General features: G+C 43.7%; 56 protein-coding genes and 1 pseudogene (1 of these 57 running past the window's edge). 6 read left to right on the top strand and 51 right to left on the bottom strand.

What is annotated here, in order from left to right; genetic code table 11:
- The 10 genes from BLV86_RS09015 to BLV86_RS08970 all read right to left on the bottom strand — a co-directional run.
- Window positions 1-88 carry the 5' end (the start) of a tetratricopeptide repeat-containing glycosyltransferase family 2 protein gene (locus BLV86_RS09015; RefSeq protein ID WP_090816393.1) on the bottom strand. It extends 1,214 nt beyond the left edge of the window, so only the first 88 of its 1,302 coding nucleotides appear in the window; it begins with the start codon at window positions 86-88; the stop codon falls past the left edge of the window.
- 222 nt (window positions 89-310) lie between these two features.
- Complete coding sequence (locus tag BLV86_RS09010; protein WP_090816391.1) at window positions 311-1,162, bottom strand: flagellin N-terminal helical domain-containing protein; 852 nt, start codon at window positions 1,160-1,162, stop codon at window positions 311-313.
- 183 nt (window positions 1,163-1,345) lie between these two features.
- Window positions 1,346-2,941 carry a hypothetical protein gene (locus BLV86_RS09005; protein ID WP_090816389.1) on the bottom strand — a complete coding sequence of 532 codons (1,596 nt, stop codon included), beginning with the start codon at window positions 2,939-2,941 and terminating at the stop codon, window positions 1,346-1,348.
- Window positions 2,942-2,960: 19 nt separating this feature from the next.
- Window positions 2,961-4,079 carry a glycosyltransferase gene (locus BLV86_RS09000; protein ID WP_090816387.1) on the bottom strand — a complete coding sequence of 373 codons (1,119 nt, stop codon included), beginning with the start codon at window positions 4,077-4,079 and terminating at the stop codon, window positions 2,961-2,963.
- Window positions 4,076-4,714, bottom strand: a complete 639-nt coding sequence (locus BLV86_RS08995; protein WP_090816385.1) for a PilZ domain-containing protein — start codon at window positions 4,712-4,714, stop codon at window positions 4,076-4,078. Before BLV86_RS08995 ends, BLV86_RS09000 begins: the two co-directional genes overlap by 4 nt.
- 41 nt (window positions 4,715-4,755) lie before the next feature.
- Complete coding sequence (locus BLV86_RS08990) at window positions 4,756-5,610, bottom strand: lytic transglycosylase domain-containing protein (protein ID WP_242873274.1); 855 nt, start codon at window positions 5,608-5,610, stop codon at window positions 4,756-4,758.
- Between the two features lie 39 nt (window positions 5,611-5,649).
- The gene (locus BLV86_RS08985; RefSeq protein ID WP_049962278.1) at window positions 5,650-6,843 is read right to left on the bottom strand and encodes a hypothetical protein; all 1,194 of its coding nucleotides are present in this window, start codon (window positions 6,841-6,843) and stop codon (window positions 5,650-5,652) included.
- A 12-nt stretch (window positions 6,844-6,855) separates the two neighbouring features.
- Window positions 6,856-8,289, bottom strand: coding sequence for a PspC-like choline-binding domain-containing protein (locus BLV86_RS08980; protein WP_090816382.1), 1,434 nt, complete (start codon window positions 8,287-8,289; stop codon window positions 6,856-6,858).
- Entirely contained in the window at window positions 8,267-8,608 is a 342-nt protein-coding gene (locus BLV86_RS08975) for an EscU/YscU/HrcU family type III secretion system export apparatus switch protein (RefSeq protein ID WP_031549314.1), read from the bottom strand. Before BLV86_RS08975 ends, BLV86_RS08980 begins: the two co-directional genes overlap by 23 nt.
- A complete protein-coding gene (locus BLV86_RS08970) occupies window positions 8,595-10,007 on the bottom strand; it encodes a hypothetical protein (RefSeq protein ID WP_090816380.1) in 1,413 nt (470 codons plus the stop codon). Before BLV86_RS08970 ends, BLV86_RS08975 begins: the two co-directional genes overlap by 14 nt.
- A 352-nt stretch (window positions 10,008-10,359) precedes the next feature.
- Between BLV86_RS08970 and flgM the strand changes: the two genes are divergently transcribed.
- The 6 genes and pseudogenes from flgM to BLV86_RS18630 all read left to right on the top strand — a co-directional run.
- A complete protein-coding gene (gene flgM, locus BLV86_RS08965) occupies window positions 10,360-10,674 on the top strand; it encodes a flagellar biosynthesis anti-sigma factor FlgM (protein WP_049962277.1) in 315 nt (104 codons plus the stop codon).
- A gap of 21 nt (window positions 10,675-10,695) precedes the next feature.
- The gene (locus BLV86_RS08960; RefSeq protein WP_031549308.1) at window positions 10,696-11,127 is read left to right on the top strand and encodes a hypothetical protein; all 432 of its coding nucleotides are present in this window, start codon (window positions 10,696-10,698) and stop codon (window positions 11,125-11,127) included.
- 225 nt (window positions 11,128-11,352) lie between these two features.
- On the top strand, window positions 11,353-13,284 hold the full coding sequence (locus tag BLV86_RS08955) for a flagellar hook-associated protein FlgK (protein WP_090816378.1): 1,932 nt from the start codon (window positions 11,353-11,355) through the stop codon (window positions 13,282-13,284).
- 23 nt (window positions 13,285-13,307) lie between these two features.
- Window positions 13,308-14,477, top strand: a complete 1,170-nt coding sequence (locus tag BLV86_RS08950) for a hypothetical protein (RefSeq protein ID WP_031549304.1) — start codon at window positions 13,308-13,310, stop codon at window positions 14,475-14,477.
- Window positions 14,478-14,547: 70 nt separating this feature from the next.
- On the top strand, window positions 14,548-15,024 hold the full coding sequence (gene fliW / locus BLV86_RS08945; RefSeq protein WP_242840062.1) for a flagellar assembly protein FliW: 477 nt from the start codon (window positions 14,548-14,550) through the stop codon (window positions 15,022-15,024).
- 42 nt (window positions 15,025-15,066) lie between these two features.
- Window positions 15,067-15,282: pseudogene (locus BLV86_RS18630) on the top strand (carbon storage regulator); the annotation flags it as partial.
- 218 nt (window positions 15,283-15,500) lie between these two features.
- Here the strand turns inward: BLV86_RS18630 and BLV86_RS08935 are convergent.
- From BLV86_RS08935 to BLV86_RS08735, 41 genes are all read right to left on the bottom strand, one after another.
- Window positions 15,501-17,357, bottom strand: coding sequence for a nucleotidyltransferase family protein (locus tag BLV86_RS08935; protein WP_090816374.1), 1,857 nt, complete (start codon window positions 17,355-17,357; stop codon window positions 15,501-15,503).
- 158 nt (window positions 17,358-17,515) lie between these two features.
- Entirely contained in the window at window positions 17,516-17,917 is a 402-nt protein-coding gene (locus BLV86_RS08930) for a hypothetical protein (protein ID WP_031549294.1), read from the bottom strand.
- 19 nt (window positions 17,918-17,936) lie between these two features.
- Window positions 17,937-18,338 (bottom strand): flagellar export chaperone FliS, encoded by a 402-nt coding sequence (locus tag BLV86_RS08925; RefSeq protein WP_031549292.1) that lies wholly within the window; start codon window positions 18,336-18,338, stop codon window positions 17,937-17,939.
- A 70-nt stretch (window positions 18,339-18,408) separates the two neighbouring features.
- A complete protein-coding gene (gene fliD / locus BLV86_RS08920; protein ID WP_090816372.1) occupies window positions 18,409-20,031 on the bottom strand; it encodes a flagellar filament capping protein FliD in 1,623 nt (540 codons plus the stop codon).
- 207 nt (window positions 20,032-20,238) lie between these two features.
- On the bottom strand, window positions 20,239-20,943 hold the full coding sequence (locus BLV86_RS08915; RefSeq protein WP_175456487.1) for a late competence development ComFB family protein: 705 nt from the start codon (window positions 20,941-20,943) through the stop codon (window positions 20,239-20,241).
- Window positions 20,944-20,986: 43 nt separating this feature from the next.
- Complete coding sequence (locus tag BLV86_RS08910) at window positions 20,987-21,961, bottom strand: hypothetical protein (RefSeq protein WP_090816369.1); 975 nt, start codon at window positions 21,959-21,961, stop codon at window positions 20,987-20,989.
- A gap of 136 nt (window positions 21,962-22,097) precedes the next feature.
- Entirely contained in the window at window positions 22,098-22,988 is an 891-nt protein-coding gene (locus BLV86_RS08905; RefSeq protein ID WP_090816445.1) for a chemotaxis protein, read from the bottom strand.
- An 86-nt stretch (window positions 22,989-23,074) separates the two neighbouring features.
- Window positions 23,075-23,557: a chemotaxis protein CheD gene (locus BLV86_RS08900; protein ID WP_031549282.1), complete on the bottom strand. Its 483-nt coding sequence runs from the start codon at window positions 23,555-23,557 to the stop codon at window positions 23,075-23,077.
- A 3-nt stretch (window positions 23,558-23,560) separates the two neighbouring features.
- Window positions 23,561-24,184, bottom strand: a complete 624-nt coding sequence (locus BLV86_RS08895; RefSeq protein WP_031549280.1) for a chemotaxis protein CheC — start codon at window positions 24,182-24,184, stop codon at window positions 23,561-23,563.
- A 22-nt stretch (window positions 24,185-24,206) separates the two neighbouring features.
- A complete protein-coding gene (locus BLV86_RS08890) occupies window positions 24,207-25,007 on the bottom strand; it encodes a flagellar hook-basal body protein (RefSeq protein WP_090816366.1) in 801 nt (266 codons plus the stop codon).
- A 117-nt stretch (window positions 25,008-25,124) separates the two neighbouring features.
- Entirely contained in the window at window positions 25,125-25,961 is an 837-nt protein-coding gene (locus BLV86_RS08885; protein WP_031549275.1) for a flagellar hook-basal body protein, read from the bottom strand.
- A gap of 84 nt (window positions 25,962-26,045) precedes the next feature.
- Window positions 26,046-26,831, bottom strand: coding sequence for a sigma-70 family RNA polymerase sigma factor (locus BLV86_RS08880; RefSeq protein WP_090816364.1), 786 nt, complete (start codon window positions 26,829-26,831; stop codon window positions 26,046-26,048).
- Window positions 26,832-26,873: 42 nt separating this feature from the next.
- Window positions 26,874-29,036 (bottom strand): flagellar biosynthesis protein FlhA, encoded by a 2,163-nt coding sequence (flhA, locus tag BLV86_RS08875; protein ID WP_031549271.1) that lies wholly within the window; start codon window positions 29,034-29,036, stop codon window positions 26,874-26,876.
- A 253-nt stretch (window positions 29,037-29,289) separates the two neighbouring features.
- Window positions 29,290-30,360, bottom strand: a complete 1,071-nt coding sequence (gene flhB / locus BLV86_RS08870; RefSeq protein WP_031549269.1) for a flagellar biosynthesis protein FlhB — start codon at window positions 30,358-30,360, stop codon at window positions 29,290-29,292.
- Between the two features lie 90 nt (window positions 30,361-30,450).
- Window positions 30,451-31,206 (bottom strand): flagellar biosynthetic protein FliR, encoded by a 756-nt coding sequence (locus BLV86_RS08865; RefSeq protein ID WP_090816362.1) that lies wholly within the window; start codon window positions 31,204-31,206, stop codon window positions 30,451-30,453.
- Between the two features lies 1 nt (window position 31,207).
- Window positions 31,208-31,474 carry a flagellar biosynthetic protein FliQ gene (locus tag BLV86_RS08860; RefSeq protein WP_031549265.1) on the bottom strand — a complete coding sequence of 89 codons (267 nt, stop codon included), beginning with the start codon at window positions 31,472-31,474 and terminating at the stop codon, window positions 31,208-31,210.
- A 139-nt stretch (window positions 31,475-31,613) separates the two neighbouring features.
- Entirely contained in the window at window positions 31,614-32,270 is a 657-nt protein-coding gene (gene fliP, locus BLV86_RS08855) for a flagellar type III secretion system pore protein FliP (protein ID WP_029202089.1), read from the bottom strand.
- Window positions 32,270-32,623 (bottom strand): FliO/MopB family protein, encoded by a 354-nt coding sequence (locus BLV86_RS08850; RefSeq protein WP_139297902.1) that lies wholly within the window; start codon window positions 32,621-32,623, stop codon window positions 32,270-32,272. Before BLV86_RS08850 ends, fliP begins: the two co-directional genes overlap by 1 nt.
- 5 nt (window positions 32,624-32,628) lie before the next feature.
- Window positions 32,629-34,074, bottom strand: coding sequence for a flagellar motor switch protein FliN (gene fliN / locus BLV86_RS08845; protein ID WP_090816358.1), 1,446 nt, complete (start codon window positions 34,072-34,074; stop codon window positions 32,629-32,631).
- A gap of 32 nt (window positions 34,075-34,106) precedes the next feature.
- Window positions 34,107-34,559 (bottom strand): flagellar basal body rod protein FlgC, encoded by a 453-nt coding sequence (flgC, locus tag BLV86_RS08840; protein ID WP_031549260.1) that lies wholly within the window; start codon window positions 34,557-34,559, stop codon window positions 34,107-34,109.
- A gap of 52 nt (window positions 34,560-34,611) precedes the next feature.
- The gene (locus tag BLV86_RS08835) at window positions 34,612-34,980 is read right to left on the bottom strand and encodes a response regulator (RefSeq protein ID WP_029202086.1); all 369 of its coding nucleotides are present in this window, start codon (window positions 34,978-34,980) and stop codon (window positions 34,612-34,614) included.
- Window positions 34,981-35,041: 61 nt separating this feature from the next.
- Window positions 35,042-36,142 (bottom strand): flagellar motor switch protein FliM, encoded by a 1,101-nt coding sequence (locus tag BLV86_RS08830; RefSeq protein ID WP_090816356.1) that lies wholly within the window; start codon window positions 36,140-36,142, stop codon window positions 35,042-35,044.
- 75 nt (window positions 36,143-36,217) lie between these two features.
- Window positions 36,218-37,255 carry an OmpA/MotB family protein gene (locus tag BLV86_RS08825; protein WP_090816354.1) on the bottom strand — a complete coding sequence of 346 codons (1,038 nt, stop codon included), beginning with the start codon at window positions 37,253-37,255 and terminating at the stop codon, window positions 36,218-36,220.
- Window positions 37,256-37,258: 3 nt separating this feature from the next.
- Window positions 37,259-38,059: a motility protein A gene (locus BLV86_RS08820; RefSeq protein ID WP_031549254.1), complete on the bottom strand. Its 801-nt coding sequence runs from the start codon at window positions 38,057-38,059 to the stop codon at window positions 37,259-37,261.
- 30 nt (window positions 38,060-38,089) lie between these two features.
- Window positions 38,090-38,305 (bottom strand): flagellar FlbD family protein, encoded by a 216-nt coding sequence (locus tag BLV86_RS08815; RefSeq protein ID WP_090816352.1) that lies wholly within the window; start codon window positions 38,303-38,305, stop codon window positions 38,090-38,092.
- A gap of 93 nt (window positions 38,306-38,398) precedes the next feature.
- Window positions 38,399-39,472, bottom strand: a complete 1,074-nt coding sequence (locus BLV86_RS08810; RefSeq protein ID WP_090816349.1) for a flagellar hook-basal body complex protein — start codon at window positions 39,470-39,472, stop codon at window positions 38,399-38,401.
- 156 nt (window positions 39,473-39,628) lie between these two features.
- The gene (locus BLV86_RS08805) at window positions 39,629-40,024 is read right to left on the bottom strand and encodes a TIGR02530 family flagellar biosynthesis protein (RefSeq protein ID WP_090816347.1); all 396 of its coding nucleotides are present in this window, start codon (window positions 40,022-40,024) and stop codon (window positions 39,629-39,631) included.
- A 72-nt stretch (window positions 40,025-40,096) separates the two neighbouring features.
- Entirely contained in the window at window positions 40,097-40,588 is a 492-nt protein-coding gene (locus BLV86_RS08800) for a flagellar hook assembly protein FlgD (RefSeq protein WP_031549246.1), read from the bottom strand.
- Window positions 40,589-40,651: 63 nt separating this feature from the next.
- The gene (locus BLV86_RS08795; protein WP_090816345.1) at window positions 40,652-42,187 is read right to left on the bottom strand and encodes a flagellar hook-length control protein FliK; all 1,536 of its coding nucleotides are present in this window, start codon (window positions 42,185-42,187) and stop codon (window positions 40,652-40,654) included.
- Window positions 42,188-42,275: 88 nt separating this feature from the next.
- The gene (locus tag BLV86_RS08790; RefSeq protein ID WP_090816343.1) at window positions 42,276-42,728 is read right to left on the bottom strand and encodes a flagellar export protein FliJ; all 453 of its coding nucleotides are present in this window, start codon (window positions 42,726-42,728) and stop codon (window positions 42,276-42,278) included.
- A 34-nt stretch (window positions 42,729-42,762) separates the two neighbouring features.
- Window positions 42,763-44,067, bottom strand: a complete 1,305-nt coding sequence (locus tag BLV86_RS08785; RefSeq protein WP_031549240.1) for a FliI/YscN family ATPase — start codon at window positions 44,065-44,067, stop codon at window positions 42,763-42,765.
- A complete protein-coding gene (locus BLV86_RS08780) occupies window positions 44,067-44,975 on the bottom strand; it encodes a FliH/SctL family protein (RefSeq protein WP_139297901.1) in 909 nt (302 codons plus the stop codon). Before BLV86_RS08780 ends, BLV86_RS08785 begins: the two co-directional genes overlap by 1 nt.
- On the bottom strand, window positions 44,956-45,993 hold the full coding sequence (gene fliG, locus BLV86_RS08775) for a flagellar motor switch protein FliG (protein ID WP_242873276.1): 1,038 nt from the start codon (window positions 45,991-45,993) through the stop codon (window positions 44,956-44,958). The genes BLV86_RS08780 and fliG overlap by 20 nt, the downstream gene beginning before the upstream one ends.
- Before the next feature lie 13 nt (window positions 45,994-46,006).
- A complete protein-coding gene (gene fliF, locus BLV86_RS08770) occupies window positions 46,007-47,734 on the bottom strand; it encodes a flagellar basal-body MS-ring/collar protein FliF (RefSeq protein ID WP_090816341.1) in 1,728 nt (575 codons plus the stop codon).
- 32 nt (window positions 47,735-47,766) lie between these two features.
- Complete coding sequence (gene fliE / locus BLV86_RS08765) at window positions 47,767-48,084, bottom strand: flagellar hook-basal body complex protein FliE (protein ID WP_031549233.1); 318 nt, start codon at window positions 48,082-48,084, stop codon at window positions 47,767-47,769.
- Between the two features lie 529 nt (window positions 48,085-48,613).
- Window positions 48,614-50,299: a methyl-accepting chemotaxis protein gene (locus BLV86_RS08760; protein WP_090816339.1), complete on the bottom strand. Its 1,686-nt coding sequence runs from the start codon at window positions 50,297-50,299 to the stop codon at window positions 48,614-48,616.
- Between the two features lie 271 nt (window positions 50,300-50,570).
- The gene (gene glgX / locus BLV86_RS08755; protein WP_090816336.1) at window positions 50,571-52,763 is read right to left on the bottom strand and encodes a glycogen debranching protein GlgX; all 2,193 of its coding nucleotides are present in this window, start codon (window positions 52,761-52,763) and stop codon (window positions 50,571-50,573) included.
- Between the two features lie 55 nt (window positions 52,764-52,818).
- Window positions 52,819-55,146: a histidine-type phosphatase gene (locus BLV86_RS08750; RefSeq protein WP_090816334.1), complete on the bottom strand. Its 2,328-nt coding sequence runs from the start codon at window positions 55,144-55,146 to the stop codon at window positions 52,819-52,821.
- A 173-nt stretch (window positions 55,147-55,319) separates the two neighbouring features.
- A complete protein-coding gene (locus BLV86_RS08745) occupies window positions 55,320-56,897 on the bottom strand; it encodes an AAA family ATPase (protein ID WP_031549224.1) in 1,578 nt (525 codons plus the stop codon).
- 118 nt (window positions 56,898-57,015) lie between these two features.
- Window positions 57,016-57,375, bottom strand: a complete 360-nt coding sequence (locus BLV86_RS08740; protein WP_242873273.1) for a PD-(D/E)XK nuclease domain-containing protein — start codon at window positions 57,373-57,375, stop codon at window positions 57,016-57,018.
- Window positions 57,376-57,413: 38 nt separating this feature from the next.
- Entirely contained in the window at window positions 57,414-57,626 is a 213-nt protein-coding gene (locus tag BLV86_RS08735; protein WP_090816332.1) for a hypothetical protein, read from the bottom strand.
- Window positions 57,627-57,671: the final 45 nt, after the last annotated feature.

The raw sequence follows: 57,671 nt of genomic DNA, 5'->3' as shown, positions 1-57,671 counted from the left end.
GCTCAAATGCCACCCCTTTGACGCATCCCAGTGCCTTTCCTATATTCTTTTCCTCATTTTTAACTATCATTGCCTGCGAAATCTTCATTAAGACACTCCGATCATATAAATACTATCTGCCTTCATACTATTATATCGCCCAGGATTTATACTTAATAAGCCAGGCAAATAGAGTAGGGCAGGTTTTTTCTTTTTCGCCCACGGGTCACTTATCTTCAGAGAAGACATAATCTTTTAAGTGATACCACGATAAAAAGAGGAAGAGCAAAAGCTCTTCCTCCAATAATCAATATTTGTAGATCTGAATATATTATCCGAGAAGTGAAAGAACACCCTGAGGTGACTGATTTGCCTGTGCAAGCATTGACTGTGCAGCCTGGTTAAGGATATTGTTCTTGGTGTAAGCTGAAATCTCCTTAGCCATGTCAGTATCGCGGATTCTGGACTCTGCAGACGTTGTGTTTTCATTATTAACCTTAAGGTTATTAATGGTATGCTCAAGTCTGTTCTGCTTTGCTCCGAGCTCAGCTCTGAACTTTGATACTTCATTTACTGCATTCTTAAGTGTTTCAATAGCCGTATTTGCTGAAGTTACAGTTGAAGCACTTATACCACTTACCTTATTGGTGCCGCCAAGTGCTGATGACTTCATATTGGCTCCCTTCAGTGATAAAACTTCTCCTGAAGAAGCACCGATCTGGAACTTTCTTTCCTTAGTATTTGTAAGGACGTTGATTCCGTTATACTCGGTTGCTGTTGCAATACGGTCTATCTCACTCTTAAGCTCGTTAAGCTCAAGCTGGATATTCTGTCTTGCTGTGGTACTGTCACCAACAGTGTTATCTGCACCTGTACCATAAGTTCCGTTAGCAGCCTGTGTTGCAAGGGTTGTCATTCTTTCAAGCATCGCATGTGTCTCTGTAAGAGCACCTTCAGCTGTCTGGATAAGTCCGATGGCGTCGTTTGCGTTGGCCTCTGCCTGATCAAGTGCATTGATCTTATTTCTCATTGACTCGGAAATTGCAAGACCTGCAGCGTCGTCGCCGGCCTTATTGATTCTGTAACCGGATGACAGCTTCTCTAAGTTCTTACTCAGAGCGTTTGTGTTCTTAGACATGTTTCTGTAAGAGTCGATTGCTGAAATGTTGTGCTGTATAACCATAAATTCCTCCTATTGTCGGCCCGTGTAAGAACATCCTTGTCCAAACCGGAACTCAGTTTCCTGAGCACCAAGCCTTTTATTATGATTTTTTTACACTTTTATTATCGCACGCTTTCTCAAAATTATAAACGTTTTTTCAAAAAATTTATATTTTTATAATTATCCCGGGATGAAAATTTAATCTCATTCATAACCAATGGGGCTTTCGGAAAGTCTGTTTTCGGGCTGCGGATCGCTCTTCTTTGGCTTTGCGCGCCTTCTTATCTCACCGAACAGCCTGAAAGGTGATTCCTTCGTTAAGGTTTCCTTTATGATGTTAGTTATGGATACCCTGTAACCCGGATCGTTAATTGACGGAATCTCCAAAAGCAGACCGATCTGTGCATCGGCATCCAGCCCTATATCATTGTATTTAAGCACCACGTCTTTTACATACTTATAAGAAACCGTGGCAGAACGTCTTTCGTTTGCCACCAGAACCTGATTCATCTCAGATATATATCTTGCCCTTATGGTAGTTTCCGAAGCCTGCTTTTCATATGTCCTCATACTAACTCTTGAGGCATCGTGACCGGCTCTTCCGTAACCCATATCTATCCATCCGTATTCATCCACCAGTATTCTGGCTGCGGAATCAAAACCGTAGTAGATGATCTGCTCCTCTCTGATCTCCGCAAGAAGTCCGGATGAAGCTTCCGGGATCAGATTCATGATGAGATTCGGATCATTGAATGGCACCCTTATAAGCTTCATTTTTGTTTCTGTGTAATAAATATTCAGAATGGCTCTGAGAAAATCATGGATCCTCACCTCATCATATCTGTATCTTGCTTCCGCCACCGCAAGCTCCAGGATAATCTTATTCTTTATTTCCTCTGACATATTCCTGGCTCTCGCCACTTCTTCAACACCTGAGGCATGTCTCAGAAACTGGGCATTTAACATCTCCTCTCTTACATTCATTGTATGATTTGTAAGAAAGGATACTTTCCTTATAACACTTGACTCCCTGTCATTTCGTATGGATATCGCATGCATGGGCTTTTCACCCGCAAGTCCTATGCCGATGATCACCGCCTCAGGTGATCTCTTGATGTTGTTAAGGATAACTTCGTCATTCCAGAAAACCATATGATTATAGTTTTCCTTCAACTCGTAAAAATGGATGTTGGAATACTTCTGATACTCGTTTTTTAAAATATTGGCAGCCTCAACATTGTATATATTATTGCATGCTGTATATACATCCACCCTTTTATTCTGGTGAAGATCACCGATGAAATCCGAAAGTACCTCATCCCGCTGACGGAAATTTATGGCCTCCTCCAGGCGGTCAAGATCGATCTCTATGGAAGGACGATTTTGAATATAAGCTACCAGTTCATATTCATTTATGGGAACTGTGAGACCCTCTACACCATTTCTTCTGGCTCTTTGTATATTTTGAACCAGAATACTAAGCATATGATTGATTTCATTCTGATCCCCCTGATCATCAGATGCTTCGCAGGTCGTAATGACGGTCCTCGTGCCCTGGCCATTTACAGATTCAACTATAAGCTGATTACTGCCTTCATTTTTCCTTATGTTCACTCTGGCTTCCGGGGTAAGCTCCACTATCTCCTCTCCGGAAATATTGTAAAGCGATACCGGCTTATTGCTGTATTGATATTCTACAGGTTCTTCACGACTTTTGTCATTGCCATTAAGGATCCTGGTAAATGTACTTAATGGATGGTCTTGATTGAACCTGTCAAAAAAATCATTGATCTTACCCATCTAAGCATCCCCTTTTTTGTCACAAAACTTTTATGCGCTCCTCTGCCTTTTTATACCCTTGTTCTGCTGCCTGCTTATAATAGTGAAGCGCCTTTTCCTTCTGTCCGGACACCTCGTACCAGGTTCCCAGGTTATAAGCTGCCTTAAAAGAACCGGTTCCTATAACACCTTCCGGTCTCTCAACCTCCCCGAGACTTAAACACTTAAGATAGCTTTTCTCTATATATGGAAGCAAATGCTGATACTTCTCTGTATTCTTAAGAACGAGTTTCATATAGAAAAGTCCTGAGTAAAAGAAAAAGTCCGGATTTCTTGTGAAATCATACTGGACCTTTCCCATGATGTCTCCGGCTTCCTCCAGACTCTCCTCTGTACCCATATCATAAAGCGTGTAGAGATACCTCATGATACCGTCAGTCCAATACGGTGCCTGGCGTATCTCTTTCTTGCCGGAAAACCTGAAAAAGGTTCTGAAGTAGGGAAGACTTTCCTCTTCTCTTTTTAAATTACGGAGGGTTATAGCCATCTGGTAATTATAGTAAGGATAATTTGGTTCCTTCTTTAAAGCCTCGATGAGATATTCAAGGTTCCTCTGTCCCTTACCCTCCTGAAGATAACCGTCATGCTCTGCATAAAGGGGAGACATCTTGTTCACTACCTTGGCATTGATCTGTTCATGAATGCTTCCCTTATATCTCATTCCGGCAGGAAGGATCCTTTGTATCTGAGTAATGCTTCTGTCTATCTCGTCACCGTTAGGATACGAATCCTCTCTTTTAATAAGGCCCAGCCATCTCATACCCTGACGGTCATACATCATGTCTATAAAATCCCTTAATGCTTTAGGATTACTTTCTTCATCATTCTTTAGATACTCATCTGCATCCAGAATCAGGTGTATCTCCCCGCCATGATCCCTTTCAGAATGACCAAGGGCGAAGTTTCTTGCTTCGGAGAAATCATTAACCCAGGGAAAATCATAAACATGGGCACCGAATTTTTTAGCTATTTCGATGGTGCCATCTGTGGAGCCGCTGTCCGCTATAACGATATTGTCCACAAAGGGCGCAGCCGCGCTTAAGCACTTTTCGAGACACCGTTCTTCATTTTTTACGATCATTACCAAGTTTACGATCATAACCCGCCTATCTCCTCAACCTCATTTTTGCGCTGCTCTCTAAGTACATTAAAGACATAGCCACGGATAGCTGTTTCCCCGCCTTCGCTAAGTTCCACAAATCTTAAGCCATAGCCATTACTCCCTGACTCATCCATCTGTCCCCAGAGCACCATACACCTGAAGGGTCTTTCAACATTTTTAAAGGTATAATGGAAGTTAAGGATCTCTCCGATGGTCAATGGCTCAGGTGTAACCATATAGATGCCGCCGGCACTTATATTGGTGATAACTCCGAAAAAGCTTTTCGCACCCTCGTTTTCCGAAGTGAACTGGACAGTTATATCAACAGAAGCCCGTATATCCTGCTGCCTCTGTATGATCTCGATAACCTCCAGAATCTCACATTCGCCCATCCAGAACTCACTCATCCTGGGATATCCGGGATTTTTATGAACCACCACATCGCACTTTGTCTTTATACAGCCCTTTATATTGTCATTGAAAATGACTTCTGTCCTGCTCATTCGAATATCCTGAAGGTTAGGGTCTTTAAAATACAGGGCAGGCTTATTGTCAATTCCGCTTACCACTCTGACCTTATAATCCTTATCCTCATATCTAACGGTGCCGCTGTGACAATCCTTAAGTATCATCTGTTACCTCTTATCATTACGGTTCTAATTATTCTATAGTATCAGTCATCATCAAAATCCATGTCGCCGATACTGTTCGTAGTATTCATGAGCATCTGAAGCCTCAGTATCTCAATGAAATTCGCAAACATCTCTTTATCTACCGTGCCCGTTTCATCAATTTCTTTGTTAAGAAGGCCGGAGAATATGGTGTTTATTCCCATCATTCCGCTGTTTTGTGAAGAACCGAATCCAAGAGTTGATATCAGGGATTTCAGTTCATCAACGCTGCTGCCTTCACCTATGAAACCAGATCCTGCCTCCGAGACAGTTCCAAGTACAGAATTGATGTCTATGGCAGCATCACTTTGCAGATCTGCCATTATCTTTTTAACATAATTCTGGGTTTCTTCATATGGAGGAACCCCGTCATATTTTCTCACAGCTCCGGAACCTGCATTATAGGCTGCTAAAGCAAGTTTCAGATCACCGCCGAATTCCTTAATGTTGGCTGCCAGAAGTTTGGCACCACCCATGATATTCTGCTCCGGATCAAAGGGATCGCTGACTCCCAGTTCCTTAGCAGTTGCCGGCATAAGCTGCATTATCCCCATTGCGCCTGCTTTGGATACTGCAGTTACCTGAAAATCCGATTCGGTTTTTGCAACCGATTTTAACAGCTTCTCAGAAACCCCGTAAGTACTGGCGGCTTTCTTGAAAATCGAGTCAAGATTACCGGCCGTTCCGGAAACCGTTTTAGCGGTTGTTTTCTCGGCTGTTTTCTCAGCTGTTCCCGCAGCCTTTACACCATTCAGAACATTCTTGAAGGTTTTTGTATCCTTCGAAAGAATGGTGGTTCCCTCAGGTCTTCCCTTTCCGGTTTTATTGATCTCTGAGATAGACTCCATAAGTGGCATATAACACATCCCCCTTTATTAAGTACACTGTAAATTTAATCATTGCTGTGCCATCATCCGGCCAAAATCATCAAGATAGTAAACCTTGCCTCCGTCATAAAGATATCCGGTCTGCATCCTTCCGCTGCTGTTGAAATAGTACCAGAAGCCGTTTATAAACACCCAGCCGGTGTGCATCCTTCCGTAGGTAGGATCCAGAAAATAAGTACTTCCGTCACCGTCCACCAGGAATCCAGTCATCATCTGGCCCTTATTGTCAAAGTAATACCAGCTGTCTCCTATATACTTCCATCCGGTGGCTGCTCTTCCATAGTCATCATAGTAAAACCAGGCCCCTCCCGGATAGTACCAGCCGGTGGTGCTTCCCTGGGCACCATTATATATATTCGCAGTTCCTTCATTCGTTGTTGTATTGTACCCTATAGGCGTAACACCCTTTGTTCCTGTGCGGGAATTTACAACATCCTCTTCCGAAGTAACCGCCTCTCCCTCCTTAAGATACTTTTTCTCATCCGATGTCATGGGTATGGCTTTTACTTCATAATAGTAAGTATCCTTTGTATACTCAGGTATCTTTTCAGAGAGATCCAGTGTTGTGCCCCTTACCTTTTTTGTCAGAACAGAGGTGTCATTTTCATAAAGGGTAACCTCGTACCCCGGTGCGTAATCAACTTCTTTCCACACAGCCTTCTTGAAATTGTAGTCCCATCCTGCGGATGTGGTACAGTCGAGAACGGTACAAGGCATATAGTATACCTTTAATCTCAGAGTATCTCCGTCATCTACTCTTCCGCAATGGTTAAACTCGGCTCCCTTTAAAGTCACCGTCGATCTGTTCCAGTTTTTCGCGAAGTAGTAACCCTCATCCGCATGAAAATCTATAGTGATAACAACCTTGTTTCCCGGTTTCCACTTTTCGATATCCTTTGAGTAATCAATCTCTCCTATATCAATATTACTTGTGCTTGTGGTAATGGTAGGAGCCAGAATCTCACCGGGATCTCCATAATTTTGTTCTATATCCACTTTGATCTTATCGATGATACTGCCATCTGCTTTGGCTGTTTTTGTATGAGTAAGCAAAAACCATGCCACAATAAGCAGAAGCATGAAAAGCTTTGCAGCTTTATTGGATCTTTTCGCATCCTTTTCAAGCCTTTCCAGCTCCTCCTGCCTTTGTTCCCTTATACGGTCTCTGTATGAAGGTCTGTTTCTGTTGTATGGATCCTTCATGTCGTGCCTCTCTTACTGCATGATTCCGTCATTGTTAACATAATACTCACCAATGTAAGCATTGGTAGCCATCTGTCCGCTTCCGGGGTAGAAGTAATAATAGTTTCCGTTCACACTGTGCCATCCCTCAACCATAGTTCCGTCAGAGTCACAATAGTAGGTCTTGCCGTTTCTGTGAATCCATCCTGTGAACATAACTCCCAGAAGTGAATTATCAATATCGTTCAGGAAATAGTATTTTCCGTTTTCATAAAGCCAGCCTGTATACATGGCACCATTACTCTTGAAATAATAGTATTGGCCGTTGATGATACGCCAGCCGTTATTGGCTGTCTGACCGTAAACCTCACCGGTTTTCAGCTCATCTCTGGGGATCAGATAATACCAGTCCGAACCGTTTTTCATCCAGCCTGTATACATGGCACCGTTTTTCAACAGGAAATAGGTTCTTCCGTTAACTTCCTGCCAGCCGGTCTGCATCTGTCCATACTGATTAAAGAGATACCAGTCATTATCTATGTATGCCCAGCCGGCTCCCTGAAGTGTGTTATCCGAAACATATCTGTAGTACCAGAATCCGTTATCTTTATACCATCCAAACTGATATAAAGGTTTTGCCTGTCCGCCGCTTCCTCCCCGGCCTGTTCCGTCAGACACATCTCTGTCTGTGATTACCAGTTCTGTAGAACTCACCCATTCACTGTTACCGGTATACTTCTTTTCCTTGCTGTCGGTAACTATGGTTCTCATCTCTACCTGATATTTACCTTCCTGAGTCATATAAGGATAAAAATTATAGAGAAGCCCCGAACTTGTGACGGTGGTAACATTCTTTTTATCTCTCAAAAGCTTAAGTTCGTAAGTCCCGGAAGTGTTATCCGGCCTTGTCCATCTTATCTCACCCAGCTTATTATCATTCCAGAATACATCCGTCGGAGAATCATAATCTCCCTTTATGGGATCAATCTTAAGAGTGATAATGAGATCATCCTTACTTTTTGTGGCGTTCACGAAGGTACCGCCGGTTATGGATACGTTGGAACTTCTGTAGCTGCTAAGAAAATAGTTTTTCGATATATCCGAAACCTGAAGGGTGATTCTCATGGTAGGGGTCTCTCCGCTCTTGGCTCTCGTATCTGCCCCACTTGTCCACTCCGCTTCTGTAATAGAATACTTATTGCCGCCGGTTGATACGGCGATCTCATTATCATCCACAGAGGTTTTCTCAACTTTGATTTCTTCAGGGATCATCCTGCCTGCTTCAAGCTTTGACTTAACCTTGACAGACACAGTATTGATGGGCTGTGTGGCGGCAAAGGAAGCTATTCCGGTAAGGCAAATGAGTATCAGAAGCACCGGCAAAAGTTTCCGTAAGAAGCTCCTGTTTGCTTTTGCCTTTTCTCCTGTTTCCTTATTCATTTTTTTACGACTGAATGATATCTTCATCTCCCATTACTTCCTTAGGCGGTTCCGGCTCAGCTACCTTGTTGTTTTCTCTTTCAGCGAATCTCAGGAAATAAACATATATTTCTACAACTGCACTGAAAAGCTCCGGAGGAATCTCGGCTCCAAGCTTTAATTGCGTAAGGAGTGAAGCAAGAGAATCATCCTCATACACAGGCACTCCCGCCTTCATGGCCGTTTCAGTGATCTTTTCTGCTGTATATCCCATTCCGGAAGCAACTATCACCGGTGCTCCGTTTTTATCGGGATCATATTTTAAGGCTGCTGCCTTTTTCTTTCTGATAGGTTCAGACGGCGACATTTATACCTTTCTCCTTTTCCTTTATCTCAGGAAATACTTCATCCACCCTGTGACTTCTTGTGAGTACCCCAAGTTCCATGGTGCTTACCCTGAGACCGTTTTTTGTGATAATGTCCTGGATACTCCTGGAAATGTTTTCCTGAGGTTCCGTAAGTGTCGGCGGGACAAATATCTGCATATTGACATTACCGTTATTCACCATGGATATCAGTTCAAAATTGCCGACATTCTGAATACTGAATTTAATAAACAGCTTCTGTTTTTTTGCAGCATCAGGTCTGTCTCTCTCAGCATCCGGATCTATCCACATTTCCGACATAACATTTTTATCCTGATATCTGAAAGGAACCAGCAAATGAAGAAGGGGCATATAGACACTCTCATTCATCAAAAGATGATTCAGTACCTTATAATATTTTTCCACACTTTCTGATCCCGCGCTTCCTTCTGTCCCCTTCTGTATAAGCTTTGTAAGCATCTCCGGCAAATTTTTGGCCTTCTCCGATTGTGGTCTCAGATTCTCCATAGCCTTTTGCAGGGCCTCCTCCGGATCTCCTTTAAAGAACATTCGGAAGTCACCGTTTTTGATCATCTTGGTAAACAGCTGCTGAAGCACATTCTTGTCTCCTGCCTCATACTTTACGGCATAAAGTGAGAACAGGACACTGGCGGTCCTGACAGCACCATAGTTATGGGTTTTTGAGACATACTTTGACAGAAAAGGTATGATCTCTTTGTTAATGACCTCTGTATTTTTTTCAATATCTCCGGGAGCTGCGTTTTTGTCCAACTGTTCCATCAGTTTGGAAAAACTCTCTCTTGAAGAAGGAAGGAGCAAACTCTCAATGTCTTTACCGAGAGACTCCATTTGATTGAGCAGATGCTCACTCGACGCATAATTGTTATAGGTTTTTACAAAATCGAGAATCGTTTCTCTGAAGGAGGGTGAAATCTTTTCATTCAGGATATCCCGTAATCCATCGAAGAGCTCTCCTGAAAATTTCACCTGCGCCTGCTGCTGGGATTCTATAAGAGTCATCAGTTCTTCCGGCTCCGTAGTCTCCATCTCTGTGAAAAGCTGGGTCAGAACTTCCTGAATCTCTGTGTCTCCCATGGTCTGCAATGCAACCCCGTCCGTAAACAGAAGCTGTTCCATTTCCATGGTGAGCTGCATGCCTTCATACATCCTTTGAATAAAATTCGTATAATTCGATTCAAAGTTTATGGTACCTTCCCCTACTTCAGGACCTATCTGTTCACCGTTTTCCCCCGGGGGAGAAGGGATCACCCTGTCCGGCGACTGTATCTGAGGGGTTTGCGGCGTATGGGGATACACTCCGGGGGAGCCTATACCCTGACCACCCATGGTAGGATTCTGTACCTGTAATATATTGGCCATATTATTTATCTCCTTTAAGCGATCTTGATCGCATAAATCGCATAGTTAATTTCCTAATAGTATTATATCGACTTCTTGATTATGAACTATTAGAAAAAAATGTAAAAATACACTTATATTTTTTGGAAAATTTGCCGTTTAACATGTGCAATTTAAAATTTTTATAGCGTTATCCAATTCTTGATGTTATATTGTCTGAGCAAAGGACGATAATATGTTTAAATAAAAACAAGAAGCACAATTTTTTAATGAAAAAATTTTAAATATAAGTTATTATTTTGAAACTACTGTCGATATTATAAGCAGAAGGAACTCATTGATTTAATTGTGCGTTTATGCAAGGAGGCAATTTATGGACGTCAATTTACGTACTACTCTGTTTGGTAAGGTTGGATATACCAATACAGACAAGAATGTAAACAAAAAAACAAAATCCTCTTCCGCATCATCCGCATCTTATGTGAGCAGTTTTGATAAGGCATCTTTCTCAACAAATTCTGTCAGCGATGACAGCTTCGCATCGATGCTTGCTTCAAAAACCGCCGCTTCTATGAAATCAGGCGTGAGCGCCAGCAGAGTTGCGGAGCTCAAAGCACAGGTTCAGTCCGGCACATATAATGTGGATTCAACAAGAATTGCGGAACGTATGCTTGGATACAGAGGATGATATACCCTTTAAGGAGTGAGTATGACAGACTCTGCAACATTTAACGATTTCACAAAGGTACTTACAGGACAGGTATCCGTTGTGAAAAAGCTCATCAGGCTGGAGCGGGAAATGACCGTTTCCGCCTCACATGATGACCCCAAAAAACTTGATGTCCTTGTCAAAGAGGCCCAGCCCGATCTTTACAGTTTTCGAAGTCTCGAAAAAAAACGTGTCCAGCTTGCCGAAAAGCTTGGTTGGAAGGGTCTTCGGTCCAGCCAGATACTGTCCCGGGTGTCCGAAGAGGAAAAGTCGGTATTAAGTCCCTTATTTGATGATCTGAAGGAAGCTCTTGAAATCTTGAAAGAGAGTCAGGTGTCTGCTGAAAGGATCATGCGTATCAGACTAAATGATGTTAATGTTGCGATATCCACCAATAAAATTCCAAAAGCATTTCAGGATACTTTAGCTTGATTTTACCCTTTAAAATCATAAATGAGACATAAGGCAGCTGTACATGGAAGTGTGCAGCTGCCTTTCTTCTATGTCCGGATTCTTTCTTTACTGCCCACAACATTCAAATTCTTTCTTTATACTAATTTTACCCCTGATATCTAATGTTTTTTGAAAAACCGACGATATATATAAGAGAAATAAGATGATTATGCGAAAGCATGCCTATAGACAGGAGGTAAATTTATGGTTCGCCCAACATTCGGAGGTTTCCAGACTGCTCTCACATCCCTGCAGTCAAACTCAAAAAAGCTTGATGTAACGTCGCAGAACCTCGCCAATATGAACGTAGAAGGCTATACCAGGCAGCAATTAAAGACCTCCAGCCTTAACTACAATAATCCCACATCCTATTACATGAACGAAAACGATGTGAACGTTGGCTTCGGTGTTTCCATGGACGAAGTAGTTCAGCTTCGTGACCAGTTCCTGGATATTCAGTACCGGGATCAGAATACAAAATATGCCTACAACGACACAACCGAATACTCACTGAATACTCTGGGTAGTTTTATGGACGAGTCCAATATGGACGGAATCAGAGCATCTCTTGACGAAGTTCAGGAAGCTCTCACTATCATGCAGGATACTTCCAAGGTTCAGGATCCCATATATGAAGGCCAGCTGCAATCTACCCTGAACGCTACCTGCGTGCTCCTTAATTCTGCAGCAGACAAGATAAAAACAGCCGAAGATAACGAATTTGAGAAGCTCTATGGTGAAGGAACCTCTGAGGGTGGTGCCGTTGAGAAAATCAATGACCTTCTTCGGGAAATAGGTGATCTCAATAAACAGATCAAACATAACCAGCTTATGGGAAGTAAAGCTCTGGAGCTTCTGGACGAGAGAAACCTGAAGATTGATGAACTCTCATCTTATATACCCATAACTGTTGAAAGCTTTTCAGAGACCTATAATGTATATGAGACCGTGACCGCTACTGATTCCAATGGTAATCCTATTCAGGCTACTGACGGAGATGGTAATCCATTAGTCGATGGCGATGGCAATCCTGTTTATGAAACGGAAACAAAAGTAACAGAACGTCAGAAAATCTACATATACAACCAGACCGGTGAGATTGCCGGCAGATCTGACTGGCCGTCGGATTTACGTATATCTCTTGATTACACCACAACCAATGCAGACGGTACTGTAAATAATGAAAGTATAATCCTGGTAAACGGCACTTATGATGATGCCAATGGATTTAACTACGGTAAAGTAAAGCTGACAGGAGCAGATAATGACCCTCCTACCTATACCAAATGGAACAGCACAAACCCTGCTACATCGGGAACCGGTCCTTTGGATGTACAGCTTGATTTTATTTCAGCAGCAACAAATAAAAAAGGAACTCAGGTATCAGCCCAAACCATAAGAACCGCCAACAGTGCTACAACACCCGGAAACGGTGAAGTCACCTTCTCGGGAGGTTCTGTTCAGGCAGGCCTAGATATGCTTGCCAAATCAGATCCAAACGGCACTGCCACCAGCGGCTTAAAGCAGGGAACCTATTATGGCTATGACTACTATATGGATAAGCTGGACAATCTGGCACAGACTCTTGCTGATGAGATGAATACATATAATTATATGGGTAATACCTGGGATTACCCCACTCAGACTGAAGCTCAGGCAAGGGCTGACGCAGAATCTGCCATAGATGGCGGCGCAACTGATTACATTATGCTTGTTAACAGAAGCACACAGACCGGTAAGTTCGATGAGATCACCGCCGAAAATATTTCCCTCAGTAAGAAGTGGATAAACGGCGATACAAAAATAGGTCTTAAGGGTGCCGACTCCAACCAGACTGTCCTCAATATGCTGAGATCCTTTACCCAGCCTCATTCAGAACTTGCGGATAAAACCTTTGCAAACTACATGAACAGTCTTTCCACAAGGCTTGCCAATGACCAGTATAACAATAAGGATGCTCTCGACACCAACAAAGTCGTACTTGACAGCATTACAAGCTCCAAGGATCAGTTGTCCGGTGTCAGCCTGGATGAAGAAGCAGCCAACATGATGATCTATGTTTCCTCATACAACGCTGCCGCAAAAATAATGACTGCTTTTGACGAAACCCTGGAGACTCTTCTTGGAATCGTCTGATCTTATAGAAAGGAGATACTCCTATGCGCGTCACAGCTTCAACCTTTTACAAAGACTACGCGAAATCTGTTCAGGATCTGAAATCCAAATACAATAAAAGCATGCAGCAGGTTTCCAGCGGAAAAAAGTATGATAATGCTTACGAAAGTCCTCTTGACTACTATGCGGGAAAAAAGATAGACAATCTCTATAACGATGTAGTTACAAAGGATACCATGATAAAGGACGTCATCAACCGTCTGGAGCAGCAGGAATCCACCTCCAGAACCTTCTACTCGGAGATGAGTGACCTGAATATCAAATATGAACAGATGGCTTCCTCATCCTATCAGGGTCTCGAAAGTACTGTAGATACCATGCATACCTACATGCTTAACAAGCAGCAGACCATGACTCAGGATCTCAACGCTACATATGAGAACTACTATGTCATGGGCGGAAATGACCAGACCACGGTTCCTTTCACCATGGATGAAACCGGTATGAAACTGAGCTATCATCACAAGTTCCCCGGAGACAGCAAGGCCACGGTTATAGACATGACATATGACCCGACAACAAAATCTTTTACATTCGGAGGAACTGCTGCAGACGGCAGTACATTGTCAGAAGATCAGGCTCTCAGCAAGGTTCTTACTGCGATGCGTGAACAGGGAAGAATGTCCCTGGGCTACGGCGATATCAACACCGTGGAAACTCTTCCGGATACATACTACGGTGGTTTAAACATGGTAACCGGTCTCACCTCTGAGAAGCTTCGTGCCATGGATGACGCTTCTGCAAAGGAAGCCATCAAGAGTGCCATGAACACCTCTGCTTTCGGTCTGAATGCACAGGCTGTGGATGCAACAAAAACCTATTATGATTCTTTCTACGGAACAGAAGCAGAGCAGCAGGCTGCCTACGACAGGCTGGGCGAAGACCTTGCCTATGTTTTGGGAGGCTGGGATCATGCCATGATCAGCGTCAGCAATACCTTCCGTCGTATCGGTGTAGCTACTCAGACTCTTAATGAAGTAGATAACCAGCTGCAGACTGCCCAGGACACTTACATTGAAGAATATAACGATCATATGTACATTGATACTTATGAAGCCATAGTACAGATGTACCAGAATATGTACTCTTACAATGCAGCGATGCAGGTGGGTTCAAAGATAATGCAGAATTCCCTTTTTGATTTTGTTCAGTAAGAACAATAATTCCATCAAAAACATAGCAATATTTAATTTTATAAGATATACTTAATGGAGGTTGTCATTCATGTTGACATTAGAAACCAGAGACTATGGAACAATCGAGTACGAGGAGTCAGATATCATCCATTTCCCGGACGGGCTTTTTGGATTCAATGAGTTAAAGGATTATATTCCTCTTGTGCTTGATGAAAACGAGGACAATACTATCCTTCTTTTACAGTCCCTTGAAAACACAGACATTGCTTTTGCAGTCGTTAATCCGTTTTCATTGGATCCGGATTACAACCCTGTGTTAAGTCCGGAGGAGTTGTCTTATCTCAATGTCAAATCCGAGAATGACCTTTCATATTATGTAGTTTGTGTATTACACAGTAATTACCTGGATAATACCGTTAATATGAAAGCCCCGATCGTTATCAATCCGGATAAACGTGTAGCCATGCAGGTTATACTTAATCAGTCTGAATATGATTTCAGACATAAATTAAGTTCCTTCTCCACAGTTCAGGAAGGTCTTAAGAATTCGGATCCTGAAGCATGACGATCGGCATACCGATAAATATAGTTTAGGGCAGGTGGTCTAATGCTGATATTAAGACGTAAAAAGAATGAAAGTATACTGATAGGTGATAATATCAGAATAACTGTGGTGGAAAGTGCTTCTGATGGTGTAAGACTTGCTATCGATGCACCAAAACAGATTTCTATTCTCCGCGAGGAACTTTCCATAGCTGAGCAGGAAAACAAAAATGCTTCTTCACCTCATCTCACTGCCATTACAGGACTTCAGGATTCTCTTAAACATATTACTTTCAAAAAGAATAAACCGACTGAAGCTGCAGCAGACAAACCTGATGAAGCGGCTGATAAAGCGGCTGAAGACGCAAAAGATAAACCGGCTGAAACAGAGGCAAAGGCTGAAATCAAAGCTGATGCCAACTCAAATAAAGAAAACAGTAAATCATAAAGAAAACCCCTTCGCCTTACATATGGCGAAGGGGTTTAAATTTTAAAAGACTATGAATTTTTTTCTTTCTCTTCCACTTCTTCCAGTGTAGGGAAGTGCCACTTCTGAACACCTATGGAATTGTGATTCTCATCCTGCGCAACAACTATCTCAGGTTCCTGTGATCTCTCTGTTTTTGATGATTCTCCCTCTTTTTTAAAACTGTACTCGAGTTTTCCCGAATCAGTGTATTCAGGTACTATAGTAACCTTATCTGAGGTTCTGTTTTTATCATTGGAAAGGATATTGTTGAAGAGTGACACATCCATACCCAGGAGATCATTTCCCTCATATTCTTCAGGTTTCTCAATGCGGGATTTTTCTGCAGCAGCCTTATTCTGTACCTGAGATGTTGCTTCCTGAACATTCTTAAGTTTAGGGAACTCCCATAGACCTATAGAGGTTTCGGCATTTTCATCCATCCTGAAGTCAGCCTCAGTGACATTCTCTCCGACACTTGATTTGATTTCTTCGTCAAGCCTTGATTTCTGTTCTTTGTCAGCCTGTACCGAATCATAAATCTTTCCTGATCTGCCGCCATCATCTAAAGAAACTGCCACACCGCTCATGCTCTCTTCCTTGATAGCCTTGATAGTTTTGGTCTCCCTGGGAAGGTAAGATATACCGCCTGAGGATTCAGCTTTTTTGGTAGATCCGTAGGAAACTTCCTTTGAAGCATCCCTTTTCTTACGTGATCCGAACCCCATCATCTCCTTCATCATCCTTAAGCCTCTGATGATCCAGAAAAACGGGAGCAGCACCGGCAATTTTTCCAGGGTTGGATACAGGGAACTCATATACTTATACTCAGGGAATATCCACAGGAGCTCCTGTTTAAATCTATGCCAGAATTCACCTCTTTCCTGTTTGCGAAGCGCCTTTTCTTCTATTTTTTTTTCTTTATCAAGCTCTCTCTGTATTTCATTTCTAAGAATACTTGCCTGATTTACCATATCGGTTCCGATGACACCGTTACTCAGGATCCTGCTTTCCATATTGTCATAAACATCTGCATCCTCGATGGTGAGCTCCGGCATGTCATCTGCCCTATTTCCAAACCATATTGATGAAATATGTATCAGACATTCGGCTATGACATCTATTTTGAACTCTTTAAATCTTGTCCATATCAGATCCTGATTCATCTTGGACCTGAACTGATGATAGAAAAGGAAAACATCAAGGAGTTTACGAATGGTAAGAGCATCCTCACAATAGTTGTAACAGATTTCTGCCATACGGAACACAAAGCTTGATTCCAGGGAAAAGGTGTGCATGGAATTGAAGGTTTTATCTATATAAGCTTTCTCCATCAATGAGGTCATGCACTTCTGATAGTTCTTTGTAATGAAAGGAAGCTTATAGTAGATTTCCACCGTAAATCCGTTGCCGGCTCTCATATGTTCACCAAACTTTGGATAAAAGTGATCTGTGAGATAACCGAGATCTATGAGAAAGCCCTTGGCAAGACTGTAATCCTTTTCACTCATAAGGATTCTCAGAGGACTGTTGCTGGCACTCTCCGGAATCCTGTAAAGTCGTCTTGTGGCTGAAGACTCAAGGACGGTTGCGGAAATCTTATGCATATTAAGCATGGTAAGAATCTCAAGCTCGGAATTTTCATAGCTTGAAGAATACATGAGGCTTTCCTGATAACGTTCAAAAAACCTCTCTCCCCACTTCTTGGGAACATGCTCAGAAGCACCAAGCATGCCGATATATATGATATTGGCAATCTTATGATAGTCGGCAAGATGAAAAAGTCTCTCCCAATCCATCTTCATGTATTTTTTGGTAAAGTCTTTTTGTTTTATCACCGATCCCACAAGATCTACAAGATACCGTCCTTCAAAAACTGTACGATTCATGCTTCTTTCCTTCCTCAAAATCCTGTTACTTGTTCAGATTCTGATGGGATTTCTTTTCTATCATTTTAACATAAAAGAATCACGGAGAAAATCTCCGTGATTCCATAAATGTCTTTAAAAACTATGCTTTTTAGCATTTTTCTCATATAGCCTACGGCTTATTCCTTGTAAAAAGACTGATCCCTTGCAAGCTGCATGTTCAAACGCCTGTCCTGATCCTGTAACTCTTTTATCAGAGACCTTGTTTTGATCCTTATCTCTTTCACAAGCTTTTCATCGGGATTCTCAGGTTCTATATTCTCGGGCTCGGAATATATAAGTCTGTGCGCCGCATATGCTGCCTTCGGTCCTGCTTCTCCCAACAGCTGTATCCGTTCTGTTGTATCCTGAACCTTTCTGAGTTTGTCCATTCTTTCTTCAAGAAGAAGCTCTGCCGTATAACCGTCATTACCTGACAGAACATCGCTTATTTCATCAGTAAGATCCTTAACATCTTTCATGAATGTATATTTTCTCTGACAAAGAACAGCGAGATTCTCAACATCCAAAACATCTTCCATACTTACCACCGATAACGCATCAACCTACAACGCTTGCCTGTCTCACTTCATGTGTATCCTGTACTACTTTGCTGGCACCGTCAAATCCGTCACGAAGATCCTGTATGATCTCGATAATCCTGGGAATTTCTCCCGCCATACGCTTGCCGGATGCCCTTACCTTTGAAATGTCATATATGATATAATCATACAGCCTTCTCAGATCACTGCTGACAGGAACAGACATATCAAGAGTATTTATAAGATATCTTATGATCTTAAGAGCTTTTCCAACATACTCCTCGAACATAGTCATATCTCCATCCTCAAGTGCTATATGTGCCTTCCTTAAGTCCTTCATACACTCATCATATAAAAGAACCAGAAGTTCTACAGGAGACATGGAGAATAAGGTATTTTCTTTATACTTTTCATAAGACATGAGCTACACCTTCTTTAAAAATATGTATCAACTAAATTTCTTTACTACATATTGTATATCGGCAAAAATCTCAATAAGATAAGCTGGATAGATAACTTGACTGAGTATTCATGCTATTAATAAGTGTTTCAAGATTGGAGAACTGCTTGATGTATCTGTCCCTTTCCAACTGAAGTTTATCCTTCCACTTATCCAGATCTTCGTTAAATCCCTTTATCTTGCTGTAGATTTCGTTTTTGTTCTTTGTAGCCACAAGCTTGTCAGAACCTGCAACTTCTACAAGACGACCATAGGAATTACCGTTTCTGGATGAATATCTTGTTGCGTAAGGTGTCATCTGCTTGTTGATAGTTGATCCGAATCCGGTACTGTTTTCGGTTCCGCACATTATGTTTGCAACCTTATCGGCATCTGTTTCCATAGCTTTACGGAATTTATCTTCATCAAAGCTGAGCTGTCCGCCATCGGCGTGATCTGAACTCAGGGTGATACCTATACTCTCAAGATCACTGTATTTAATGCCACCGTTCAGAACATCATTCATCATCCCATGAAATTCATAGGCGAGATTACGAACCTCTCCATCATTATAAAGTATTCCCTGTTTAGCCTTTTCATTCCACTTCTCGATCTCCTTTTCGGTCATCTCATCTTCCTGCTCGTCAGTAAGAGGATCATAACCGCTGGCAGGTCTTGTGGTAACGTGGGTATTAACTTCTTCAACAAGCTTGTTATAAGCTTCTATAAAGCTCTTAACACGTTCTGTGGCCTTATCAACATTGGCTGAAGCCGTAAAGCTTACACTTGCATTGTCATCGAAGCTTGTGACCTTTCCGTTTTTGTCCACCTCAATATCGCCAAATGTGCCGCTGGCTGTAATCTTGAGACCATCAACGTTGAAGGTGTTATTGTGGCTTGTGATCTTTACAGGATCGGAACCGCCGTAACTTACATACATTTCAGCATCTTTTCCGGCTGTATAATTGGATCCCTCTCCACCGAAAATAGCATTAGCCTTATCGTTAAGTTCTATCTTACTCTCTGATCCGGTAGTCTTATCAAAGAGCATCAACTGTCCCGTACTTGCAACAAAAGTTGCCTTAACACCTGCATCACTCTTGTTAATAGCATTTACAAGGTCATTAACAGACGACTCCCCTGTAAGCTCAAAGGATTTTCCGTTAATTGTCATGCCGGAAATATCATCCTGAGAGAATCCAAGATCACTTAACTTAGATGACGCCGATGCAGTCTTTCCTGTGGAGATTTCATTCATTTTACCAGAGGTCATAACAGCTGACGAAGCAAGCTGGCTTACACCCTTTACGGAAACATAATCAAGGAGATTGGAGCTTCCCGTCGCCGAAAGAAGCGCAGCCGAGGAGCTGTTTCCTGTTGTGGTGATAACTGACTTTGCATACAGATCGTTATTAACGATACTGGTCTTACCGGAGTAGCTCAGGTAGTCATCTTCCATATCGATCATCTGATCAGTGATACTTCTGTACGCTTCCTGACGCCATTCCTGCTTGGTTATATTCTGCTTTGTCTTGGTGATCTTATTGCTTGTATTTAATGTTAACTGTTCAATCAACGCATCACGGTCAAGGCCGGATGCAAGTCCTCCAAAACCTTTTAAGGAGGTATTTCCCAATGAGCTCGTACTTGAGCTGCTGCTTGATGATACGTTCATAAAAATGCTCCTTCATAATTAAAACAAAGACCTTCCCTGGCCTATAGACAATATTCCTCACTACATTTATCGACATATTCTTTAATATTATAAGCCAAATGCAAAAAAGCTCCGGAATATACAAGAATATTCCAAAGCTTTGACATTTATTAAATATATGGTTTGCAGCACACACCTTCGCGTACGATATACCGAATAATAATAAAATTACTGTATACGGTCATGTCCGTGGTGAGGATGTTCATTAACGTCCCTGATAGCCCTCATGATGGCAGAAAGGATATCCATCTTATAGTTCTCATGATAGAAGCTTATTCTTGCTGAAGTGGACTTCTTATACATAACTACGTACATGGAAGGAAGGTGGGATAATGTTGCAGCCAGCACGTCTGCCTGACATCTCTCGCAGGTACAGCAGTTATTCTTCTTCATGTATGCAAGTATATCCTCGCTCTTTAAGCACTCCTGCATGATGTTTACGATATGGAAGCCCTCATGAACCTTTGCCTCACCGAAAATCTTGGCCTCAAGTCTTCTCTGGATCGCTTCCGAAAGAACATCTCTGTCCTCTGAGGATTCTACCCTTATGGCTCTTTTCTTTTCTTTTTCCTTTTCCTGTACGATCTCATTTCTGAGATTGATATCATCAAGTCCGTATGGCCGGTAATCGATGGCAGTTCCCTTGGCAGCTGTATTCCCATCTTTTCCGACATCCTTAATTTCTTTCACATTTATGCTTTCAGCCTCAATGGCATCAAAATTCTCTGCAGCACCAGAAATAAACTGTTTGGGAGCCTGCTTAAGTCCGTTTTTGATGGAATCTGCTATATTTGCCGCAAATTCCTGAGCTTCGTCAGTTGATTCAAAGGTTCCCTTCTCAGGTCTTTCATCCTTTAATGATTCTGTACTCACAATTTCCTCCTTGTCGCAGGAGCTGCATCCCGGAATCTGTATACTAATCTGTATCTGCCTCCTGGAACAGAAAAAGCTCTGCATCAAGAGGGTATGCATCTACCTGCGCGTTGATGGAAGCTTCATCCAGGTCATAATAGTCTGTCAATATGCCTGATCCTACTTGTTGTGTCCTCTCTATAAGCGAGGAATTCCAAAAACCGGCCTCCACTTCACCATCATCAATATAATATATTACATCTCCGTATTCATTATAACCGAAATGGTAGTGTTCTACATCAATAAAATTATATTCCTGGAGTCTTAACTGCCAAAAAGAAATATCGTTTATTCCTCTTGTCACAACAGCCCATACATTCCCATTGTAAGGTTCTCTTTTAAGCACCGCACTTTCATCTGAGATGAAATCCAGCTCCATGATGGCATAAAATTCTCTTTCCTCAGGGTTCCACAGAAGTATGTCCAGTACCTGATTATCAGAAGAGGCTTTATTTATGACGATGATATCTCTGAATCCGTCTCCATTTAGGTCATACAGTGCAAATGCCGCGTTAGAAGCATTAAACTGAGCCAGAAGGGCCTTTTGATCAGAGGTTACGGTATGTTTCTTGTTTAAGGTTTTTATCACCTCTTTAAGCTTCTTTTTTGCATCCTTTCTCCAGTCGTCGAATGTAACAAGCTCGGTTCCGTCATCACCCACAAATTTGTCTCCCTTTGCAGTGTAGACATTTCTTTGTTTGATACCGTTGGTTCCGACATAATACGTTCTGCCGGTATCCTTATCCGTTTCCCATTTATCCGTAGACATGAGACCTTTTGAACCGATATAGTACTCGTTTCCTCCATAGGTTATCCACTGGTTTTCAACAGGTTCATCATAGGTATAGTAATAGTACCATTTTCCTTTTTCAAATACCCAGCTTTCAGCTGATGCTGCTTCAGAGTACAAAAGCACCATCAAAAGACCCAATATAAGGATAATGATCCTGTTTTCCAGAGCAATCCGTTTCTGTTTCATAGTCCTCCCCCACTATTCGACATCACAATACCACCGTCCCCGGTGGTATGTACAAGCACAACGCACGCGTGACGGCCTTATCGCGAAAAAAAGAGGGACAGGCTCCTGACCTGGCCTGCCCCAACAATATAGACGATTATACGCCCTTAAAATCATTCTTTCTCTGCTCTTCATATCTGCTGATAAGCGTATCCATGATATGAACCAGATGTCCGATCTCAGGCTTTGAAAGCTGCTCATCGGCGCCAAGCTCTTTACCCTTTGCTCTCATCTGCTCATCGATAAGTGATGAGAAGATAACAACCGGAAGATGACGAAGATGTGGATCTGACTTAATGAGCTTAGTAAGTCTGTGACCATCCATCATAGGCATCTCAAGGTCTGTGATAACCATGCTGACCTGTTCATAAACATGTGGATCATCCTTAAGTCCATCAAGATAATTCCAGCATTCCTGGCCATTATTGAACATATGGATATCTGTAAAGCCTGCTCTCTGGAGAGAATCGAGAATCATCTTCTGCAGAAGAACAGAGTCCTCTGCGATAACAACAGGTGCCTGATTGATAGGACGGTCTCCCATCTCATCAATCTCTGAAACCTGGATAGTTGTTTCAGGAGAGATTTCAGCTACGATCTTCTCAAAGTCGAGAACTGTTACAAGCTGGTCGTCACACTGTGCGATACCTGTAGCTACAGACTCATCACCAGAACCCAGAGTCTTATCAGGCTTCTGGATACTCTTCCATGATATACGGCTTATACCTTCGATGCTGTCAACACGGAAAGCTACCATCATCTTATTAAAACCTGTAATGATAAACAGGTCTCTGTCGCCGTATTCTTTACGCTCGCCTGTGAGATATTGTCCCAGATTGATAACTGTGATGAGAACATCTCTCGGTTTAAAGAAACCTTCAACTGACGGATGTGAATGAGGCATAGGCTTAACCTTCTCCGTCATCATGATCTCAACAACCTTGGCAACATTGATGCCATAGTACTCGTTCATGACCTTGAACTTCATGATCTCAATTTCGTTCGTACCGGACTCAAGCAAGATTCCGTCTTTTTTGTTCTTCTTCAATTCAGGTTTCCTCCTAACGGATAAATTTATAAATGTTTTTCCGGACGCCCTGAGGTCTTTATAACCACATCCCCCGTAGCCACATCCAGACTCATTGTTCTTGCATAATTCGATCCGCAATCCTCTGCAGCGATACGAAAACCTTCCCTTTTCAGTATCTCCCGGACTGTTTCTGCATTCCTTTCACCGATATTACCGAAACTGGCATTGCCGCTGATGGAGAACATCTTTGCTCCACCGGCGATCTTTACGATCGCCCTTGATTTAAGCATACCAAAAGCCGTCATTTTGCGTATAGTCTCAGCAAGACCTGTATCTGCATATTTCAGCAAATTGGGATCATCCTTGTTCTGCCTCACAGGTAGCATGATATGAAGCAGTGCCCCTAACTTCAGAACAGGATCATAAAATACGATTCCGATACATGAACCAAGGGCATAGGTGATTATCTCTCCCTGTCCACGGGTCAGTTTCATATCGCCGATCCCGACCTTAAGTTGTCTGTCCATAAATTATTCAACCCCAAGTTTTTTCAATATATTATTCAGGGATGCGATATCAGGCAGCATAAGGAGCCAGTCGTTGTAGGTCTTACCCTCAATCACAAAGTCAGCGGTACAATACATAAGCTTGTCAGTCTCATATCCATACTCTGCGATAGGTACGGTAAGTATGGCTCCCAGCATACTTACTGCCGAGCTGGGAACTGAAAGACTGATATTAAGATCTACAAGTTCTGTAAAAGCATTAACATAGGAGCAGATGATAATGTTCCCTATCTCTGTTATTGCCGAGTGTGCCATGTCATCAAAGGCTTCAAAACTGGGATATGACACGCCCATCATCTTTTCAAAGATGGTATTGGCAAACTCCAGATTGAAAAGGAACAACATGAGACCATTGATCTCTCCGTCCATCTTTACAAGTGTTGCTCCGACAACTTCCTCAACATCGCCGCCGATGGAGTCAACAGCTTCATCATAACCAAGTATCTTTATCTGAGGAAAAGTAATGCGAACTTCCTTCTGAAGCATATTTGACAGTGACGTTGCTGCATGTCCTGTACCTATACTTCCAATCTCCCTCATGACATCCAGGTCCTGAAGGTTCATTTCCCCATAATCGCGTATCCTCATTACTCGTTCCCCACTAAATTAATTATCCTCTCAACTGATTGATGGTACCTTCTATCTCGTCGGAAGTAGTCACCATCTTTAAGGCATAGGTAAATGCTCTCTGACTCTCTATTATCTTTGTCATCTCCAATGCCATGTCCGTACCGGAGCTTTCCAGAACTCCGCTTTCCAAATGAGGATAGCTCACAAGTGCTGCAGTATTCTGATTATCACCTTCACGGACTGCCAGTTCGTTGTCCCCTTGACTTATTAATCGGCTCGGATGAGGAAAAGTATAAACGCCAATTCTTGGTTTTTCTTCATTTTCTTGAGTTTCTTCGGTTTCTTCGGTTGTTTCCCCGTTCTCGTCCTCACTTTTTGCATGAAGTTTTTCGAAATCGATGACATCTGCCTTCAGCCTTTGACCATTCTGATCGAGAACATACTTACCGGATTCAGTCATGAGATAAAACTCACCATCCTCCATAAGTCCCCTGTGGAAATGTCCGTTTCTTGTATAAGTTATAGAATTGTCGTTTGGATCCTGAAGCATGAAGAAAGTATTGTCATCCATGAGACAGAAGTCTGTTTCCATATTGGTCACATTCATACTGCTGAATTTATAGTTGGAAGGGGTCTCATTAACGATGGCTCCCGCTCCTGCCTGAAGCTCTGTAACCGCTTCTCTTGAGTCGTTCAGGTTATAGTTAATAAGCTCTCTGAAATGAGAGTTTTTTGGTTTATATCCTACTGTATTGATATTGGCAAGGTTATTGGAAACCACATCAAGACTGTTTTTGAAATGATCCGCCCCAACCGCGCCGGTCCAAAATGACATATTCATATTCTATACTCCTCTATTACTGCATGTTCTTCATTTCATTTACGACATGCAAATGCTGATCTGATTGCTTCCTTGTTGATCAGTAATACAGAGAAACACTGAACTGATCAGTATTTATCAGAGTCTTCCGACATCTGAAGAAGATTTTGCCATAACTGAATCGTACATCTTGAGCATCTGTGCAGCACTCTGCAGCGCCCTTTGGGATGAAATCATGGTAGTCATCTCATCCACCATGTCAACATTGGCCCTTTCAAGCATTCCCCACTGAAGAGCAGTGCCATCCTGTCCGTTGACAACAGCGGCTGCCTGATTGGTGGAATACAAACCGTTATCCTCTTTATGAAGCTGTCCGTAATCCTGAAAATCCACAAGCCTGATCTGTCCATAGGATTCACGCTGTTCAGGTTCCTGAGCTTCAGGAGCTTCATTAGTGGGATCTTCGGGTTTTCCGGTAGTTAATGCAGCCTGAGTTTTGTCCACCCATATAGTTCCATCTTCTGAAACCGTGAAATTCTCTGTAGGAATCCTTACAGGCTGATTATCGGAGCCAAGTACCCGTCCAAGACCGTGAAGCTGAAGATAGCCTTCCTCATCTACGGAAAAAGCACCGTCTCTTGTATAACGCACTCCCTGATCTGTCTGTATGGAAAACCATCCATTTCCGCCTATGGCAAAGTCATAAATACCGTCTGTCGGATTGAATGCGCCCTGTTCAAAATTGGTATAGGTCTGCTGTGCAGTGACAATCTTGGATGTTGTGGCAAGGTCAGTAGGATTGTCCTTGTTATACCTTCCGGTACGAACCAGCATTTCTTCCTGAAAAGTAGTGGAAGTCATAGTATCCTTTTTATAACCTGCCGTCTCTATATTGACCATATTGTTGCTGACAACATTAAGTCTGCGCTGCTGTGTAAGCATTCCGGATGTCAGATTGTAAAATCCCTGATACATTTTTACTCCTTTTAGGGTCCCACCCTTTAAATGACCCACTTAATTTTTTAAATAGCGGATCGAAAAAAATACTGCAAAGCTTTGTTATGACATCTTTGACATGTAGCCCTTGAGCTTCTCTATAGCAATGGAATGAAGCTGGGAAACTCTCGGCTGGCTGATATTCATAACCTCAGCAATCTGATTCATATTTAATTCGTCAACATAGTAAAGAGAAATAACCTTTTTCTCACTATCTTTTAATGAATCAATGGCTTTTGCCAATGTTGCTACTGTCTCGTTCTGCAAGAAACTACCCTCCGGTTGTGTGTTGATGTCCTCTGAAGCCACCTGGAACAGAGTCTCATCATTGTCATCATAGGTCATGTCCAGGGACAGAACATTCACCATAGTGCGCATTCTGTCCACCTTTTTGATCTTCTTGACATCCATCTTGTAATACTTGGATATCTCTTCATCACTGGGTGCATGTCCCAGCTTCCGCTGAAGCTCATCTCTGGCATCCTCGATGTTCTTCCGGTCTCTGTGATAGTTTCTGGGCATCCAGTCATTTTTACGTATCAGGTCGATAACCATACCCCTGATACGTCTGGATATGAAGGTTTCGAACTTATTGTCCTTCTCGATATCATATCTGTCGATGGCCTTCATGATCTCAATCACGCCTTCGTTAATGATATCCTCAGGCTGCATGGAATCACTGTAAACATCCCTCATCTGATACGCTACGCTTTTTACTATATAAACGTAGCGCATGGTGAGCTCCTGTTTGATATGGTTATCATGCCTTTTCTGATACAGCTCGAAAAGCTCTTCATTGGTCATCGCTTCGAGATCATCAACTGCTCCCCTGTAAATAGTGTCGATCATATCTCATCCCCTCTAACTTTCTACATCTACTTCTGTTTCCTTTTACTTCTCCTCCAGCTTCAGACTCCCTATCGCCTGAATCTGGACATTGTTTGCAACTTCGTTGAAGGAAAGAACTCTTACCTGAGGATAGAACTGTTCTATAAGGTGATAGAAATGTGCTCTCATAACCTCTGAGGTCAGAATAACCGGAGTCTGCGAGAGTTCTTTGAATTTCTTGATTTCCTCGGATACCTGTCTTACAAGACTCTGTAAAACATCAGGACTTAATGCAAGATAATATCCGCTTTCACCTTTAGACAGTGAACTGACCATGGATCTTTCCAGATCCGCATCAAGAGTCACTACCTTCATGCTTCCGTCTTCACAATACATTCTTGTGATAGTACGTTTTAATGATATTCTTACCTGTTCAACCAGCGAGTCGATATCCTTTACCGGCAGTCCTGTCTCTGTGATCACGTCTACCATAGTCTCAACTATGGTCTCAAGATCCTTTATAGATACTCCTTCCTTAAGAAGCATCGTAAGAACCTTTTGTAAGAGATTGTAGGATACCAGTGTCGGAAATGCTTCATTAACAAGCTCCGGCGCTGTTTTCTTCAGGTTTTCCACAAGTCGGAAAACTTCCTGCCTTGTGATAAGTTCGTAGCTGTGCTGCCTGATAACCTCACTCATGTGTGAAACGAGAACCGATAACGGGTCGATAACGGTATATCCGTACATTTCCGCTCTTTCTCTCTGTTCAGGCTTAATCCATTTACTCGGGATACCGTAGGCCGGTTCAATGGTATCGATACCATCGATCTCCCTTTCAAGATGCTCAGGCTCCAGTGCCAGATAGAAATCCGTAAGAACTTCTCCCACTGCAACTGACTCGCCCTTAATTTTTATCATATACTCATTTGTTCCAAGCTTGGCACTGTCTCTGAGTCTTACAGAAGGAATGACAAAACCCATCTCCTGTGCGTATTGTCTTCTGAATACTACAATACGGCTTATAAGTCTTCCTCCAACCGACTCATCCGCAAGAGGTATGAGACTGTATCCGAAATTCAGCTCGATAGGTTCGACCTGAAGCAAATGGTATACATTATTAACATCTTTAAAAAATTCTTCCTGTGTCTGTTCAGGTGCTTTCTGCGCCTGCTCTTCTCCCGCAGCTTCAGGCTCCTCGACGCCGACATTTCCGATCCTCTGTCTCGCTCCCTGACTAGCTGCCCTGTAGGCCTCTGCCCTTACTGCTTCAGGTGCCTCGAGTATTCTCCGCTGCATTGCATATCCCGCTGCTATGAATCCAAGACCTACTATAAGGATCTGGATCAGGGGCATACCGGGAATAATGCAGAGAACACAAATAACACCGCCTGCGACCATAAATGATCTTGGCTGTGCCAAAAACTCCTTTGATATGTCCTCGTTAAGTGATCCCTCTGCCACGGCACGGGTTACGATCATGCCGGTTGCGGTAGAAATAAGAAGTGATGGGATTTGTCCCACAAGACCATCACCAACGGTTGCAATTGTGTATGTGTTTAATACGGTACCTATGTCCTGTCCGGACTGAACGATACCAATGATACTGCCTCCCACCAGGTTTATCGCAGTGGTTATCAGCGACATGACGCCGTCACCTTTAACAATTTTCGTAGCACCGTCCATGGAGCCGTAAAAATCGGATTCTCTTTGAACATTCATTCTACGACGGGCAGCTTCCTGCTCATCGATGAGACCTGCGTTAAGGTCTGAGTCGATGGCCATCTGTTTACCGGGCATAGCGTCGAGGTTGAATCTGGCTGAAACCTCTGCTACACGCTCAGCACCCTTTGTGATGACCGTGAAGTTCATGAGAACAATGACGATATAGATTACAAGACCGACAACAACATTTCCTTGCAGAACGAAGTCACCAAAAGCAGCGATGACCTGTCCGGAGGAACCGCCGTTAGACAGGATGTTTCTGGTTGTTGAAACATTGATGCCAAGACGGAACAGTGTAGTCAACAGAAGCAATGAAGGATAAATCGAAAATTCCAGCGGACTGTGGATCGTCATCGTGATTACAAGGATCATCATTGAGATGGCCATATTAAGGACTATAGCCAGATCTGCCATAAAAGGCGGAAGAGGGATGATCAGCAACAGGATGATTACCAGAGCCATAACAACTATGGAATTATCCGCTACAAATTTAGTCCATTTCATAGTCTGTGATCTGTTTCTTTTCTTCTCGTTATTCTATTCTCTATATCTTACGAACAAAATTAAGATATACATTCATTATAATAGTTTTTTAATAACTTGTCTCGAAAAAGTTATAAAATCCCTTAATTTTTTTGAAAAAATGTTTAATTTGAATCAAAATCTGCTCAAAATTAATAATTTTAGCTCTGATTTACTTTTACATCTTGCACAAATTGAAAGATTTTTCCTTCAAACCCCGGGTACCTCAGCATTATCAGGCCGGAACTTCTCCGTTATTCTTCTGTTTATAGATGTAAACCAGGAGCTCCGCCACGGCACTGTAATAGTCAATGGGAATCTCCTGCCCTATTTCACAGCTTGCGTAAAGTGCTCTTGCCAAAGGTCTGTTCTCTATCCAGGGTACATCATTATGCTCACCTATATCCACAATACGGAGAGCCATAAGGTCAAGTCCCTTTGCAATAACATAGGGTGCGCCGTGCTTTTCCGGATCATATTTTAACGCTACTGCCACATGAGTCGGGTTACGGACGATAACATCCGCTGTAGGTACTTCCTGCATCATACGACGATTCGACATTTCCCTGTGCTTCTGTTTCATCTTATTCTTTACTTCAGGGTTACCTTCGATCATCTTCATCTCATCCTTGACTTCCTGTTTAGTCATCATGAGATCTTTATGATATTTATATCTCTGGTACAGATAATCGAGAAATGCTATGACAGAAAATGCAATAACAACCCGGAGTATGAGATCCCAGATAAAACTCAAAAGTATCAGTGTGGAATTAAATGGATTCATATCAAGCATCCTGGCTATGGGAAGAAGCTTATCCTTTATGATCACATACAAAAGGACCAGCAGGATCGAGATCTTCAGAATGCTTTTTATGGTCTCTACAACCTTACTCATGGAAAACAGCTTTTTCATCCCGGATATAGGATTTAATTTACTGAATTTAATCTTGGTTGCCTTTTTTGAATAATTAAATCTTGTCTGTACGCCGTGTGCCAGTATAGCCAGTATCACAGAAACCAGAAGTATGGGCATACTACATACGAGAGCATATAGTATGAATCTGTAAAAAAGTGGAGGTCCCAATGGATCATACTTAGTGTACCCTATACACTCAATCACAAAAGTGAACATACTTCTTATGAACTTGTAGATAGTTGGCAGCATTATACGGATCATGACAAAGACTCCCAACAGCATGACCACTGTTGCTACATCTTTGCTTTGACAGACATTACCTTCTTTTCTCGCCTCGCTTAACTTATGCGCGGTAGGCTCTTCGGTTTTGTCAGCGCCTTCGTCACCCATGTATCGTCCTCCTGTTACTGTTTCTTCCGCTCACAGGTTCAACGTCCGGGACAGGAACCTGCAGTTTCTGATATTCGTGATCCAAACCTGCTACCCGGCCAGGACTCTCACTATTTCATCAAGATGTGTAAACATACCCTCCATTATCCGGATGATCATTTCCGACATCGGGGTAAAAAGCACCAGAAGCATTACCATGCCGGCAATGATCTTTAACTGAAAGTTTACTGCGAAAATATTAAGCTGAGGATTGATCCTCATAAGAATTCCAAGGGATATCTCAGCCAAAAGCTCGATTGCAAGTATCGGAAATGCAATCTGTAGTCCAAGCACCATGCAGTCAAAAAACAGTTCAAACATGTATCTTGCTATGCCGAAATTCAGCTGCACCTGTCCAAATGGGATGTATTTCACAGAATTAAACAAAATACCGATATATCTTATATGTCCTCCGGAAGTGAAGAACACCATACTCATGAAAATAGCAAGAAGATTTGATGTAGGTGTTGACTGCTGATTTGACGCAGGGTCAAATACCTGTGCCATGTTGAGACCCATAACAAAGTCAATAACCGTACCTCCGAAACGAACAATGGCAAAGGTGAGATCCATTCCGAATCCTATACAGGCGCCTATGGCAAGCTCCTTAACCAGCAGCATTCCGTATTCAAGAAGAGTCTCCGGCTCCGTATAAAGAAGGCCCTCATTCCAGATGAACATCATGGCGGAAAGCATAAATACAAACATGCCCTTTATGGATGGTGAAAACTCATTTCTTGCAATCACATTATTGAAGGTGATGACTCCCGTAACACGCATTACTATGTAGCTGAAAAGAATGATCATGTCAGCCTCCGGAAGCTATCATATCTAGAATCTTCACAAAAAATTCCTGGATCTTTACAAGTATGGTACTTCCAAGAAGTGCCAGCACAATAAGAATGGATAAAAGCTTAGGCACAAATGTAAGGGTCTGCTCATTTATGGAAGTGGCAGCACTGAATATAGCCAGCACTACACCGACTATCATACTTATAAGTAAGAGCGGCAAAGCTATTTCCAGAGCCAGCATAAATGTCTCTCTCAATGTGTCAAGTGCAACTCCGGTGGTCATTATATATCTCCTCTATAGGCGAATGTTATTCGCCTTTATTTCTGACATTCAGATGCTAATCTGATTGGCTCCTGTATTTGTTTTTTGTCCGCTGCGATCCTGTCAGAAGGTGTCCGACGTGTCACTGTGAGCCTGTCGTCTATCTGAAACTCCTGATGATGGTAGAAAACATCAGTTCCCAACCATTCACAGATATAAAAAGCAAAAGTTTGAAAGGCATGGAAACCATGGCGGGTGGCAGCATTACCATACCCATGGCCATAAGAGTTGTGGAAACAACTATATCTATAAGAAGAAAGGGAAGATAGATGAGGAAACCTGCGGTGAAGCCTCTTTTAAGCTCCGATGTCATAAAAGCGGGGGTTATGATGGTAATGGGATAATCTCTTACATCGTCCTGAACCGCTACTTCAGCCATCTCCACAAATCTGTCGAGGGTTTCCTTTTCCGTATTTCTGAGCATGAATTCCTTGGCGGGAACCACCATACGTCTGATGCACTCTTCCTGGTTGATCCTTCCAGCTCTGTAAGGCTGATATGCCTGTTCGTTTATCTGGGCAATTGTGGGACTCATGATAAAGAGCGTAAGAAACAGGGCCATACCTGCTATGACCATGTTGGGCGGTGTCTGCTGAACACCCATTGCTGTTCTTGTAAAAGACAGGATAATGATTGTTCGAGTGAACGAAGTCATCATGACAACAATAGATGGCACCAGGGCCACCATCGTCAGCATAAATATCAAATCCAAGGTCGGAACGTTTCCGCCATTTAATCCGGTCAGTAAATCCCCCATTATTTACTGCTATCCTTTCCGTCTCTGAACTGCTTCCAATATCTGTTCAGATACTGAGAAAAATCGCCGGTCATATGAGGACCCGTACTCTCTTCCGACGAGAAATCGCCATCGAGCTCCGTGAGGATAGAAACCCCTTGAGAAGAGGAGCTCATAAGATAATGCTTTTCATTAATCTTAACGATCAGCAGCAGGCGATCCTGTCCAACTGCAAGCTGATCTATGACTTCCATATATTTTGCGGTTCCGTGGAACTGCCAGGTCTTACCTAAATATCTGCTGCAGACATAAGCCAGCAGCAGAATGATTACAAATACCAAAAATCCGGATAAGAGTGAAATAGTACTGTGCATAGCTATCACAAACCTTCCGTACTTATTTCTTTATTGATGATCTCGGTGATACGGATACCAAAGTTATCTTCAACGACAACTATATCTCCACGGGCTATACACTCACCGTTTACATAGAGGTCTGCCTGTTCACCGGCCATCTTATCCAGAACCACCAGGGAACCCTGTGTGAATTCAAGGATATCCTTGACAAGCTTCTTGGTCCTTCCTATCTCAACAGAGATATCCAGAGGAACCTTCATAAGCATCTCTCTGTTTTCTTCCTGCTCTTCACCCTCAACGGAATCAGCATATTCAGGTGAACTGAGAGACTGAACCTTAACACCGGGTCTCGGTTCTTTTCTTGCATTCTTTCTGTCTTCCTCTATATCCTTTATAAGCTGCATCATCTGGGTCTGTGACTGTTGCATCTGGTTAAGAAGCTGCAAGGTCAAAGGATCCGGGGCCGCTGCTACACTCTGAACATACTGAGGTGCCGCTGCTGCCGGGGCAGGTATCGGCTGTGGTGCAGGTGCTGCAGGTGCAGGTGCTGCAGGTGCTGCCGGGGCAGGTGCAGGGGCCGGGGCAGGTGCGGGCGCCGGAGCTGCCGCTGCAGGCGCAGGTGCAGGTTCTGTCGAAGCTCCACCATGAAGAAGTGCATCTACTGCCGCCTGGTCTAAAGGTCCTGAGGATGCTGCCGGGGCCGGAGCAGGTTCTGACGCTCCTCCGTTAAGAAGCGCATCTACCGCTGCCTGATCCAAAGGTCCTGAAGAAGCAGCTGCTGCCGGTGCAGGCTCTGGTGCCTGCTCCTGAACTTCCGCTTCTGCTGCAGCATTATCCTCCTCGTCATCACCTCCATCGCTAAGCTCCAGACCAAACTGCTCAGCAAAGGGCTGAAGCAGTCGTCTCATAAGCGATACGGACATGATATTAAGGAATTCACTTTCCAGCTGTTTATCTTCTATTTCGAGAGTAAAGCGAACTACAACTTCTTCATTATCACCGGGGAAATATTTTTCTTTAAATTCTTTTTCGTTTGGAATTTCAAAAGATACGGGCGTAGAAATGTCCACAGTTGTTCCCAGGAACTCTGAAAGCGCTGTTGCGGAAGATCCCATCATCTGGTTCATGACTTCACGGATGGCAGATGCATTCATCTCATCCATCACAAACTCTTCCTCCGGAATGTCCATGCCCATCATCATGCTGACGATGACACGCACATCGTTCCGGCTGAACATCATGACATTTTTTCCGTCAAGACCTTTTACGTAGGAAATCTCAACGCCAATAGCGGGTTCAAGCTCCCTGAACTCGAACTCCGTTCTACTCTGTACCTTAACTATAGGCGTTGTAATATTGACCTTCGTACCGAGCATCGTTGATAATGCTGTTGCCGAAGAGCCAAGGCTGATATTCATTATCTCGCCTATGGCGTCCATTTCCATTTCATTAAAGCGACCAGCACCCATTCCTACTCTCCTTTACCCCTCAAAAATAGTAGTTAAGTCTTTATTTCAAGTGCCTTCTGTGCCATCGCCTTCATAGCATTAAGAGCAGTAACGTTCGCTTCATAAGATCTGGTAGCGGACATACTGTCTACTGTTTCCTTCAGTACATCAACATTGGGCATTTCCACATATCCATCCGCATCCGCATCGGGATGGGAAGGATTGTATACTCGTTTCATCTCACGGGTGTCAGTAATGATCTCCGAGACTCTGACTCCCGATCTTTGTTGTGCGCGAAAGCCTCTGCCTCGCTGGGCATTTCTGAATGCTTCAGCGAAAGATCCCTCTCCGTAGCTTTCAAACACAACATCCTTACGCTGATATGCGCCGCCTGATTCAGTGCGGGTCGTATCAACATTGGCTATATTCTCAGCAGCTATATCCATCCTGAGGCGCTGGGCGCTCATTCCGGAGGCTGCTATATCGAACGAACTCAAAAATGACATATCATTCCCTCTCTTCCTTAAAAGCACAAAGGAACATGTCGCTCCGGTTCATTTATGCACCAAGAATATTCTTTACTGTAGAAGTGATTCTTTCTGCATTAAATGGCTTTACAACGAAATCCTTTGCACCGGACTTTATCGCATCAACAACCATTGATTCCTGACCCATTGCGGTACACATAACGATCTTTGCATCAGGATGAGCTTCTCTGATCTTCTTAAGAGCCTGAAGACCATCCATATTGGGCATGGTGATGTCCATGATAACAAGGTCAGGATTCTCCTCATCATACTTCTTTACTGCTTCGGCACCATCCTGTGCCTCAACATATTCACAATCAGCAAAGCCGCCCTTTGTAAGGGAATTCTTAACCATCATACGCATGAATGCAGCATCATCAACAAGCATAATCTTAGCCATACTTTTTTCTCCTAGCTTTTAATAAAATATACGTTATATATCATGAACTGTGAGAGAAGCATCAACCTGTCTTCTGCTCAACAGACTCACTCAAAAGATCCGCGATAATCTCCTCCGTGGGTTTATCCTTCCCGGTGGGCCTTATTCTGTCTTCAATACGTACCGCGATATTTTTCTTGTGGACACCCATGGTTCCCATGAACCAGGGCTGTCTGCCCACATAGAGCTTGACCTTACTTTTGGCGGATTTGTTCAAATCTATAACATCACCCACCTGCAAATGATAAATATCACTTATATCAAGCTTTATAACTCCAAGCTGACCTGTGATAGGGAACTTGGTATCCTTTATATGATTCATGATAACATCCGAATTGTTCTCGTAAGAGAAGCCTCTTGCGATATGCTTACGGTTATCAATAATCTTAAAGATATGCTCAAGCAATGTACCCGGTATACAGATCCTTATCTTCTCTGCAGCAATTCCGGAAACGTCTACATTGAGAACCAGGATAACAACTGTCTCATCAAGACCTATCTCCTGAGTCATGGAGGGGTTTTCCTCCACTCTCTGCATCTTGAAGTCAATGTTTATGTAATTGGAGAATCCATCGTCCATGGAATGGATAACATAGTCAAGCACCTTCTTGTAAAGTGCCATCTCCACGTCGGAATAACGATAGTTATCCTCTACACGAACAACCGAATCACCTCCACCCAGCATGTGATTTATAAGTGTGATGATAAGACCCGGTGTGCAATATATCATGAGAGGCACGTTACTCTTGCCCTTTTCGCTGATATAAGCATCAACTATGGTCATGCAGTCATTCTCATGGAACATGTTTACATACTCATAGTAACGGCTTTCTCTAAGCTCTATAACAGTTATATCCGTAAGAACACGGAATACACCGTTTACCTGAGATGTAAGGATTCTTGCATAGTTCTCATAAATACTTCTAAGGAGCTTGATCTTATCCTTTGTGAACTTACGAGGACTATAGAAATCATACTTATTAAAGTTTTCTTCTTCTTTCTTTTCCGATTCCGCTGAAGCTTTGGTTTCCTCAACTTTTTCTTCTTTGGATGAAGATCCGCCGCCACCGGACATTGATTTCAGAAGTTCATCAATCTGACTTTGGGATAATACGTCTGCCATATGTTAAACACCCCTCATTGTTTATCATACCAGGTTAACACACCTCTTTACACGGCAGGCGTATAATAAATAAAACTACGGTCCGGCCTGTAAAGCGGCATCCAGTGAAGTTAAATCCTTCACTGCGTTTGCTGCATAACTTTCTAAATCAGCCTGACCCGACACTCCCTCGGCGGATGAGGTAACAGACGATGTATCACTTCCTCCGGCAGGAGTCAGCATCACCGTATTTTCACTTATACCGGCAGACAATCCATCATCTGCCGTTGCTACGCTTTCACCGGTTGTAATGATAGTGGTGTCAGCGTTAATGCCTTCATTCAGTTCCTTATAATACTCATCCAGATCCTTGACATCACCGTCCTTATCTATGATCAGTATCTCAACCCTTCGATTGGCAGCTCTTCCTTCAGGTGTGGAATTGTCCTCAAGAGGTCTGAACTGCCCGTATCCGATGCTTACCAGCTTATCCGGATCCAGGAATTCTTTATTTTGTATGTAGATACAGACCTCTGCTGCTCTCATGGCGCTAAGCATACGGTCGTTTCTTGCATTGTTTATCTTACTCGGATCAGCCTGTGCGGTATGACCCATTACATTAAGCTGTGATATCAATTCATTATCTTTGCTTATTGTATCACATAATATGTCCAGTGTCTTCTGCCCCTGCTCAGATAATACAGAACTATCACCGGCAAAAAAGGCTTTATCCTTAAAAACCACGAAGGTGTAGTCCTCACCCCGGGTTACGGTTACCCCTTCGATACCGGCCTCATTGAGTTTCTGGGCTATCTGAAGATAAATCTCGGACAGATCCGACTTCTCCAGAAGGTTCTCCTCAATCTCGGGGTTTCCCACTATACCCTCCGGCGGCACTCCTTCTTCCACAACCTGGGCGTTAATGAGAGCAGTATCCTCTTTTTCCTGAGCAGCTCTCTCACTGGGGGTTTTGCCATCCGGATAGATACTTCTTACGAAGAGATCCCATTTCTGGCTGTCAACACTTGACATGGAGTACAAAAGAACGAAAAAGCACAGAAGCAAGGTTACGAGGTCACCATACGTGTCCATCCAGCTTCCGCCTTCGTCACCTCCTCCGCCTTTCTTTTTCATCTGTTATTTACCTCCTCCGTCTGCCTTCTTAAGCAGCTTGGTCTGCTGTCCTCTCTGCAATGATGCAAGAAGATGTTCTCTGATATACTTGGGGTTCTCACCTGACTGAATGGATATAACGCCTTCAATAACCGTAGAACAGTAAAGAACCTCTTCTCCTTCTCTTACCGCAAGCTTCTGTGCGATAGGATGGAATATAACGTTTGCAAGGGCAGAACCGTAGAATGTTGTGATCATGGCAACACCCATGTCCTGTCCGAGGGTACTTGCACCTCCGGATCCGGAAAGATCCATACCTCTAAGCATGTTTACAAGTCCAACCAGTGTACCGATCATTCCAAAAGCCGGTGCCAGGGCTGATCCCTTAACATACATACCTCTTGCCTCATCATGACGGGTCATCATATCTTCAACCTGTCTCTCAAGCACAAATCTGACTTTATCGGGATCGTTTGCATCCACGATCATAAGTACCGCCGATTTGAAAAACGGTTCCTTTATCTCTCCTGCCTTTTCTTCCAGTGCCAGAAGTCCGCTCTGTCTTGCTATCATGGCGAGGTCCACAAGCTGCTCTACAGTTTTCGGAACATCATACTTCTTCGGGCCTCTGAGACAGGTTCCGATATGCTTCGGAATATCCTTCAGCATTCTGAAAGGATAACAAGCTATCAGACAGGCTATGGTACCACCAACAACGATGACCAGAGACGGTATATCAACGAAGTTTCCAAGTTTTTCGAAAGTGATACCGTTGACGATAAGCGCTGCCGCTATAATCCAACCGATTATAAGAGTTAAATCCATCTAGCTAAGCCTCCTGTAACCCCTCTTATCTTATAATTTCTCACCCGGAACATCCACACCCCTGAAGATCACTACCTCATGCAGAAATCTTATAATCTGAGCTTCGATGTCCTCCAATGTATTCTTAACCAGATAATAATCGCCCGTTGTCAGCTTCACCTTGGTTTCAGGTATCTTTTCGATCGACAGTATCTGGAGGTAATTTACGTACAGTGGTTCACCGTTTAATCGGATGAGTTCGATCATAAAATAGTATTCCTTCTCAATTTATCGGCTATAGCGGCGTTATATATAACGCCGCTATCAAGATTTTTATGCATTTTAAGAGATATTATAAGTTTATCTCTTCATATTTACAAGTTCCTGCAGAATTTCGTCAGAAACCGTAATAACTTTGGAATTAGCCTGGAAACCTCTCTGAGAGGTGATCATATCGGTAAATTCCTTTGCGAGATCAACATTGGAGTTCTCAAGGTAGCCTGCCATAAGAGTAGGTGTGGCACCAACGCCCGGCTCGGTTGCTGTAACATTACCGGTATTGTCGCTTGATGCTGTTGTGAAGGTATTGTTTCCGGCCTTCATGAGACCCTCCTGGTTCTGGAAGGAAGCGATGGCAACCTTACCGATAACTATGGAAATTTCTTTGGTGATCTTACCGGCAGTGCCGCTTGTCTGAACCTCCTGTTCAACTATCGCCTTGACAATTCCGTCATTTCCTATCTCAATGCTCTTTATCGGAATCGAAGGAAGCCCTTCAAACATCGCAGCTGTTGTGGTAACAGGGTCACCGGTTGCCGGATCAACAACATTGGTACCTGCCACAGGAGCTCTCAGCGGAACTAGCTGTTTATTATAACCGGTTTCTGGCATTCCATAAGTCTTCGCATCCGTAAAAGAATCCGGTCTGTATCCATATACGAAATTTCCGTTAGAATCCACGATCATACCGTTACTGTCCACATTGAACTGACCGACTCTTGTATAATTAAAACCGGTTGTTTTCATTATATTTGTTGTCTCTTTAACAGCATCCGTAGTATTCTCCTGATTTATTTTTATTCCGGCTACGATATTCTGCGAGCTGGTAATGAAAAAACCGGAGCCGTTTATGGAAGCATTAAAACCACCGATATAGGAAGGTGTTGAAGATGTGAAATCTGTTGCTATACTTCCTGTAAGTGATCCGTAACCATACTGGGCGGCATTAGTACCACCGGTCAAAGCTGCAGTTTTATCAGTTGTTGTAGTTCCCTGTGCGGAAGCATTGGTTGTATGATACAGAGTATCCTTAAATGAATAGCTCTGAGCCTTGAAGCCAAAGGTGTTTACATTGGCTATATTGTTAGATAATACATCAAGCTTTCCCTGATGTGCTCTTAATCCAGCAACTGCTGCATCCATTGCTCTTAACATAATTCTAAATCCTTTCTATACCCGGAACAGGTTTTGCGGCATCCAAACCGCGTAGTCACTGTTCACCTTATTCATCCTGATAAGTTTTAGATAGATAAGTGCAGCCCCGGAGCCGTCACTTCGGGACGGACTCCCGGCATCCTGAAAAGGTCCTGCCTACATAAATACTGCACTGTCTATATTTGTAAGTGTTTTGTTTCTCATATCGTCCTCCGCCATGGTGGTCACCACAACATTGTTGGGAACATTTACTATGAAAATCCCCTGACGACCGATAACCGCTACATCCTTTGCGCCTTTCTTCTTCGCCTCCGAAACCGCATTCCTGAGATCATCCATAAGACCGTCATTCATCTCGATGTTTCTCTCCTCGAGGCGCCTCACTGCGTGCTTGCTGAAGCTTAAATCTTCCTTTGCCTCGTTCTGTAGTTTCGTCAATTGTTCCTGAAAGGAAGTACCGGTATCATTTGTGTTGACTGCTTCAGTTCTGCTTTTTGTGAGATTACTGTATTCTACTGACTGCAGTCTCCTTGAAGTAAGATCAAAATCCATAACTTTCCTTTCTTCAATATTCTGTTTTATCTATCCGGTCGGTCCCGGCTTTCTTGAAAATATTGTTTAAACCTATCCGGTTGATCCCGGCTCTAAAGCAGAGCTTCCTGAAGAACTACCGTTACTGATGCTTGCGATATCCGAGATCTTGTAATCTGTCGTATCACCCTTAAGCCTTATGATAGGTTCGTCATCCGTAAGATGCACAGATTCCACGATTCCTGTTTTGGTTGTGGTGGACTGCCCGGATCCGGCTTCACCTTCCACAAGAACCGTTACCTCTTTACCGATCATCCCAACCGAGTAGCTCTGCTGAGCAAATGCTATCTGGCTGTCAACGGATTTTGTCATGGAGGAAAGTGACTGCACCATGGCCATCTGGGACATCTGCGCCAGAAGCTCACTGTTGTCCATGGGATTGGTCATATCCTGGCTTGAAAGCTGCGCTGCCAGAAGCTTAAAGTAACTGGTTATGGACAGTGTGTTCTTATCATTGGATTCTACGGAATAGCTTCCGGTGTTGTACGGACTGGTACTTCCGGATACTCCCGATACATCTGCCATATATTTCTCCTTTCTGATTCATAACTTCATGAATCGGCTTTAATGAGTGTTGTTAAGTCACCATTACACAAGTCCAAGCCTCATCTGATGAAGAAATGCTGTGCTGTTTGTCTCATCAGCTCTTGACTGCTGCTCATTCTGACGTGACTTCTGCTGTTCTCTGTTCTCGTTTGACTCTCTTCCTTCAGCCATGTCATGCTTTGTGTTGCTCTGCTGTGTATTTGGTACAAATACGCTGGTTTCCTGTCCGGTCTTCTGCTGAATGATATTCGCCATCTGAGGAGCACTCTGGGTAAGCATTTCAAGGGTCTTACTGTTTGTAGCACTGATGGATACCGCTGCATGTCCGCTGTCATAGTTTACATTGATGGTGATCTTACCAAGATTTTCAGGATCAAGCTCGATAGTAAGCTGACCGTTCTTTGAGGGGAATCTTGATGAAACAAGATTTGTAAGGTCATCTGTAAGTGTTGACTCCGATGTACGCATCATCATGGTCTCGTTTGTGCCCACCGGTAATTCCTGCTGTGTAGTTACTTTCTGAGTCTGGGTTGCAAATCCTACCGGGACTGCTGCTGTCGGATCAGAATCATCTTCTGTCTCTGTATTTGCTTTAGTCTTTGAAGTATTGGAGCCAACCTCGGTTTTTTCTGTTTTTGCCATAGTGCTGTCACCGGGTCTTCCTGTAGGTCCGTTGGTGTCCGTAGAAGGTTGTCCGCTTGGAGAACTTCCGCTTTCTGATACGATACGTCCCTGACCTTCAAGGCTCTTAAGTATCTCCTCAGGACTCTTACCTGTGTCATCAACGTTCCCTTTTCTGTTATCTGCTATAGAATTATTTATCCTAGTGTCATCACCAACGTTCTCGGTTTTGGCATCTGTGACAGCCGAACCGTTTCTTTCAGTCTCAAGTACTGCCTTGTTTGCGGCTTCCGTATCTTCTCCGTTTCTTTCAGTCACTGTAACTGAATTTCCATCCTCTACCGGAACGGAATTCTGAAGTACCGGCACAGGTCCTGAAGTATCGTCTGAAACCTTTGTCTGAGCTGTTACCGAAGGTGCTTTAGCCTCTGTCACAAGTCTCTCGGTAACAAGTTCTACTCCGGCATTACCGTTAGGAGTGATCCTGTCGGCTTCCAGGGAACTTACCAGTGCACTAAGAGCAGCTGTGTCATCCTCTTCTGCAAGCTCGACTCCGGTATTTTCGTCAGATACGATCCTGTCTGCCTCCATGGCACTTACAAGAGCCTGAAGAGCTGCTATATCCTCCTCTGTCCTTGCCTTCATCTCATCGGAATTATCTGTTTCCCGAGTCTCCTTAGCTGTCTGTTTTGTTGTTTCCTTAGTTGTCTGTTTTGTTGTTTGTTTGGCTGTAGCCTTGACCGTATCGTCCTTTCCTTTTGAGGGACCGTTCTGTGTCTTGTTTCCCTCATTGGTTTTGGTGTTCCGGTAGTCTGCTCCGCTCTTTTCAGAGATCAGGGCTGAAAAATCAATTCCGCCTGTTCCGGATGAGCTGTTATCAGAACTATAGCCGGATCCGCCCGGACCAAAGGTCACTGTTCCCGCAGAACCCGAAAAATAGTTACTAACAAGTTCCAAATTTTGCCTCCTTTCTTATAATAGAATAATATGGTTTAAATATATGTAATCCATGCATTGCATGAGGATCACCTTTTACTCTGCGTTGTCAGGCCGATCTCCCGATGGAATTCGCCTGGTTGGATACAAACTCATCGATGAAAGCTTCCTGATCCTTCTGCTCCTGAGCCTTATAGATCATCTGCTTCTTTTCCTTAAGCTTTACAAACTTATTGACATCGATGTTTGCTGCCACAACCTCATCCTTTTTCTTATCGGCATTAGCCTGCAAAATCTTAAGTGCTTCTTTTTCCATCTCAACCTGTTTATCAAGATTGTCGATCATTGATGAATACATAAGGAACTTTTCTATGGCTGCCCCGGTCTTTTTAACCTCATCAAATTCAACCGTAAGGGCGTCTGCCTTGGCTCTTAAGTTCCGGATCTCAAGTTTCTTCTCTTCCACAAACTTCATTCTTACAGCATATTGTTCCTTGAGATCATCAAGTATCCTCTGCTTATACTCAAGCACTGACTGAAGATTGTATTGAAACTTTTTCATTGTTACTGCCTTTTTTCCTTTCTCCCTTTATCTTTTAACCAACAATTCTTTTCATCTGTTTAAGCACATCATCATAGCTGAAAGATTCTTTTGTCCCCTGACACAAAAACTTATTGATGTCTACGTACTTGCTCACCGCCTCATCCAGTGCAGCATTGGTACCTTTTTTGTAAGCTCCTATGGAAATGAGATCTGCATTTTTCTGATAGAGTCCCAAAAGGTTTCTCATATTGGAAGCATATTTGTAATGCTCCGGTGATACGATCTCAGCCATAAGACGGCTTACGCTGGCGCCAATGTTTATGGCGGGATAATGGTTCTCCGCCGCCAGTGCTCTCGACAGAACTATATGTCCGTCAAGAATACCACGTACTGTATCGGCGATAGGTTCATTGGTATCATCTCCTTCCACAAGAACCGTATAAACGCCTGTAATGGAGCCTTTGTTAAACTGCCCCGCTCTTTCAAGAAGCCTCGGAAACTCTGCGTAGATGGATGGTGTATAACCTCTCGCTATAGGCGGTTCCCCTGTGGCGAGACCTATCTCTCGCTGTGCCATAGCGTATCTGGTTAATGAATCCATCATGAGAAGTACATCCATCCCCCTGTCACGGAAGTACTCTGCAATAGTTGTGGCAACGAGAGGGCACTTAAGTCTCAGCATCGCCGGCTGGTCTGAGGTAGCCACCACCAGCACCGAACGCTTCATACCTTCCTCCCCAAGGTCTCTCTGTGCGAATTCCAGAACCTCTCGTCCTCTCTCGCCTACAAGGGCTATGACGTTGATGTCTGTCTTGACATTCTTGGCTATCATGCCCATGAGAGTCGACTTACCTACTCCGGATCCTGCGAAGATTCCGATACGCTGACCCTTTCCGATGGTATTGAGACCATCGATGGCCTTTATACCGAAGTCCAGTCTTGAGCGTATAGGTGGTCTGTCGAGAGGATTTGTATATCCGCTGTTAACCGTATAGGTAGAAGCATTTCCGGGAAATGCGGGGCCTCCGTCCATGGGCTGCCCGAGAGCGTTAATGATACGTCCCTTAAGGAAATTCCCAACCGGAACTCTGAGTCTGTGCTTTGTGTTTCTTACGAAGCTTCCTGATGTGATACCCGATGTAGCCTCATAAGTCATAAGCTGAACTCTGTCCCCCTTAAAGCCAACCACCTCAGCAGGAATACTTTTATTCAATTCCTCATTGTGGATCATGCAGATGTCACCGACACTTGCCCTGTCGCCGGAAGCTTCGATAGCCATTCCAACGATGTTCTCGATCTTTCCTACACGACCCACTGTTTCCGACTTCCGGATTATCTCCGGGAGCTTCTCAAACATTACTCATTACCCTCTTCGTTTTGTTCCATGATATCGATACTGTTGAGATTCTCTCTGATATTGTCAATCTGTGAGGAAACTCCTATATCGATCATCTCACTTGGTGTTTCTATAACCGCATAACCCATGCTTTCCTTATCCTGGACAACAAACTTGACATTGTCCGAAATTCTTGCAAGGTCTGCAGCCACGTCCTCGTCTACCGAAAGAAGCTTTTCATAATCAAACTTATCTATGTAGATCTTGATCCACTCCGTTTTCTTCATCTTTTCAACCTCGGCTATGATCATACGCTTAATGATCTCTCCGGAGGTTTCGAGGCTTATATGAATGACTTTTTCGGCAACGGCTATTGCTACATCCTTCAGCTCATCCAGGTATCTGTGAAAGCTTTCCTCTCTTTCCTCACCTATCTGAATGATTGAATGAGCTACAGCGGTCTGGTACTTTTCTATAGTCAGTTTGAAATCCGCCTCCGCCTGCTGCTGTGCTGCCCTGTGACCATCCGCCATGCCTTCCTGATGTCCGGCATTGTAACCTTCGTCATAGGCTTCTTTTTTGATCTGTTCAGCTTCCAGATTGGCCCTGTTAATGATCTTTTCCGCTCTGTCAGCCGCATCCCTCAGCATCTTACGCTGCAAGATGGCTATTTCTTCGTCCGATTTCACCTGTTCGCTCTGCTTTTCAGGCTCCGGACTAGTTACTGGCACATCCTTGTAGGTTTGATAGGCAACTTCTGTTTTTTGTTCGGGTTCCGGTTCCACCTGATTTACGATAACCTCAGGTTCCTCCTCCACTTCATCTTTATTGAAGTTTTCTATGGGAGGAACAAAGGTCTGAACACTTACATTACGGCCACCCTTGATTATGGATCGAGACGATTTCACCTTATACAATGATTTCATCATCTCCTCCTCCCTTATTGATTACAAGCTCGCCCTGTTCCTCGAGCTTACGGATAAGGTTAACGATACGCTGCTGAGCTTCCTCAACATCCTTGAGACGAACATTACTTGTAGTCTCGATATCACTTCTAACCGTTTCTGCCTGACGCTTGGACATGTTGTTGAAGAATATGGTCTTCATATCTTCGCTTGCAGTCTTCATGGCAAATACAATATCCTTTGTATCGCAATCGCGGATAAATCTCTGAACGGAACGAACATCCATAAAGAGGATATCCTCGAATACGAACATCTTGTCTCTGATGTCCTTTGAAAGATCGGGATCCGATACATCGAGTTCATCAAAGATCTTCTTTTCAGAGCTTCTGTCGATATGGTTCATGACATCAGCCACATAATCGATACCACCGAGGTTCATATTCTCATCACTGGTGATGATAGAACTGAACTTACGCTTCATTTCGCTTTCAACTATGGCAATGGCATCCGGTGAAACTCGGTCCATGTTTGCCATGGCTGTAACTGTTGGAATGCGCTTTTCCTCGGGAAGGTTCTCAAGAACCTTGGCAGACTGCTCTGCCTCCATATAAGACATGATGAGGGCGATAACCTGTGGTCGTTCGTTTCCAAGCAGTGACAGAAGTGCCTTCGGATCACCCTTCGCAAAGAAGTTGAAGGGCTTGGAAGCCAGGGTCTTTGAAACCTTTTCGAGAAGGTTCTTGGCGGTGGATTCGCCAAAGGCCTTTTCAAGGACTACCTTTGCGTAGTCGATTCCACCGTCAGTCATCATCTTGTGAGTGAGACAAAGCTTGTAAAACTCGTCCAGGGTATCCTCTACCTCTTTGTTCGTAGTCTTTCCCAGTCTTGCTACTTCATATGTCAGCTCCTCGATATCCGCTTCACTAAGGTACTTATATAATTGTGATGCACGATCTGCTCCCAGAGATACAATGACAAGTGCTGCCTTCTGTTTACGAGTCAGCTTTCTGTTTGCAATATATTTCACAGGATCGATCGAGATAGTTTCTTCCGCTTTACTTTCTACCGGAACGGTCTTTTCTTCTGCCACTGTTTATCTCCTCTCCCTCATCATCATCGTCTTCAAGCATCCAGCTCTGGATAAGCTTTGCGACTACCTGAGGGTTGTTATCAACAAATTCTCCGATATTCTGCTTCAGGCGCATGCCATGCTGCATTGCCGCACTGGTTTCTTCCTCTGCTCCGATTTCTCTCTCCTCCTGCTTCTCGCGGCTGTTTTCTTCTGCTTCTGCCGCTGCTGCCGCCTCTGCTGCAGCTGCTGCCTCTGCCTCCGCTGCTGCCTGTGCCTCTGCCTCTGCCTGAGCTTTAGCTTCTGCCTCAAGTTTAAGTCTCTTCTTTTTCTTCTTACGAAGAACGAGGAGGATAATGATAAGAAGCAGCAGTACGATTCCGGCTATAGCTGCAATAAATGCAACCAGAGGAACCTTAGCCTCTTCTTCTGTTTCGCCTTCCGCTCCTTCTCCAGTTTCTTCCGTAGGTTCAGGTGCAGGAGTTGAACGAATGACAGTTATCTTATTCGCGGCCTCAAGCCTCGGAATACCTCCCGCATCCGCAACCAGATTGATGAGGTCCTTTTGCTGAACCGCGGTGTCGCTTGTCATGATAACTACAGCCACCGAAGCATCCTTGAGAGCTCCAGGCGGGATCTCTCTCTGCTCCTTAAGAACATTGAACAGCCATTCTCTTTCGTAAGCATTGTACGAATATCCGTTGATGGTTGTGTTTTCTCCATTCTGGTTCACATATCTCGGAGTATCAGCATTGGCATCAGTGCCTACAACGCCGGCGGCTCCGTCTGCTGCCGTACCGGAATCTTCACGATTGTACTTCTCTGTGTTGAGAAGACCTTCTCTGTTCTCAGCTGTTTCCGGCTGATCCGGAACAGTATACTCAGTATTTTCCGATATGAGCTTTGTCATATCGAGAGTACCCTTTACGGATACAGCTACATTGTCATCTCCGTAAAGCTTTCCGAGAACGTGTTTGATGTTGTTTGCTATTTCGCGCTCAACTTTACGGGTGAGATCCTGAACCAGCTTACTGGTATCTTCTTCCTCTTTATCTATGCCAACTTCTTCCATGGTTTCGGCATCAAAGACCGAAACGTTTGTGAAGTTCATGCCCTTAACGGATCTTGAAATAAGATTCCGGATGGCGTTGGCGTTTGCCTTCGATAAAGTCTTCCCCTCCTTCATGGTAACAACTACAGATGCGGAGGCATCTATAGTCTCGGTGGTACTCAATGCAAACTTGTCATCCGACCCCTGAGCTATGGTTACCTTGGCATCCTGTACTCCGTCAAAGAGACGGATGGTTGCTCCCAGACGATCCTGAAGATCGTACAGGGTGTAAAGCTCTTTATCTGATTCTGTTGTCATGAGACCGGCGTTGCTTATATACATGTCATAAGCAAAGCCGCTCTTCGGGTAACCCTTACTTAAAAGGGAAACTCTCGTTGCCTCTACCTTATCCGAAAGAACCCTGATGGATCCGTCGGAAGCATTGTAGGTATACTGGATCTGCTCGTCCTGCAGAAGACCTGCCACCTGTGATGCTTCTTCGGTACTCAGCCCCGTAAACAGAACACTGTATTTTGGTTTGTTATTTAAACTTAAATAAATAATTGCCACAGCAGCGGCTATCACCGTTGCTGCAATGATGCCTATAACGGCTATCTTGCTCCGTTTAGACAACTTCCCCCATTGCTCTTTAAAGTTTTCCAAAGTTCACTCCACTCTGATCCCCATCCCCGATGTTAGCTGTTCATCCTCAAAAGTTCGTTATATGAGGTTAATGCCTTATTTCGTAATGTAACCATAAGGCTCAGACTTATGGCAGCCTTAGACTCAGCTATAGGAAGCGAATGTGCATCCTCAAGCTGTCCTGTTGCAAGGAGATACTGCTTGTTCTCAACGTCTGCCTGAGTGGTCTTAACATTGTTCACAGTCTGATCCAGAACTTCCTTGAACAGTTTTGCGCCCTCAGTCTCCTCAGGTCTTTGATTACGAATGGTTCCCTTTTCAGTGAGATCCCACGGCTTCATTGGTGTGATAAATTGATCATTAATTTCCATACTCAAGGCCCTCTTAAATCTTAAAAATTGTAAATTTTACCTAATTTTTAACTAAGCAAATAGTACGCTAAATTTTATAAATAGCGTTTAGTGTGTTTCGCCCGTCCTTGGAAACTAACTTTTCATGGAGTCAATACACGGTTCCTGAGGCTGAATGCCCTAGACTTGGATCCGTCCCTCTCTAAAAGATGATCTCTGCTGCTTCCCTGCATCAGACTATTAAATAACTTACGTAAAAAAATACTTATAATTTCTATTAAAAATTATGAGTTTTCTATTAGTATCACTATAACATGATTCAAAACAGCATGCAACAAGGAAAATATAAAAGTAGTTAAATTTCGGTGAATTAATGCTGAAATTTAAGATAATTTGCACAAAGTATTTGTGTTGTTTTAAATTGTGCCATTAAAACAAGCAATAGATGCCGGATGAGAAAACCACCGGTAAATGCTTAAAACAGGAAAGAGCTGCCGGGTGGCAGCTCTTGTGTTTTTACTTATTATATATAAGTTCTCTATAATATTTTTTAGTAAGTGATCTTTGCAACCATATCTTTGAGAAGTGTTGCGTGATCGTTAAGCTCGTTGCTGGAAGCGGAGCTTTCTTCGGCTGTGGCGCTGTTCTGCTGTACCACCTGGGAGATCTGCTCAAGACCTGTGGTGATCTCGGAAATGGATTCGGCTTCCTTCTGCATCTCGCCGGCAATGGAAGCAACCAGTTCTTTGGACTTGATAGCATTATCCTTAACAGCATCCAGCTCATGGGCTGCGGATCCAACCATCTTGGAACCCTTATGGATAGCCTCAATTGCAGACTGGATAAGAGTTGAAGTTTCTGTTGCGGCATCTGCGGACTTACCTGCAAGATTTCTTACTTCGTCAGCTACAACCGCAAAGCCCTTGCCGGCTGCTCCCGCACGGGCTGCCTCAACAGCGGCATTAAGTGCAAGGATATTGGTCTGGAAGGCAATGTCATCGATAGCCTTGATGATATTCTCGATCTGATTGGACTTGTCTTCGATCTCCTTCATTGCATCCTGAACTTTTGCCATCTGTTCATTCTGCTCGGTAAGCTTATCGGCAACGCCTGCGGAGAAGTCTTCAACCTCATGTGCAGATCTTGCACTATCCTTAACCTTGGTATTAAGTGATCCTACAGTTGCGGAAAGCTCCTGAAGAGTAGCTGCCTGCTCTGTAGCACCCTGGCTGAGAGCCATGGATCCTGCTGCGATCTGTTCTGAACCATTCTGTACTCTTGCGGCAACTTCATTCATGTTGGAGAAGATTTCTGAAAGGTTTTCGGAGATCTTTTCGAAACCGGTTCTGATAGCTGCTGTATCATTAACATAAATCTGAGGATTCTTAAGCTTTGCGGAGAAATCTCCCGTGCTCATGGCTGTAAGCATGGTGCTGAGATCATCGATAAGGAACTGGAGCTTCATATTGACATCGGCCATATTGCCTACCATCACACCGAGCTCATCCTTTGAAAGCTTGTCTCTGTCGATTTCGGTATCGAACTTTGCCTGTGCGATATTTTCCATAGTGGAATTGGCAAGCTTGACATTCTGGATAATCATGTTTGCAAGACTCATGAATACCACAATCACCAAAACGATTACCACAATTCCGAGGATTGCAAGCAGTACTGTTACAAATTTTTCAAATGTTTCAGACTTCTCGATGAGGTCAGCCGCCTGTTTATCTGAAAGGCTTCCCACATCTCCAAGGGCTCCTGAGAAGTTCTCGGAGGTGATGACATTAAATCCATCCTTATAGTAGGCTGCCGCACCTTCCCTATCTCCCGCATCCATCATATCAAGGATCTTGTAGGAGTCGGTCTTAAGTTCATTAAATCTCGTCTGCAGAGTTGAGGTCAGCTGAGCATCTCCCAGGGTCTTTGCGATGGAATCGATGCTGTCCTGCATATCTGCAAATCGCTCATCAAAATCCGCTCTCTGGTCGGCCACAGAATTGTTTTCGGGATCAAGCATGGTAAGGAGCAGACGTTTGTTGATTGTCTGTATATCCTTACGCATTCCCATCTGTGCTTTGGTGTTATTGTACTGTACACCTGAAAATTGCTTCATCATTCCACTCATCTTTGAGAAAGAGCCGAATGAAATTCCAACCAGTACGATGATGGCAACCGCTATGATCACTATGGTTGTGATGAATTTGTCTTTGACCTTCATGTTCCTGAACTTTTGCATCTTGTTTCCTCCTGCGCTGTCCTAAGCTATGTTGTACCCGAATATATGGAGCGTACTTGCTTTTCGGCCTTGTAACGTTCCGTACTGTTCTTACTTCCGGCAATCCTTGCCTGAGATTCAACAGTTTTTTAGTTTCTACAATTTCCTTATCGGCAAGAATATTTTTCTGATAAGTATTTGTGAGATATATTATTTATTTAATAAAACGAGGGCCGGAGCAGGAGGGCATCCTGCTCCGGCCTAATTTACTTTTACGAATGAATAGATACAATTATCCTCGCTTTTTGGCTATCATTACGACGGTCATGCGGCAGCCGAGGGTCCACTGGGCGGGGAGGCCCATGTCTTTTTCCTTGCCGACGGGGTAGGAACGGCCGGCGCTTTCTGTGGCAAGGTGCCAGGTGAAGCCGGCGGGGAGTATGGGGAGGGTGAATGTGTGAGGCTCCCAATGGGCATTGACCATTACGTAGATATAGCTGTCTTCCTTTACGTTAAATTTCTTACGATCTTCTGCGTACATGAAAGCGAAAGTCAGGGTTGGGGCGTTCATGTCCAGCTGCCAGGGAGTTTCCGAATGGAAGGAAAGCTCAGGGTAGCCGGTGCCGTTGTGGCCTCTGAAAAAGTCTTCGCTTCTCAAAACCGGATGGGCCTTTCTGAAGGAAATGATGTTTTTCACGAAGTTATGGAAATCATCATACTTTTCAAGTCCGGTCCAGTCGAGCCAGGTGGTCTCATTGTCCTGACAATATGCATTGTTGTTGCCGGACTGGGTGTTGCCCATCTCATCTCCGGAGAGAAGCATAGGCACACCGCGGCTAAGGAACAGAATTGTCAGCAGGTTTTCCATCTGCCTTCTTCTGCGGTTGAGGATCTCTTCGTCGTCAGTATCTCCCTCTGCCCCACTATTCCAGCTGTTGTTGTCATTGGCACCGTCAAGGTTTCCCTCGCCGTTTTGTTCGTTGTGCTTTTCGTTGTAGGAAACCAGATCCCGGAGGGTGAAGCCATCATGACAGGTTATAAAGTTAATGGATACAGCCGGAGTTTTGCCCGGATACATATCTTCGGATCCGGCTATCCTGTTGTAAAGCTCGGGAGCGCATTCTGCCTCTCCTTTTATGAATTTTCTTACGCAGTCTCTGTACTTTCCGTTCCACTCAGAGAACCTGTTCCAGGAGGGGAATGATCCCACCTGATAAAGTCCGCCGGCATCCCAGGCCTCCGCAATAAGCTTTGCCCTTCCGAGAACCGCATCATGAGCGAGGCTCTCAAGAATAGGGGGCGAGATCATTGGCGCCCCTTCCTGATTCCTGGTGAGGATGGAGGCAAGATCGAAACGGAATCCGTCTATATGATAGGAAGCAACCCAGTATCTGAGGCAGTCCTTGATGAAGCTCCGGACTACAGCATTGTTACAATTCATGGTATTGCCGCAGCCGCTGAAGTTATAGTAGTGGCCGTCGGGGGTCAGAAGATAATAGGTTCGGTTGTCTATTCCTTTATAGGAAATAACCGGCCCTTTTTCGTCTCCCTCGGCGGTGTGATTGAACACCACGTCAAGGATCACTTCGATTCCGTTTTTATGAAGCGTCTTGATGGTATACTTCAGCTCATCCACCTCCATGCCGAGGCTGCCGGAAGCAGCGTAGCCGGCCTTGGGGGAGAAAAAGTTTACAGTGGAGTAGCCCCAGTAATTGTAGAGTTGCTGACCCCTCACCGAGAAGTCGTTCTGAAGCTCATCAAATTCAAAGATGGGAAGAAGCTCAACACAGTTAACTCCAAGTTCCTTTAAATAAGGAATCTTTTCACAGATTCCGGCATAGGTGCCCTTGTATTTTACGCCGCTGGATTCATGACGGGTGAAACCTCTGACATGCATCTCGTAGATGACCAGATCCTTCTTGGGGATATTAAGGAGTCTGTCGCCCTCCCAGTCGAAGTCCTCCATTATTACACGACCTCTGAAGCCAATGTTTCTGCCGGTTTTTTTCCGTTTTTGCCGGCGCTTTACGTATTCTGCCTCAGGTTCCTCCTCAAGGATATTCTCAAGTCCGGTGTAGTCGGATTCGTCCAGGTACTTATGCATTTCTCCGCCCCAGACAGCTCTTCCTGACACAGCCTTAGCGTAAGGGTCCAGGAGAGGATTTTCCTTATCGAAGCATTGGCCCTTTTTTTCATCATAGGGACCGTCCATGAGATAGGCATACTCGAGGTCGTCAATGTCAAGGCCGAAAACCATCATGGTGAAAACGTCGCCTATCCGGAATTCATCGGGGAATGGGATCTTCACGAAAGGCTTCTCCGCTCCCTTGTGATACAGGAGCAGGGTGCAGCCTGTGGCCTCTGTTGAGTATATGCTGAAATTTACTGCATCATGAACTATGGACGCGCCGAAGGGGAAAACGCGGCCCGCCTTGTATTCTATGCCTTTAAGTTTTTTGGTGGGAAAACTGTCGATAGGTATCATATGTATTCCATTCTTCCTCACTCATAAGAATATATCTTGTGGATATCTGTTTCACTTAAGCCGCTGCATCCCATGTTTCCTTCGTGTATTTCTCCTGAAGCTCATCATACTGAGCCAGGGTACGGTCAAACATACCGAAAAGATCGGCTTCTGAGATCAGGCCGTCTTCATTGGTCGGCACACCCTCAAAGCTAAGGTTATATCTCATAGGAGGATTCTCCGGTGACAGAACTGCTGAATCTCTGATCTGTTCAGTGCTTCTGTAAACCAGATTGACCCTGTACCATGCCTCACCCTCCGGATCACGCCAACGCTCAAAAAGCACCTTCACACCTATCGGTGTTTTTGTTTCAATGCTGTCCGGAAGAGTATATGGCTTCACTCCGAGAGCAGTCAAAGTCGTAAACACTGTACAGTCGTGAGCACAGAGGAAGCTGAATTTCCTCTTTTCATTCTTAAGTTCACTTTCCAGTTCCCGGACAAGTGGGTTGCTAATGTTTACCGATACAAGCGGTGCACCGAATTTTATTTCTTCATATTTTGTAAGTACATTTGCTATCTCTGCCCAGTCTGATTCACTGAGCTCGTGTCCGAAGGCTGCCTTTTTGAGATCCGGTTCCTCATAGTACTGAAGAACCAGCGCATCTGCCACCTGACTTGCTGTCTTTATGGCACCTGTTATATCAGGTTCCTGACCCTCAGCCATCTTGTAGCCTGAACTGTCTTTTAAAAGATCGCCGTACTTCCCATCCTTATAGGCTTCGCTGTCCTCCATATCAACGGTATCCATGATAAGCTTTATGGCATCCCTCAACTCGTCCGTAAGTCCGTCAAAGCCTGCATCACCGCCCATGGATCTGACCTGTTCCTCAGCATCGGAAGCGTACTCCTCCGAATAAAACTTAAGATTCGGTTTCATAAAATCTTCGAGACCATTTGTGGCTGTGGGATACTCCACCTTAACGTCCGCAAGGGGAAGCATTCCTGAGGCAAAGTATCTGGCTGTTGCTCTGCAGCGCTGCTTCTCTCTTGCATTAAAACGGATCTCACCTTCTTCAGGGATACTGTTTTCCGGGATCAGTCCCTCCTGATCAAGCCACTTTCTGAAGTATTGTCCCATGTTTGTTTCCTGGATCCCGCCCTTTGTGGTCAGTTCACTGGATTTAGCTGTCCACCTGATCCACTCGTGGGGTGTGAGCTCCTGTGGGACAGAACCATTACTTGATAAAGGAGCACGAAGGTTATGTCTGCTGAGAGCCACCACCTGTTCAAGCTTATAGCGCGCCATGGTATTCTTCATTACGCCATCGCCATAGATGGTAAGGAAATCATCCTTCATGGAGATAGTATCGACACCCACCTTCTCATAGGACTCTTTCTTTTCCTTAGCACTGTCAGGTTCTCCATATTCTCTTACAGGATCATCAGCGAGTACCATATAAGCCTCGCTTCTGTATGGATTGTTAGAGATGGTGTAAACAGCCATGGCGAGATCTCCGGAGGAATTGCCGAATGCAAGCACCGGCTGCTGCCCGATCTCTCTCACGATGGCGTCCACCTTACTGGTCTTGGCATTTTCACCATAGTAGTTACCGTCAAACACTATCTTGTCTTCAGATGTGAAAGTATAGTCAGTATCCTCAGCATCTCCCTGATTGGTTGCGGTGTAACCATACTCTGTGCCTATGACCTGTGCCGGTGGGATGTCCAGAGTATCGGCGACGATCTGACGCACGATGTTCCGCTCCGTGGCAGTGACTACATAGACTTTGAAATCATTATCCTGAAGCTCCTTAAAAAGCTCCAGCATGGGCTTGTACCAGGCCTCGCCTCTTGTCATGCCCGTGAAGCCCCAGGCTTCACTTGACTTGAAGTTTTCAACAACCTCAGCAAGTTCCTCCATAGTCATTCCCTTGTAAGCTTTGGCTGCTGCTTCTGCCTGTCTGGTACTCATGCCATCCGGTTTTTTCCTGCCTGTGGCTTCCATGATCTCATGGGCAACACTCAGAACCTCTTCAGACATGTCATCCGAATGGCTCAGTGCATAATCTGCGAAAACCATATACTCAAAGCAGAAAGGATCGGTTTCACACATCAGTGTTCCGTCCAGATCGAAAACCGCTATACGATCCTTAACGGGGATGTAATCTGATGAAGCTTCATCCGTCACTGCACCTATGTAATCATTGATCTTTTTCGCAGCCTGAGAGTCTTTGGTCCAGTAATCCTTGATGAAAACTTTCTCGACCTCCGATCCGGAGGCCAAAGCGCTTTGATCCGTCTCTTCAGCTACGACAAAATTCAATGACACCGGAAAAGCAATCAGCGACAAAGCGATGGCCGGGGCCAATAGTTTACGAAGCTTATTACCTATTACCTTCATTGTCTATACTCCTTGTATTTTCTTAATGGATCTTTTTTTGTCGATGGGTGTCATGGATCGGGGTGGTTCTTTTTACCATATATCCACATAAATAAAAAAGCCGAAAATATCCATGCGTACATAGATATCTTCGACTTTAAAAATAATTGTATAATCCTTGTATGGAAAAGAAATTAATCTTTCACCAACTGTTCTATCTTACAGGTATGCTCCTTAGTATGCTCATCATAATTGATTCCCACCAGAAGAACCTTTCCGGTATATCTTTCCATGGAGTCAAAATACTTCTTATCCTTTACCTGCTGAAGGGCGCTCTCCGAGGATTTGTTGTGTTTCAGCTCTATCACCATGGCCGGAAGCTTCTTGTTAAGCGGAATATAAACTACATCAGCAAAGCCCTTGCCGGTTGTCATTTCTTTCCTGACATCATATTCATTAAGTGCATAAATGAAGGCAAGATAAATTGCACTCTGGAACACGTCCTCGTTATTGTAGCTTCTGTTTGATGCCACATGAATGTGGGAGATGTCCAATGCCTTTGCCACGGCCTCTCCATCCCCCTGAAGAGTTTTCTTCAAAAGTTCTTTCGAGTTCTTGATGATCTCATCCGTCACTTTATAATCATGACTTACGGCGATAGCATTGAACCACTCCTGACGCACTTCACGATTTGGGATGCGGCAGGTTTGTTCTTCATCATCATATGCAAGATACCCTAAGTGGATCAGATATGTGAACATATCGTCCTTTGTGGCAAAGTCGTTCATGGTATTGAGATAGCTTGTTACATTGACATCAACTTCTTCGCCGGCAAGCATCCTTATGATATCGTCTTTGGTTCCTGCAAAATTTTGTTCTATACGATCTGCGATAACCTTGTAAGATGATGTCTTCCCCCAATATCCTCCAAATTTATGCATCTTCATAGACTTTATGACTGATTCAGGACTGTAAATATCCCATCCATCCACAACATAACCGTCATACCAGTTGCGGCACTCGTCAAAATCCATGTTGTACTCTGCGCAGAGATTTTTCACCTCTTCCCCAGTAAATCCCATGAACTCCGAAAACCTGCCGGCACCAAGTATAGTATACTCATCAAAGTTATTGAGTTTACTCTGTATCTTGTCTCTCACAACCGGAAGGATACCTGTGAGATATGCCATGGATATGGCCGGACGCAGGGTATTACTCTTGAAAAGACCATTCAGGAAGCTCAGGTACTCATCAAAAAGCTTCTGTGGTACCTGTTCACGAACCAAAACATCATATTCATCGATGAGGATGATGAAAGTGTCTCCCGTTTTAGAATAAATCTTTAGTATTGCTTCCGCCAAGGAATCCGTTTCTTCAATTGAAATCTCAGGATATGTGGTCTTAATCTCGTCTTTTACCTTTTCCTGAATGCCTCCTATCAGATTCACTTTATCCTTAGTGTTCTGATATTCACTATTTAAATCAAGCTGGATAACATTATATTTATTGAGAAACTTCTCGAAATCAGGATCTTTTGAAACCTTTAAGCCATCAAACAACTTTTTTGAGTCACACCCTCTCGAATAGTAGGCTGCTATCATGTTCTGAGCTATAGTTTTCCCGAACCTCCTGGGCCTGGCCATACATATGAGATTGTTATCTGCATCGATCAGACGATTAGTCACCTTAAGAAGCATGGACTTATCTACATAAATCTCTGCCGATGACGCCCGCCTGAACATTTCATTTCCCGGATTCAAATAAATTCCCATAATCCATCTCCCCAGCAACATGAATCTGTTGTTTAATTCAATAATTCTGGTTTTAGTCTAGCATAAAAAAAGAAAAAGGTCACTTAACCCGGAGTTGACCGGTAAATGACCTTTTTGATTACACTCTTTCAATATCACATGTGTGATGCTTAAATTCACCACTTGTATTCTTAGCATCCCTGTTGTAGTTTATCCCCACAAGAAGGATATTTCCCCTATATGCTTCCAGTCTGTCCGGATACTCCTGCCGTTTGATCTGAGCGATGGCACCATCCACATCCTTTTCGTATTTCAACTCAATGATAAGAACCGGCTTGTCAGCATACTGCGGGCGTGGAATATATACCCTGTCAGCATATCCTTTCCCCGCATCCAGTTCAGGAAGCATGGTGTAATACTTTTCTGCCGCATAATATGCATAAAGAATAGCGTAGCTGAGTGCCGCTTCGTCATTGTAGGTTTTATGTAGACTTTGCAAAAAAGTTACACTAAACCATTAAATAGGGGATTTCTCCCCTATACTTCAAGGAACGTCAGAACCTCCTGCAGGCTCTTGTTACTGTTGATGAATGCATCCATGATCTGTCTTGCTTCGATTTCCTGTTTTTGTTTTCGGAGTTCAAGTATTCTTGCAGCGATCTTATCACATCGCGCCTGTGCCTTGGCATGTTCCTCTGTTACTTTTGCAAGTTCTGCATCGATTGATGCCATGGATTTACTCCTCGCCATCGTCATTTTCCTCCTCGGTCAGTTCACTCATAAGTGACTGATTAT

It is taken from the genome of Oribacterium sp. KHPX15, from assembly GCF_900107835.1.
In the GTDB taxonomy this organism is placed as follows: Bacteria; Bacillota; Clostridia; order Lachnospirales; family Lachnospiraceae; genus Oribacterium.
The sequence above is the reverse complement of the archived record's forward strand: the minus strand, read 5'-3'. Positions and strand labels throughout refer to the sequence as shown.

Excerpts from the sequence above, each read along its gene's own strand:
- BLV86_RS08905 (WP_090816445.1), bottom strand. The coding sequence starts at position 22,988 with ATGAAGTTCAAGGTCATGAACGAGTACTATGGCATCAATGTTGCCAAG.
- BLV86_RS08985 (WP_049962278.1), bottom strand. The coding sequence starts at position 6,843 with ATGAAGGATCCATACAACAGAAACAGACCTTCATACAGAGACCGTATA.
- flhA (WP_031549271.1), bottom strand. The coding sequence starts at position 29,036 with ATGAAATGGACTAAATTTGTAGCGGATAATTCCATAGTTGTTATGGCT.
- BLV86_RS08955 (WP_090816378.1), top strand. The coding sequence starts at position 11,353 with ATGGTTCGCCCAACATTCGGAGGTTTCCAGACTGCTCTCACATCCCTG.
- BLV86_RS08900 (WP_031549282.1), bottom strand. The coding sequence starts at position 23,557 with ATGGACAGACAACTTAAGGTCGGGATCGGCGATATGAAACTGACCCGT.
- fliP (WP_029202089.1), bottom strand. The coding sequence starts at position 32,270 with ATGGGGGATTTACTGACCGGATTAAATGGCGGAAACGTTCCGACCTTG.
- BLV86_RS08860 (WP_031549265.1), bottom strand. The coding sequence starts at position 31,474 with ATGACCACCGGAGTTGCACTTGACACATTGAGAGAGACATTTATGCTG.
- flgC (WP_031549260.1), bottom strand. The coding sequence starts at position 34,559 with ATGTCATTTTTGAGTTCGTTCGATATAGCAGCCTCCGGAATGAGCGCC.
- BLV86_RS08790 (WP_090816343.1), bottom strand. The coding sequence starts at position 42,728 with ATGAAAAAGTTTCAATACAATCTTCAGTCAGTGCTTGAGTATAAGCAG.
- BLV86_RS08835 (WP_029202086.1), bottom strand. The coding sequence starts at position 34,980 with ATGGCTAAGATTATGCTTGTTGATGATGCTGCATTCATGCGTATGATG.
- BLV86_RS08815 (WP_090816352.1), bottom strand. The coding sequence starts at position 38,305 with ATGATCGAACTCATCCGATTAAACGGTGAACCACTGTACGTAAATTAC.
- BLV86_RS08980 (WP_090816382.1), bottom strand. The coding sequence starts at position 8,289 with ATGAAGATATCATTCAGTCGTAAAAAAATGAATAAGGAAACAGGAGAA.
- BLV86_RS08760 (WP_090816339.1), bottom strand. The coding sequence starts at position 50,299 with ATGCAAAAGTTCAGGAACATGAAGGTCAAAGACAAATTCATCACAACC.
- BLV86_RS09010 (WP_090816391.1), bottom strand. The coding sequence starts at position 1,162 with ATGGTTATACAGCACAACATTTCAGCAATCGACTCTTACAGAAACATG.
- BLV86_RS08825 (WP_090816354.1), bottom strand. The coding sequence starts at position 37,255 with ATGAAAAAGAAAGGCGGAGGAGGTGACGAAGGCGGAAGCTGGATGGAC.
- BLV86_RS08930 (WP_031549294.1), bottom strand. The coding sequence starts at position 17,917 with ATGGAAGATGTTTTGGATGTTGAGAATCTCGCTGTTCTTTGTCAGAGA.
- BLV86_RS09005 (WP_090816389.1), bottom strand. The coding sequence starts at position 2,941 with ATGGGTAAGATCAATGATTTTTTTGACAGGTTCAATCAAGACCATCCA.
- BLV86_RS08745 (WP_031549224.1), bottom strand. The coding sequence starts at position 56,897 with ATGGGAATTTATTTGAATCCGGGAAATGAAATGTTCAGGCGGGCGTCA.
- BLV86_RS08960 (WP_031549308.1), top strand. The coding sequence starts at position 10,696 with ATGACAGACTCTGCAACATTTAACGATTTCACAAAGGTACTTACAGGA.
- BLV86_RS08890 (WP_090816366.1), bottom strand. The coding sequence starts at position 25,007 with ATGAATATGTCATTTTGGACCGGCGCGGTTGGGGCGGATCATTTCAAA.
- BLV86_RS08810 (WP_090816349.1), bottom strand. The coding sequence starts at position 39,472 with ATGTTAAGAGCAATGGATGCAGCAGTTGCTGGATTAAGAGCACATCAG.
- BLV86_RS08970 (WP_090816380.1), bottom strand. The coding sequence starts at position 10,007 with ATGGCCAATATATTACAGGTACAGAATCCTACCATGGGTGGTCAGGGT.
- BLV86_RS08735 (WP_090816332.1), bottom strand. The coding sequence starts at position 57,626 with ATGGCGAGGAGTAAATCCATGGCATCAATCGATGCAGAACTTGCAAAA.
- BLV86_RS09000 (WP_090816387.1), bottom strand. The coding sequence starts at position 4,079 with ATGATCGTAAACTTGGTAATGATCGTAAAAAATGAAGAACGGTGTCTC.
- BLV86_RS08780 (WP_139297901.1), bottom strand. The coding sequence starts at position 44,975 with ATGATGAAATCATTGTATAAGGTGAAATCGTCTCGATCCATAATCAAG.
- fliD (WP_090816372.1), bottom strand. The coding sequence starts at position 20,031 with ATGAACGTATCATCAAGCAGCAGCTCAAGTACGAGCTCATTGGGAAAT.
- fliW (WP_242840062.1), top strand. The coding sequence starts at position 14,548 with ATGTTGACATTAGAAACCAGAGACTATGGAACAATCGAGTACGAGGAG.
- BLV86_RS08925 (WP_031549292.1), bottom strand. The coding sequence starts at position 18,338 with ATGTCTTATGAAAAGTATAAAGAAAATACCTTATTCTCCATGTCTCCT.
- fliE (WP_031549233.1), bottom strand. The coding sequence starts at position 48,084 with ATGGAAATTAATGATCAATTTATCACACCAATGAAGCCGTGGGATCTC.
- BLV86_RS08800 (WP_031549246.1), bottom strand. The coding sequence starts at position 40,588 with ATGGCAGATGTATCGGGAGTATCCGGAAGTACCAGTCCGTACAACACC.
- fliN (WP_090816358.1), bottom strand. The coding sequence starts at position 34,074 with ATGGGTGCTGGTCGCTTTAATGAAATGGAAATGGACGCCATAGGCGAG.
- BLV86_RS08865 (WP_090816362.1), bottom strand. The coding sequence starts at position 31,206 with ATGATCATTCTTTTCAGCTACATAGTAATGCGTGTTACGGGAGTCATC.
- BLV86_RS08805 (WP_090816347.1), bottom strand. The coding sequence starts at position 40,024 with ATGGATTTTGATCTTACTTCAAGGAGACTGCAGTCAGTAGAATACAGT.
- BLV86_RS08820 (WP_031549254.1), bottom strand. The coding sequence starts at position 38,059 with ATGGATTTAACTCTTATAATCGGTTGGATTATAGCGGCAGCGCTTATC.
- BLV86_RS08935 (WP_090816374.1), bottom strand. The coding sequence starts at position 17,357 with ATGAATCGTACAGTTTTTGAAGGACGGTATCTTGTAGATCTTGTGGGA.
- BLV86_RS08990 (WP_242873274.1), bottom strand. The coding sequence starts at position 5,610 with ATGCCACTTATGGAGTCTATCTCAGAGATCAATAAAACCGGAAAGGGA.
- BLV86_RS08950 (WP_031549304.1), top strand. The coding sequence starts at position 13,308 with ATGCGCGTCACAGCTTCAACCTTTTACAAAGACTACGCGAAATCTGTT.
- BLV86_RS08975 (WP_031549314.1), bottom strand. The coding sequence starts at position 8,608 with ATGTCGCCGTCTGAACCTATCAGAAAGAAAAAGGCAGCAGCCTTAAAA.
- BLV86_RS08910 (WP_090816369.1), bottom strand. The coding sequence starts at position 21,961 with ATGAAACAGAAACGGATTGCTCTGGAAAACAGGATCATTATCCTTATA.
- glgX (WP_090816336.1), bottom strand. The coding sequence starts at position 52,763 with ATGATACCTATCGACAGTTTTCCCACCAAAAAACTTAAAGGCATAGAA.
- flhB (WP_031549269.1), bottom strand. The coding sequence starts at position 30,360 with ATGGGTGACGAAGGCGCTGACAAAACCGAAGAGCCTACCGCGCATAAG.
- BLV86_RS08750 (WP_090816334.1), bottom strand. The coding sequence starts at position 55,146 with ATGAAGGTAATAGGTAATAAGCTTCGTAAACTATTGGCCCCGGCCATC.
- BLV86_RS08785 (WP_031549240.1), bottom strand. The coding sequence starts at position 44,067 with ATGTTTGAGAAGCTCCCGGAGATAATCCGGAAGTCGGAAACAGTGGGT.
- BLV86_RS08830 (WP_090816356.1), bottom strand. The coding sequence starts at position 36,142 with ATGGCAGACGTATTATCCCAAAGTCAGATTGATGAACTTCTGAAATCA.
- flgM (WP_049962277.1), top strand. The coding sequence starts at position 10,360 with ATGGACGTCAATTTACGTACTACTCTGTTTGGTAAGGTTGGATATACC.
- BLV86_RS08895 (WP_031549280.1), bottom strand. The coding sequence starts at position 24,184 with ATGAGGATACGCGATTATGGGGAAATGAACCTTCAGGACCTGGATGTC.
- BLV86_RS08995 (WP_090816385.1), bottom strand. The coding sequence starts at position 4,714 with ATGATACTTAAGGATTGTCACAGCGGCACCGTTAGATATGAGGATAAG.
- BLV86_RS08850 (WP_139297902.1), bottom strand. The coding sequence starts at position 32,623 with ATGCACAGTACTATTTCACTCTTATCCGGATTTTTGGTATTTGTAATC.
- BLV86_RS08885 (WP_031549275.1), bottom strand. The coding sequence starts at position 25,961 with ATGTATCAGGGATTTTACAATCTGACATCCGGAATGCTTACACAGCAG.
- BLV86_RS08880 (WP_090816364.1), bottom strand. The coding sequence starts at position 26,831 with ATGATCGACACTATTTACAGGGGAGCAGTTGATGATCTCGAAGCGATG.